Source organism: Burkholderia sp. Ac-20345, assembly GCF_017104825.1.
GTDB lineage: Bacteria > Pseudomonadota > Gammaproteobacteria > Burkholderiales > Burkholderiaceae > Burkholderia > Burkholderia lata_B.
On sequence record NZ_JAAGPO010000050.1, the window covers coordinates 1 to 57,216 of the forward strand.

At 66.8% G+C, this 57,216-nt stretch carries 51 protein-coding genes and 1 riboswitch (1 of these 52 only partly in view); of the genes, 24 read left to right on the forward strand and 27 right to left on the reverse strand.

The window, feature by feature from the left end; all coding sequences use genetic code 11:
* Window positions 1-2,091, forward strand: a 2,091-nt coding sequence (locus tag G3O06_RS19330) for an AAA family ATPase (RefSeq protein ID WP_205817147.1), incomplete at its 5' end; no start/stop codon positions are given.
* Window positions 2,088-2,492, forward strand: a complete 405-nt coding sequence (arfB, locus tag G3O06_RS19335; protein ID WP_039352282.1) for an alternative ribosome rescue aminoacyl-tRNA hydrolase ArfB — start codon at window positions 2,088-2,090, stop codon at window positions 2,490-2,492. The genes G3O06_RS19330 and arfB, both read left to right, overlap by 4 nt.
* A gap of 58 nt (window positions 2,493-2,550) precedes the next feature.
* Here the strand turns inward: arfB and G3O06_RS19340 are convergent, their stop codons facing one another.
* The 5 genes from G3O06_RS19340 to thiC all read right to left on the reverse strand — a co-directional run bounded on the left by G3O06_RS19340 (window position 2,551) and on the right by thiC (window position 8,194).
* Window positions 2,551-3,831: an EAL domain-containing protein gene (locus G3O06_RS19340; protein ID WP_174915186.1), complete on the reverse strand. Its 1,281-nt coding sequence runs from the start codon at window positions 3,829-3,831 to the stop codon at window positions 2,551-2,553.
* Between the two features lie 444 nt (window positions 3,832-4,275).
* The gene (locus tag G3O06_RS19345; RefSeq protein WP_205817148.1) at window positions 4,276-5,202 is read right to left on the reverse strand and encodes a DMT family transporter; all 927 of its coding nucleotides are present in this window, start codon (window positions 5,200-5,202) and stop codon (window positions 4,276-4,278) included.
* Between the two features lie 157 nt (window positions 5,203-5,359).
* Window positions 5,360-5,608 (reverse strand): hypothetical protein, encoded by a 249-nt coding sequence (locus tag G3O06_RS19350; RefSeq protein WP_174915188.1) that lies wholly within the window; start codon window positions 5,606-5,608, stop codon window positions 5,360-5,362.
* Between the two features lie 191 nt (window positions 5,609-5,799).
* Window positions 5,800-6,012, reverse strand: a complete 213-nt coding sequence (locus G3O06_RS19355; RefSeq protein WP_174915189.1) for a glycine zipper 2TM domain-containing protein — start codon at window positions 6,010-6,012, stop codon at window positions 5,800-5,802.
* Window positions 6,013-6,262: 250 nt separating this feature from the next.
* Window positions 6,263-8,194 carry a phosphomethylpyrimidine synthase ThiC gene (gene thiC / locus G3O06_RS19360; protein ID WP_205817149.1) on the reverse strand — a complete coding sequence of 644 codons (1,932 nt, stop codon included), beginning with the start codon at window positions 8,192-8,194 and terminating at the stop codon, window positions 6,263-6,265.
* Between the two features lie 124 nt (window positions 8,195-8,318).
* Window positions 8,319-8,435: riboswitch (TPP riboswitch) on the reverse strand.
* Window positions 8,436-8,704: 269 nt separating this feature from the next.
* Between thiC and G3O06_RS19365 the strand changes: the two genes are divergently transcribed.
* The 3 genes from G3O06_RS19365 (at window position 8,705) to G3O06_RS19375 (ending at window position 10,496) form a co-directional block, all read left to right on the forward strand.
* Window positions 8,705-8,953 (forward strand): pentapeptide MXKDX repeat protein, encoded by a 249-nt coding sequence (locus G3O06_RS19365; protein WP_205817150.1) that lies wholly within the window; start codon window positions 8,705-8,707, stop codon window positions 8,951-8,953.
* A gap of 92 nt (window positions 8,954-9,045) precedes the next feature.
* On the forward strand, window positions 9,046-9,678 hold the full coding sequence (locus G3O06_RS19370; RefSeq protein ID WP_174983115.1) for a cytochrome b/b6 domain-containing protein: 633 nt from the start codon (window positions 9,046-9,048) through the stop codon (window positions 9,676-9,678).
* Between the two features lie 29 nt (window positions 9,679-9,707).
* Window positions 9,708-10,496: a molybdopterin-dependent oxidoreductase gene (locus G3O06_RS19375; protein ID WP_205817151.1), complete on the forward strand. Its 789-nt coding sequence runs from the start codon at window positions 9,708-9,710 to the stop codon at window positions 10,494-10,496.
* 78 nt (window positions 10,497-10,574) lie between these two features.
* Here G3O06_RS19375 and G3O06_RS19380 read toward each other — a convergent pair whose 3' ends face one another.
* Window positions 10,575-10,856, reverse strand: a complete 282-nt coding sequence (locus G3O06_RS19380) for an XRE family transcriptional regulator (protein WP_205817152.1) — start codon at window positions 10,854-10,856, stop codon at window positions 10,575-10,577.
* Window positions 10,853-11,206, reverse strand: a complete 354-nt coding sequence (locus G3O06_RS19385) for a type II toxin-antitoxin system RelE/ParE family toxin (RefSeq protein WP_205817153.1) — start codon at window positions 11,204-11,206, stop codon at window positions 10,853-10,855. Before G3O06_RS19385 ends, G3O06_RS19380 begins: the two co-directional genes overlap by 4 nt.
* A gap of 504 nt (window positions 11,207-11,710) precedes the next feature.
* On the opposite strand from G3O06_RS19385, the gene G3O06_RS19390 reads away from it, so the two are divergent.
* Window positions 11,711-12,955: an EamA family transporter gene (locus tag G3O06_RS19390; protein ID WP_205817154.1), complete on the forward strand. Its 1,245-nt coding sequence runs from the start codon at window positions 11,711-11,713 to the stop codon at window positions 12,953-12,955.
* A gap of 21 nt (window positions 12,956-12,976) precedes the next feature.
* On the opposite strand, the gene G3O06_RS19395 is transcribed toward G3O06_RS19390, so the two are convergent.
* The 9 genes from G3O06_RS19395 to G3O06_RS19435 form a co-directional block, all read right to left on the reverse strand.
* Window positions 12,977-14,176: an MFS transporter gene (locus G3O06_RS19395; protein WP_205817155.1), complete on the reverse strand. Its 1,200-nt coding sequence runs from the start codon at window positions 14,174-14,176 to the stop codon at window positions 12,977-12,979.
* A 184-nt stretch (window positions 14,177-14,360) separates the two neighbouring features.
* Window positions 14,361-15,185, reverse strand: a complete 825-nt coding sequence (locus G3O06_RS19400) for a phosphodiesterase (protein ID WP_205817156.1) — start codon at window positions 15,183-15,185, stop codon at window positions 14,361-14,363.
* 84 nt (window positions 15,186-15,269) lie between these two features.
* On the reverse strand, window positions 15,270-16,301 hold the full coding sequence (locus G3O06_RS19405) for an ABC transporter ATP-binding protein (protein ID WP_205817157.1): 1,032 nt from the start codon (window positions 16,299-16,301) through the stop codon (window positions 15,270-15,272).
* Between the two features lie 13 nt (window positions 16,302-16,314).
* Window positions 16,315-17,211, reverse strand: coding sequence for an ABC transporter permease subunit (locus G3O06_RS19410; RefSeq protein WP_174969521.1), 897 nt, complete (start codon window positions 17,209-17,211; stop codon window positions 16,315-16,317).
* Window positions 17,212-17,221: 10 nt separating this feature from the next.
* On the reverse strand, window positions 17,222-18,046 hold the full coding sequence (locus tag G3O06_RS19415; RefSeq protein WP_174915200.1) for an ABC transporter permease: 825 nt from the start codon (window positions 18,044-18,046) through the stop codon (window positions 17,222-17,224).
* 17 nt (window positions 18,047-18,063) lie between these two features.
* Window positions 18,064-19,092 carry an ABC transporter substrate-binding protein gene (locus tag G3O06_RS19420; RefSeq protein WP_174983126.1) on the reverse strand — a complete coding sequence of 343 codons (1,029 nt, stop codon included), beginning with the start codon at window positions 19,090-19,092 and terminating at the stop codon, window positions 18,064-18,066.
* Window positions 19,093-19,159: 67 nt separating this feature from the next.
* Window positions 19,160-20,185: a substrate-binding domain-containing protein gene (locus G3O06_RS19425; RefSeq protein ID WP_205817158.1), complete on the reverse strand. Its 1,026-nt coding sequence runs from the start codon at window positions 20,183-20,185 to the stop codon at window positions 19,160-19,162.
* A 917-nt stretch (window positions 20,186-21,102) separates the two neighbouring features.
* Window positions 21,103-22,746 carry a serine hydrolase domain-containing protein gene (locus G3O06_RS19430; protein ID WP_205817159.1) on the reverse strand — a complete coding sequence of 548 codons (1,644 nt, stop codon included), beginning with the start codon at window positions 22,744-22,746 and terminating at the stop codon, window positions 21,103-21,105.
* A gap of 19 nt (window positions 22,747-22,765) precedes the next feature.
* A complete protein-coding gene (locus G3O06_RS19435) occupies window positions 22,766-25,144 on the reverse strand; it encodes a TonB-dependent receptor (protein ID WP_205817160.1) in 2,379 nt (792 codons plus the stop codon).
* 262 nt (window positions 25,145-25,406) lie between these two features.
* Between G3O06_RS19435 and G3O06_RS19440 the strand changes: the two genes are divergently transcribed.
* Both G3O06_RS19440 and G3O06_RS19445 read left to right on the forward strand, forming a co-directional pair.
* Entirely contained in the window at window positions 25,407-26,399 is a 993-nt protein-coding gene (locus G3O06_RS19440; RefSeq protein ID WP_205817161.1) for an ATP-binding protein, read from the forward strand.
* 124 nt (window positions 26,400-26,523) lie between these two features.
* Complete coding sequence (locus G3O06_RS19445; protein ID WP_205817162.1) at window positions 26,524-27,990, forward strand: M81 family metallopeptidase; 1,467 nt, start codon at window positions 26,524-26,526, stop codon at window positions 27,988-27,990.
* 33 nt (window positions 27,991-28,023) lie between these two features.
* Here G3O06_RS19445 and G3O06_RS19450 read toward each other — a convergent pair whose 3' ends face one another.
* From G3O06_RS19450 to G3O06_RS19480, 7 genes are all read right to left on the reverse strand, one after another.
* A complete protein-coding gene (locus G3O06_RS19450; protein WP_205817163.1) occupies window positions 28,024-29,685 on the reverse strand; it encodes a serine hydrolase domain-containing protein in 1,662 nt (553 codons plus the stop codon).
* A gap of 9 nt (window positions 29,686-29,694) precedes the next feature.
* Window positions 29,695-30,666 (reverse strand): dipeptide epimerase, encoded by a 972-nt coding sequence (locus G3O06_RS19455; protein ID WP_241020137.1) that lies wholly within the window; start codon window positions 30,664-30,666, stop codon window positions 29,695-29,697.
* A gap of 70 nt (window positions 30,667-30,736) precedes the next feature.
* Window positions 30,737-32,098 (reverse strand): MFS transporter, encoded by a 1,362-nt coding sequence (locus G3O06_RS19460; protein ID WP_205817165.1) that lies wholly within the window; start codon window positions 32,096-32,098, stop codon window positions 30,737-30,739.
* Between the two features lie 24 nt (window positions 32,099-32,122).
* Complete coding sequence (locus G3O06_RS19465) at window positions 32,123-32,551, reverse strand: biopolymer transporter ExbD (protein ID WP_205817166.1); 429 nt, start codon at window positions 32,549-32,551, stop codon at window positions 32,123-32,125.
* 28 nt (window positions 32,552-32,579) lie between these two features.
* Window positions 32,580-33,011 carry a biopolymer transporter ExbD gene (locus G3O06_RS19470; RefSeq protein WP_174998210.1) on the reverse strand — a complete coding sequence of 144 codons (432 nt, stop codon included), beginning with the start codon at window positions 33,009-33,011 and terminating at the stop codon, window positions 32,580-32,582.
* A 3-nt stretch (window positions 33,012-33,014) separates the two neighbouring features.
* The gene (locus G3O06_RS19475; RefSeq protein WP_205817179.1) at window positions 33,015-33,803 is read right to left on the reverse strand and encodes a MotA/TolQ/ExbB proton channel family protein; all 789 of its coding nucleotides are present in this window, start codon (window positions 33,801-33,803) and stop codon (window positions 33,015-33,017) included.
* 56 nt (window positions 33,804-33,859) lie between these two features.
* Window positions 33,860-34,498, reverse strand: coding sequence for an energy transducer TonB (locus tag G3O06_RS19480; RefSeq protein WP_174915213.1), 639 nt, complete (start codon window positions 34,496-34,498; stop codon window positions 33,860-33,862).
* A 326-nt stretch (window positions 34,499-34,824) separates the two neighbouring features.
* Here G3O06_RS19480 and G3O06_RS19485 point away from each other — a divergent pair, with 326 nt between their 5' ends.
* The 5 genes from G3O06_RS19485 (at window position 34,825) to lpdA (ending at window position 41,062) form a co-directional block, all read left to right on the forward strand.
* On the forward strand, window positions 34,825-35,583 hold the full coding sequence (locus G3O06_RS19485; RefSeq protein WP_174915302.1) for a response regulator transcription factor: 759 nt from the start codon (window positions 34,825-34,827) through the stop codon (window positions 35,581-35,583).
* 467 nt (window positions 35,584-36,050) lie between these two features.
* Window positions 36,051-37,283: a 3-methyl-2-oxobutanoate dehydrogenase (2-methylpropanoyl-transferring) subunit alpha gene (locus G3O06_RS19490; protein ID WP_043182179.1), complete on the forward strand. Its 1,233-nt coding sequence runs from the start codon at window positions 36,051-36,053 to the stop codon at window positions 37,281-37,283.
* Window positions 37,284-37,285: 2 nt separating this feature from the next.
* Window positions 37,286-38,326, forward strand: a complete 1,041-nt coding sequence (locus tag G3O06_RS19495) for an alpha-ketoacid dehydrogenase subunit beta (protein ID WP_174998205.1) — start codon at window positions 37,286-37,288, stop codon at window positions 38,324-38,326.
* 1 nt (window position 38,327) lies between these two features.
* Window positions 38,328-39,665 carry a dihydrolipoamide acetyltransferase family protein gene (locus G3O06_RS19500; RefSeq protein ID WP_205817167.1) on the forward strand — a complete coding sequence of 446 codons (1,338 nt, stop codon included), beginning with the start codon at window positions 38,328-38,330 and terminating at the stop codon, window positions 39,663-39,665.
* Between the two features lie 5 nt (window positions 39,666-39,670).
* Complete coding sequence (gene lpdA, locus G3O06_RS19505; RefSeq protein WP_205817168.1) at window positions 39,671-41,062, forward strand: dihydrolipoyl dehydrogenase; 1,392 nt, start codon at window positions 39,671-39,673, stop codon at window positions 41,060-41,062.
* Window positions 41,063-41,161: 99 nt separating this feature from the next.
* Here the strand turns inward: lpdA and G3O06_RS19510 are convergent, their stop codons facing one another.
* Window positions 41,162-42,262, reverse strand: coding sequence for an alpha/beta fold hydrolase (locus G3O06_RS19510; protein WP_241020138.1), 1,101 nt, complete (start codon window positions 42,260-42,262; stop codon window positions 41,162-41,164).
* Between the two features lie 120 nt (window positions 42,263-42,382).
* On the opposite strand from G3O06_RS19510, the gene G3O06_RS19515 reads away from it, so the two are divergent.
* The gene (locus G3O06_RS19515) at window positions 42,383-43,426 is read left to right on the forward strand and encodes an AraC family transcriptional regulator (RefSeq protein WP_205817169.1); all 1,044 of its coding nucleotides are present in this window, start codon (window positions 42,383-42,385) and stop codon (window positions 43,424-43,426) included.
* Between the two features lie 146 nt (window positions 43,427-43,572).
* Window positions 43,573-44,202 carry an NAD(P)H-binding protein gene (locus tag G3O06_RS19520; RefSeq protein WP_205817170.1) on the forward strand — a complete coding sequence of 210 codons (630 nt, stop codon included), beginning with the start codon at window positions 43,573-43,575 and terminating at the stop codon, window positions 44,200-44,202.
* A 24-nt stretch (window positions 44,203-44,226) separates the two neighbouring features.
* Here G3O06_RS19520 and G3O06_RS19525 read toward each other — a convergent pair whose 3' ends face one another.
* Window positions 44,227-45,144, reverse strand: a complete 918-nt coding sequence (locus tag G3O06_RS19525) for a LysR family transcriptional regulator (protein ID WP_205817171.1) — start codon at window positions 45,142-45,144, stop codon at window positions 44,227-44,229.
* A 127-nt stretch (window positions 45,145-45,271) separates the two neighbouring features.
* Here G3O06_RS19525 and speB point away from each other — a divergent pair, with 127 nt between their 5' ends.
* The 5 genes from speB (at window position 45,272) to G3O06_RS19550 (ending at window position 50,469) form a co-directional block, all read left to right on the forward strand.
* Window positions 45,272-46,240 carry an agmatinase gene (speB, locus tag G3O06_RS19530; RefSeq protein ID WP_174915220.1) on the forward strand — a complete coding sequence of 323 codons (969 nt, stop codon included), beginning with the start codon at window positions 45,272-45,274 and terminating at the stop codon, window positions 46,238-46,240.
* The gene (locus G3O06_RS19535) at window positions 46,233-46,697 is read left to right on the forward strand and encodes a GNAT family N-acetyltransferase (protein ID WP_205817172.1); all 465 of its coding nucleotides are present in this window, start codon (window positions 46,233-46,235) and stop codon (window positions 46,695-46,697) included. Before speB ends, G3O06_RS19535 begins: the two co-directional genes overlap by 8 nt.
* Before the next feature lie 129 nt (window positions 46,698-46,826).
* On the forward strand, window positions 46,827-47,504 hold the full coding sequence (locus tag G3O06_RS19540; RefSeq protein WP_205817181.1) for an SOS response-associated peptidase family protein: 678 nt from the start codon (window positions 46,827-46,829) through the stop codon (window positions 47,502-47,504).
* 303 nt (window positions 47,505-47,807) lie between these two features.
* A complete protein-coding gene (locus G3O06_RS19545; protein WP_205817173.1) occupies window positions 47,808-49,238 on the forward strand; it encodes a cytosine permease in 1,431 nt (476 codons plus the stop codon).
* Between the two features lie 160 nt (window positions 49,239-49,398).
* Window positions 49,399-50,469, forward strand: coding sequence for a porin (locus tag G3O06_RS19550; RefSeq protein WP_205817174.1), 1,071 nt, complete (start codon window positions 49,399-49,401; stop codon window positions 50,467-50,469).
* A gap of 58 nt (window positions 50,470-50,527) precedes the next feature.
* On the opposite strand, the gene G3O06_RS19555 is transcribed toward G3O06_RS19550, so the two are convergent.
* Window positions 50,528-51,484 (reverse strand): LysR family transcriptional regulator, encoded by a 957-nt coding sequence (locus G3O06_RS19555; RefSeq protein WP_011351555.1) that lies wholly within the window; start codon window positions 51,482-51,484, stop codon window positions 50,528-50,530.
* Window positions 51,485-51,674: 190 nt separating this feature from the next.
* Here G3O06_RS19555 and G3O06_RS19560 point away from each other — a divergent pair, with 190 nt between their 5' ends.
* From G3O06_RS19560 to G3O06_RS19575, 4 genes are all read left to right on the forward strand, one after another.
* Window positions 51,675-52,985 carry an MFS transporter gene (locus tag G3O06_RS19560; RefSeq protein WP_174915224.1) on the forward strand — a complete coding sequence of 437 codons (1,311 nt, stop codon included), beginning with the start codon at window positions 51,675-51,677 and terminating at the stop codon, window positions 52,983-52,985.
* Between the two features lie 31 nt (window positions 52,986-53,016).
* On the forward strand, window positions 53,017-54,288 hold the full coding sequence (locus G3O06_RS19565; RefSeq protein ID WP_205817175.1) for a Zn-dependent hydrolase: 1,272 nt from the start codon (window positions 53,017-53,019) through the stop codon (window positions 54,286-54,288).
* Between the two features lie 41 nt (window positions 54,289-54,329).
* A complete protein-coding gene (locus tag G3O06_RS19570) occupies window positions 54,330-55,352 on the forward strand; it encodes a histone deacetylase family protein (RefSeq protein ID WP_205817176.1) in 1,023 nt (340 codons plus the stop codon).
* Window positions 55,353-56,222: 870 nt separating this feature from the next.
* On the forward strand, window positions 56,223-56,519 hold the full coding sequence (locus G3O06_RS19575; protein WP_205817177.1) for a hypothetical protein: 297 nt from the start codon (window positions 56,223-56,225) through the stop codon (window positions 56,517-56,519).
* 41 nt (window positions 56,520-56,560) lie between these two features.
* On the opposite strand, the gene G3O06_RS19580 is transcribed toward G3O06_RS19575, so the two are convergent.
* Window positions 56,561-57,216 carry the 3' portion of a spore coat U domain-containing protein gene (locus G3O06_RS19580; protein WP_174998195.1) on the reverse strand. It continues 307 nt past the right edge of the window, so only the last 656 of its 963 coding nucleotides appear in the window; its start codon lies off the right edge, out of view; its stop codon occupies window positions 56,561-56,563.

Below are 57,216 nucleotides of genomic sequence, written 5' to 3' on the forward strand. Positions count from 1 at the left end.
TCGCTCGGCGCGCTCGCGCAGCGCTACGAAGCACCGCTCGACGAAGTCCGCGCGGCGCTTGCCGCGAGCGGCGTGGTTGCGTTCGGCACGCTCTCGCGCGGCGACGAGCGGCCGCTGATCGTCGACCGTCACGATCACCTGTACCTGTCGCGCTATTTCGACTACGAAAGGCGGCTTGCCGATGCGCTCGTCGCGCAGGCCGGTGTGGCCGCGCCGGACGAAGGTCTTGCACCCGACCGGTTGCGCGACAGCCTCGCGCGTTACTTCGGGCCGGCAACCGGCGAAGTCGACTGGCAGCGCGTCGCGGCGATCGTCGCGCTGACGGGCCGCGTGACGATCGTCAGCGGCGGCCCGGGCACGGGCAAGACGACGACCGTCGTCGGCGTACTGGCCTGTCTGCTCGATATGCACCCGGGGCTGCGCGTCGCGCTGGCCGCGCCGACCGGCAAGGCAGCGCAGCGGATGCAGGAAGCGCTGCACGCGCGGGCCGGCGACCTGCCGCCCGAACTCGCGGCGCGCCTGCCCGATACGTCGTACACGTTGCACCGGCTGCTGGGCGGCGGCGGGGCGGCCGGCTTTCGGCATCATCGCGACAATCCGCTGCCGTACGACCTGATCGTCGTCGACGAGGCGTCGATGATCGACGTCGCGCTCGCCGCGCATCTGCTCGATGCGCTGGCGCCGGGCGCACGGCTCGTGCTGCTCGGCGACAAGGACCAACTCGCCGCGGTCGAGGCGGGTGCCGTATTCGCGGAGCTGAGCGCGCGCCCGGCGTTCACTGCCGCGGAGCGCACGCGCATCGCGCAGGCGCTCGGCATCGACGAGGCGGCATTCGTCGCGGCGTTGCCGGTGCAGGACGCCGCCGCGACCGCAGCCGTTCCCGCTGCGCATCCGGTTTCCGCTGCGGCCCGGGCCTCGGCACCGCCGTCGGCGCTTGCCGCGGCCGCTTCACGCAAACCGGCGTCGCGACGGAAAGTCGATGAGCGTCAGGCATCGCTCTTCGACGACGAACCGCAGGATGACGAAGTTTCACCGATCAACCTCGCGCAGCCGCCGGCCGCAGGTCCGGTGCTGACCGAAACCGGCGAGGCTGGCGAGGCAGGCGAGGCCCCCGCGTGGATCGAAGCCGACGAACTCGCGTGGCTCGACGCCGTCGAACTGCCGCCGTTGGACGCAGGCGACGTGGCGCTTGCATCGGCCACATCGATACTGCCGGGCGAAACCACCGCCGTGTCCGCCATGCCCGCACCGGCACCGCTCGCCGACTGCGTGGTCTGGCTCGAACGCAATTACCGCTTCGGTCTCGATTCGCCGATCGGGCGGCTCTCGCTCGCGATCCGCAGCGGCGATGTGCAGGCCGCGCTCGATGCGCTGCCCGCCGACGATTCGGCCGCCGCGTCGTTCCATGACGATGCGGGCGAGTCGCTCGCGTCGTCGACGGTCGAGCGGCTTGCGCGGCGGTTCGGTGCTTACCTCGACGCATTGCGCGACGCGCTGGCCGCGCCGGTGCCCGATCCGCTGCCGCTGTTCGATGCGCTCAACCGGTTCCGGATCCTGTGCGCGACCCGCAGCGGCTTGCGCGGCGCGGAGCACGTCAATGCGCTCGTGGCCGCGCACGTGCGCCATGCGGCGCGCGTGCCGCTCGCGGTTGGCGCACACTGGTTCACGGGGCGGCCGATCATGGTGACGCGCAACGATTATGCGCTCGGGCTGTTCAACGGCGATATCGGCATTGCGCTACCCGACGCGCACGGCGTGCTGCGCGTGTGGTTCAGGCGGGCGGACGGCACCGCGCGCGCGGTGTCGCCGGCCGCGCTGCCGCCGCACGAAACCGCGTTCGCGCTGACGGTCCACAAATCGCAGGGCTCGGAATTCGACGAAGCCGCGCTCGTGCTGCCCGCATCGTTCGGCCGCGTGCTCACGCGCGAACTCGTCTACACGGCCGTCACGCGTGCCCGCACGCGCGTGCAGGTGATCGGGCCGAGGCGCGTGCTGGCGCAGGCGGTCGCGACGCGCACGCAGCGCGATTCGGGGCTCGCGGCACGCGTCGACGAGGCGCTCGCACGGCGCCGCATGGAGGCGTCGCGATGATGATCCGCTATACGCTCGACCCGGCCGAAGTCGAATGGACGGCCGTGCGCGCGCAGGGCGCGGGCGGGCAGAACGTGAACAAGGTGTCGAGCGCAATCCACCTGCGCTTCGACATCCGCGCGTCGTCGTTGCCGCCCGTCATCAAGGAGCGGCTTCTCGCGCTGTCCGACCAGCGCATCACGCGCGACGGCATCGTCGTGATCAAGTCGCAGGAATATCGCACCCAGGAGAAGAACCGCGAAGCCGCGCTGGCGCGCCTCGATGCGTTGATCAGCGGCGTCGCGTTCACGCCGCGCGCGCGGGTCGCCACGCGGCCGACGCGTGCGTCGAAGGAGCGGCGGCTCGAGCACAAGTCGCGCCGCAGCGTGGTGAAGTCGGGAAGAGGGAAGGTGATCGACTGACGAATGGGCGCGCGGACGAACGACGGGCGCGAGCGTCATTCGCCCGCCGCCGCGCCGGTTATCGCATCACGGTCCCTGCGCTGTCGAGCACGAAGTCGACGCAGAACACGACGAGCCGGCTCTGCGCGCGGATCGCGACGGCGGCCGTATAGCAGTCGCGTCCTTCCGTCAGCGAGAAGTGCGGGCCCATCAGTGCAACGCGTCCGGGCGCGGCGATCGCGCGCTGGAAATACGGGCGCCGCGACCAGTTGCTGTGGGTTTCGGGGAAGAGCGGTGAGAGGCGGGTGACACCCGGCTGACCATCGTCGGGGCGCGCGCCGATCGACGGCAGGAACTGCTCGCCGATCTCGTCGGTGACGAACACGCGGCGCGCGGCCGGCACCGCGAATACGCGCTGTGCGGCGTCCTGCAGGTTGCCGCTCGCGGAAAACGCGGCCGCGCCGGTCAGCACGAGCCGTTCGATCGCGTCGAAGCCCGGCTGCTCGGCCACGACCGGCGTGTGCCGGTGGGCAATGAAGCGCTGCCACGCGGCGTCGAGCATCGCGGGCGCTGCCGCGCTGGCATGTGCGATCGATGCATCGGGCTGGCCGAACTGGAAGCCCTGCACGAAATCGATGTCGGCTTCCATCAGCGCCTGCAGCGCGTCGTCGCTCTCGACGCCCTCGGCGAGCACCATCGCGCCGGCCTGATGCAGCATCGATACGAGGTGATGCATGATGCGGCGATCGTCGGCCGAACCGGTCGAGCGTTCGACGAGCGAGCGATCGAGCTTGACGATGTCGGGGCGCGCGCGCCACACGCGGTCGAAGTTCGAGAATCCCGTGCCGAAATCGTCGATCGCGATCAGGAAGTCGCGATGCTGGATCATGTCGATCGTGCGGGCGAGCGCGGCTTCGTCGCGCGACGGCTGTTCGACCACTTCCAGCACGATGCGATTCGGCGGCAGCGCGAAATGCCGGCACAGCGCCTCGACGAATTCGCGCTGCACGAGGCCCGAATCGAGCACGCGCGGCGTGACGTTCAGGAACAGCCAGCCGTCGCCGATGCCCTGCGCGACGAAGTTGGCCGTGTGCAGGCAGCGCGCGAGCCGGTCGAGCAGCAGCGCGTCGGCGTCGGCGCGCGTCTTGTCGAACAGGGCGACGGGCGAGATCAGTGCGCCGTTCGAATCGACGACGCGCAGCAGCGCCTCGTAACCGACGACGCGCTTGTGCGTGATCGACAGCACGGGCTGGAACACGCTGCGCAATGTCGTGGTGCGATAGGTGGCGACCCAGCCGCCGGGCGTCGGCGTGAGACGTTCGAGCAGGGAGTCGAGCGAGAGGTCGCGGGCGGGCTTCATGTCAACGGTGCCCGAGGGCGAGCTGCGGGGCAGCAGCGCGCCACCACGCTGAAGCAGTCGCACGCGCAGGCGGACGCGAAAGAACGTGGGACATCGAGACCGCCTTCTGCGGGTAAGTGTTCGAAGTGTAACGGGAATGGGGCCGCTCGCGTATCAGGGAAACTCCACACGCACACGGGTATGCGGCTGCGGCCGGCGCGTCGCGCATGGCCGCCGCGCAGCGGAGCGCACCGCCGAACATGACAATCCGGCGGCATGGCATGCGTGGGGCATGCGCGTTGAGGCGGGAAATCCCGGCGGCCGGCACCGCCGCGCGCGAAGATCGCCGTCAGAGGAACGCCGGCCGCGCTGCGGCAGCGCCCGCGGCGGGGCGGTGAACAGTCGGCGCCCGGTCGTCACGCATCACGGCCCGACCGATGGCGACGCGTGCACCCGAATGAATCGTCAGGTCGCTTCGCCGCTGCGCGGCCGGATCCCGGGAATCCGCTTGATCACGCCGGTCGCGAGCGCGGTGCCGACGAGCACGATCGCGCAGCCTTCGATCATCACGGCCGACACGTGTTCGCCGAGGAACAGCGCACCCCACAGCAGGCCGAACACGGGGATCACGAACGTCACGGTAATCGCGCGGGCGGGGCCGACGTGCGCGATCAGGTAGAAGTAGATGAAATAGGCGATGCCCGTGCAGGCGACGCCGAGTGCGAGCACCGAGCCCCACGCGTGCGTGCTGACCGGCGCGGTCGGCCAGGTGGCGATCGCGAACGGCAGCAGCAGGATGGTCGAGCCGATCATGCTGCCGGTCGCGTTGACGAGCGGATCGACGCCGGTCAACTTGCGCTTCGTGTAATTGGCCGCGATGCCGTACAGCAGCGTCGCGCCGAGCGCCGCGGCGGCGGCGAGCGCGGTCGCGGTGGCGCCCGTTTCGCCGTGCGCATTCGCGATCTGGTTCCACACGAGCGTGAGCACGCCGGCGAAACCGATCACGAGGCCGAGCGCGCGCGGCAACGACAGCTTGTCCTTCAGCCACAGGTAGGCCACGAGCGCGCCCCAGAGCGGCGTCGTCGCGTTGATCACCGACGTCACGCCGGCCGACAGCGTCAGTTCGGCGAACGCGAACAGGCAGAACGGGATGCCCGAGTTCAGCGCACCGACGACGAACAACGGCCACGCATGACGGCGCAGCCGCGCGCCGAGATCGGCGGGTTTGAAGCGCGTGAGCGCGAAGCCGGCGAGAAACAGCGCGCCGATGCCTACCCGCAACGCCATCAGCGGCGCGACGCCCAGATCGACGACGCCGATCCGGATAAACAGGAACGACGCTCCCCACAGGGCAGCGAGCACGGTCAGCAGAAGGGCGTTCTTGGGGGACATCGATCGTGAATGGCGGGGACGGGATGCAGAGAATCTTACACCCCGTTACCACGCCGTCGTTTCACGTTTCGATGAAATGGCAAGAAACGGGAATGTCGCCGGTGGCCGGTGGCCGGTGGCCGGTGCGGGGCGGCCGCCGGCCGGCGGCCGTGCCCGATCAGTGATGGTGCCAGCCGCCGCGTCCGCCGAAGCCGAAATTGAGCGAAACCGCCGGTCCCCAATAGCCGCCCCACGCGGGCGCATAGGCAGGTGCCGGATAGTAATAGGCGGGGCCGGGATCGACGTAGACGGGGGCAGGCTGCACCGGGGCGGCCGTGTAATAGCCGCCAGGATAATAGCCGTACGGGTAGTAGCAGCCGGCGAGCGTCACGCAGGCGAGCGCCGCGGCGACGAGGGTCCTGTTCATGATGTCTCTCCGGCGGAGCCGGCAATCGGCAGATGCTTAAGCTTAGGCCGCGCGCCGATGACACGGTGTGCAAAACGGTAACGGATCATTTCCGCACCGGCTGCCGGCCACGTTGCGGCGCCGCATGCGAAAACGGCGCTTCCGCACCGCGGAAACGCCGTCTGGCTGACCGTCGCGGCGCGCTGCGCCGCTTACTTGCCGACCTGGTTACCGATGATGCCGCCGGCCGCTGCGCCGCCCAGCGTCGACAGCGCACTGCCGCCGATCGCCGCGCCGGCGACGCCGCCGACACCCGCACCGATTGCCGTGTCGCGCTGGCGCCTCGTCATCGAGTCACAGGCCGACAGGCTGGCCACGGTCGCGACGAGCAGCGCGCATATCCCAATACGCCGTATCGAATTCATGATCGTTGTCCTTGCGGTTGTGAACGGAGGACACGCGACCGGCCGGCGGCCGCGCATGAACCCAATCTATGCGCCGTCCCCCGGCGCTGCTGTAAGGACTTGTTAAGGCTCGCGCGGTTTCGTAATGAATTGTTTCCGGTGGTTTACCCGTGCACCGGCAGGCACGCGACATGCGCAAAAAAGCCCGCTCGAAAGCGGGCTTCGTGCATCGCGAGGCGATCCGGTGCGGATCACCGGATCGCGTGTTCGCTTATTGACGGTGATAGATCTCGGCGCCGGTCTTGACGAACTCGACCGCCTTCACTTCCATCCCTTTCTTCAGCGCTTCGGTTTCCGACAGACCCTGCTGCGCCGCAAACTCACGCACGTCCTGCGTGATCTTCATCGAGCAGAAGTGCGGGCCGCACATCGAGCAGAAGTGCGCGACCTTTGCGGAATCCTTCGGCAGCGTTTCGTCGTGGAATTCGCGCGCCTTGTCCGGATCGAGACCGATGTTGAACTGGTCTTCCCAGCGGAACTCGAAGCGCGCCTTCGACAGCGCGTTGTCGCGCACCTGCGCGCCCGGGTGACCCTTTGCGAGGTCGGCGGCGTGCGCGGCGAGCTTGTACGTGATGATGCCTTCCTTCACGTCGTCCTTGTTCGGCAGCCCGAGGTGCTCCTTCGGCGTCACGTAGCACAGCATCGCGGTACCGAACCAGCCGATCATCGCGGCGCCGATGCCCGACGTGATGTGGTCGTAGCCCGGTGCGATGTCGGTGGTCAGCGGCCCGAGCGTGTAGAACGGCGCTTCCTTGCACCAGTCGAGCTGGAGATCCATGTTCTCCTTGATCAGCTGCATCGGCACGTGGCCGGGGCCTTCGATCATCACCTGCACGTCGTGCTTCCATGCGATCTGCGTGAGCTCGCCGAGCGTCTTCAGTTCGCCGAGCTGCGCTTCGTCGTTCGCGTCGTAGATCGAGCCGGGGCGCAGGCCGTCGCCGAGCGAGAAGCTCACGTCGTACGCCTTCATGATCTCGCAGATCTCTTCGAAGTGTTCGTACAGGAAGCTTTCCTTGTGATGCGCGAGGCACCACTTCGCCATGATCGAGCCGCCGCGCGACACGATGCCGGTCATCCGGTTCGCGGTGAGCGGCACGTACTGCAGGCGCACGCCCGCGTGGATCGTGAAGTAGTCGACGCCTTGCTCGGCCTGTTCGATCAGCGTGTCGCGGAAGATTTCCCAGGTCAGGTCTTCAGCCTTGCCGTTGACCTTTTCGAGCGCCTGGTAGATCGGCACCGTGCCGATCGGCACCGGGCTGTTGCGGATGATCCACTCGCGCGTTTCGTGGATGTGCTTGCCGGTCGACAGGTCCATCACCGTGTCGCCGCCCCAGCGGATCGCCCACGTCATCTTGTCGACTTCCTCGCCGATCGACGACGTGACGGCCGAGTTGCCGATGTTCGCGTTGATCTTCACGAGGAAGTTGCGGCCGATGATCATCGGCTCGGATTCCGGGTGGTTGATGTTCGCGGGGATGATCGCGCGGCCGCACGCCACTTCCGAGCGCACGAATTCCGGCGTGATCTCGGCCGGCGCGTTCGCGCCGAAGGCCGCTGCGCCGAACGCCTGGCCCGGGTGCTGGCGGCCCATCATCGCGGCGAGCTTCGCGCCGTTCGGGCCGCTTGCCTTCAGGCTCTCGAGGTACTCGGCACGGCGCTGGTTCTCGCGGATCGCGATGTATTCCATTTCCGGCGTGATGATGCCCTGACGCGCGTAGTGCATCTGCGTGACGTTCTTGCCGGCCTGTGCGCGGCGCGGGTTGCGGTGCAGGCCCGGGAACCGCAGGTCGGCGGTGGCCGGGTCGGCCGCGCGCTCGAGGCCGTACTGGCTCGACAGGCCGCCGAGCACTTCGGTGTCGCCGCGCGCCTCGATCCAGCCCTGACGCAGCGCGGCCAGGCCTGCGCGGATGTCGATCTTCGCTTCCGGATCGGTGTAGGGGCCCGACGTGTCGTACACGTAGATCGGCGGGTTCTTTTCGCCGCCGAAGCCGGTCGGCGTGTCGGCCTGCGTGATTTCACGCATCGGCACGCGGATGTCGGGCTGTGAGCCGGTTACATAAACCTTGCGGGAATTCGGCAGCGGGGCGACGGCTGCGGCATCGACATGAGCGTCGGCGGACAGAAACTTCGGATTGGCGTTCATGCAATCTCCTGTGTGAGCGCCGGACAGGCGCTTCGGCGCTTGCCCGGAGCCCTTGACGTATGTGGGGCTCGAGCTAAGCAGGAGACGAGGCTTGGTGAGGCGGCGGATTTCGTCAGAAGGATGGCGGCGAAATCCGTACGCTTCCCTGCGCTGGCATTATCCAGATCAGGTTCAAAGGGTATTTCTCACCCGCAATGCCGGTTGTTTGACCGAGCGCATTGCAGGACCCCCGCGTTAGCAGCGCACACAATACACTGGCTTGGCGGCGGTTTCAACCGGGAGAGGATCGGCTGCCCCGGTGCGGCCGCAGCATGGCGGGCGGTGCGATGGCCCGTCGAAATGGCAGCGCGTGTCGCCGCCGCATGGCCCCACGGCTTGGCCGGCAGCGGCGGAGCGGTGCAGCATGACGCGCTTTCGCGCAACTTCAAAAAAAAATTTCGCAGCGGCTGTCATTTCCAGCGACGTCGTCCGTCTATTCGGCTCCTTAAACCCATGTTTTGGAGAGATGTCATGAAAAAAGTACTGATTGCCGCCTGCGTCGCCGCTTTTGCCACGATCGCCACGGGCGCGTATGCGCAGAACGACGCGATGTCGCAGCCGGGTTCGTCGATGTCGAAGGACGCGATGGGCCACGACGCGATGAAGAAGGACGGCATGAAGAAGCATGCGATGAAGAAAGACGCGATGAAGAAGGACGCGATGGGGCACGACGCGATGGGCAAACCGTCGTCGGGCGACAAGATGGCGCCGTCGAACTGACGGAAGGCAGGCGCGGCGCGGCCGGCACGTGCGTCGCACGACGGCCGCCCGCCCGCATCGGGTCCCATCGACTCATTCCGGGAGTCTTCATCATGCAAACCGTTCCCGCTACCGGGCGCGCGGCCGCCACGCCGCCCGCGCGCCCGATCCATCCGTTGTGGGTACGTGCGAGCCACTGGCTCAACGCGCTCGCGGCGATCCTGATGGTGCTGTCCGGCTGGCGCATCTACGACGCGTCGCCGATCTATCCGCCGTTCGTGTTTCCGCACGGCATCACGCTGGGCGGCTGGCTCGGCGGCGCGCTGCAATGGCATTTCGCGGCCATGTGGCTGCTGGTCGGCAACGGGCTGTTCTACCTCGCGATGTCGATCGCGACGGGGCGCCTCGCGCGCAAGATGCTGCCCGTCACGCCGGCGTCGATCTGGCGCGACATCCGTGCCGCACTGGGCGGGCGGCTGTCGCACGACGACCTGAGCGTCTACAACGCGGTGCAGCGTGCCGCGTACCTGACCGCGATCGTCGATCTCGTCGTACTCGTGCTGTCGGGGCTCACGATCTGGAAATCCGTGCAATTCCCGCTGCTGCGCGAATTGTTCGGCGGCTACGACAACGCGCGTGTCGTGCACTTCTGGGCGATGTCGCTGCTCGTCGCATTCGTCGTCGTTCACGTCGCGATGGCGCTGCTGGTGCCGCGCTCGCTGCTCGCGATGCTGCGCGGGCGCTGACCCGTCAACTTCGGGTGAAGGAAATCATCATGTCGGAATCCCAATACAAGCGCGACGGTTCGCGCTGGACGCTCGACCGGAAGTCGCTCGAACTCGACGTGCGCCGCGAGCTCGAGATGCCGTCGCGGCGGCTGTTCAACCGGCGCGTGCTGACGCTCGGCGGCCTGACGATGCTGACCGGCTGCACGCTGAAGGACGACGCGTCGGTCAACACGTTCCTCGAGACAGTGTCGCGCATGAACGACCGCGTGCAGGCGTGGCTGTTCAGCGGCGAGCGGCTCGCGCCGACCTACACCGAAGCCGACATCACGCGACCGTTCCCGTTCAACGCGTACTACGGGATCGACGACGTGCCGCACGTCGATGCGTCGACGTATCGGCTCGTGCTGTCCGGCCGCGTGACGGGCAAGCGCGTGTGGACGCTCGATGAACTGTATGCGCTGCCGCATGCGGAACAGATCACGCGGCATATCTGCGTGGAAGGGTGGAGCGCGATCGGCCGCTGGGGCGGCACGCCGTTCGGCGCGTTTCTCGCACGCGCCGGTGCCGATACGCGGGCGAAATACGTCGGCTTCAAGTGCGCGGACGATTACTACGAGAGCATCGACATGCCGACCGCGCTGCATCCGCAGACGCTGCTCGCGTTCGACTACGACGGCCATCGGTTGCCGCCGGAATTCGGCTTCCCGATGAAGCTGCGGATGCCGACCAAGCTCGGCTACAAGAACCCGAAGCACATCATGGAGATCTTCGTGACCGATACGTTTCCGGGCGGCTACTGGGTCGACCAGGGGTACAACTGGTTCGGCGGATCGTGAGCGGTAGCGGTGCGTGGCATGCGGTGGCGGCGCATGCGCATGCGTATGCCGCGATGCGCCGGCTATCGCGGTGCCGCATCACGCGGATTCGCGCACCTGGAGATCGACGCGCAGGCCGACGGCCGTCGCCATGTTCACGAGCGCGTCGAGCCCGAACAGGTTGATCTTGCCGCGCATCAGGTCGGAGACGCGCGGCTGCGTGACACCCAGCTGTTTCGCGGCCTGGGCCTGACTGAGTTCGAGCTGGGCGATGCGCTGCTTGAGCGCGATCATCAGTTCGGATCGCAGCTTCATGTTCTCGGCTTCGGCCGGCTGGCCCTCGATTGCGTCCCAGACGCTTGAATAACGTTCGTTGGTCATCGGTTCCTCTCCATCGTCAGCGCGCGATAGCGTCGGGCGGCCAGTTCGATATCGGCCCTGGTCGTGCGCGCCGATTGCTTCCGGAAGCAGTGCAGCACGTAGACGGCGTCGGCGAATGTCGCGACGTAAATGATCCGGAACGCACCGCTCGCATCGCGCAGGCGAATCTCCCGCACGCCGACGCCGACGGTGCGCATCGGCTTCCAGTCGTCGGGCGCCAGGCCGCGTTGCACCTGGTCGATCTGGTGGCCGGCTTCGCGTCGCGCGGGCAGCGGAAAATCGCGAAGATCGTCCAGCGCGCTGCCGACGAAAACAACGGGCTTCGGCGGAAGAATGGTTGGATTATACAAAATTTTGTATGGAAAATGCGGGTGTCGAAGGAAGGTCGCGCAGGGCAGGAGAGGCGTGAGCCGACCTTCACGATAAGGGGGAAGTGCTGGCCGGCTCGCAGGACTGGCCGTTCGGCCGATGCCTGGTTCGATCGCGACGGAGTGCCGTGGATGGTGGGCAGGGCCGGCGCCGTCAACGCAGGCGCGTGGCGTATCCGGCCCCCGATTTCACCCGCCCGTCGGCCGGAAAATGTCGCGCGGAAACATCATTCGTGATCCTTTCAGACAGGTCTGACGATGCTTTCGAATCCTTGATGCCATAATGCCGAGCGTGCGCAGCCGAAACGGTTGCGCGCGTTTTTTTTGCCCCTCTGCCGCCGCTTGCCGGTTCTCTTTCGTCGCCGTTCGCACTGCCATGTCGTTCCGCACGTTCGCTCTGCCTTCCCGGTCCCGCCAGGGCCGTTTGCCGGCATCGCCGGCGTCTTTCAGCGGAGCACGCGGCGTGACGTGCGGGCAGGCTGCGCAATGACGCCGCTCGACCGTCTCCTCGATTTCTTCGCCCGCTTCTCGTTCCGGATCCGCCTGCCGCAAAGCCGCGGCGGCCGCGTGGCGCTGGCGCTCGTCTTCATCTATTTCGTCTGGGGTTCGACCTACAGCGGCCTGCATTTCGCGCTGCAGTCGTTCCCGCCGCTGCTGCTGTCGGGGCTGCGCAACCTGCTCGGCGGGATCGGCCTGTTCATCTTCGCGCTGCGGCGCAAGCCCGAATGGCCGACGCTGCTCGAAATCCGCAATGCGGGGATCGTCGGCACGATGCTCGTCGCGCTGTCGTCCGGCACGATCGCGCTCGGGATCAGCTCGGTCAGCAGCGGCTCGGCCGCGGTGATGGTGGCCACGGTGCCGCTGTTCGCGACCGTGATCGCGGCGGTCGCCGGGCGGCCGGTCACGAAAGGCGAGTGGGGCGCCGTCGCGCTCGGGATGGTCGGCATCGTCGTGCTGAACTCGGGCGGCGCGGCCGCACAGAATTCGGCGCTCGGCACGATCTGCGTGCTGGCCGGCGCACTGTTCTGGGCCGGCGGCGCGCATCTCGCGACGCGGCTCAAGCTGCCGTCCGACCTGTTCCTGTCCACGTCGCTGCAGATCGGCCTCGGCGGCATGATCTCGACGCTCGTCGCCTGGCTGATCGGCGAACGCATCGAGCACGTGATGGTGGGGCCGGTGTTCGCGTTCCTGTACCTGATGGTGTTCTGCACGATGGCCGCGTACGTCGCGTACGGCTACCTGATCCGCCACACGAGCCCGATCATCGCGAGCAGCTGCATGTACGTGAACCCGATCGTCGCGGTCGCGCTCGGTGCGCTGCTGCTCGGCGAGCCGGTGACGATGGCGACCGTGGTCGCGACCGTCGCGATCCTCGGCAGCGTCGGGCTGTCGTTCGTGTTCGATCCGGCACGCCGGCCCGCGGCGCGTGCGGCAGCCGCCAGTTCGGCGGCCGCGGCAGCCGCGTCGACGACGGAGGCTGTATCGGCCCCCGAGCAGATCGAGATGCCGGATGCGGCGCCGATCCTCGCGCCTTCCGCCGTTCCGCTGGCGGTGCCGACGCCGGCTGCCGTGATGGATCCTGCCGCGGTCGTTGATCCGGCGCCGGCGTTCGCCATGCCGCCCGTCGCTGAACCGGCACCCGCGTTCGCTACGCCGCCCATCGTTGAACCGGCACCCGCGTTTGCCCCGCCACCCGTCGCCGGACCGGTCACGCCCCGCGCCGACGCGTGATGCCGCCGTGGCCGGTCGCGCTCAGTCGCGCCGGCCGCCGCGATGGTGGAACCAGGCCCCGAGCGCGGTGAACACCAGCCCGGTTGCGCACATCCCGATCCAGCCGAACGCGTGCCATGCGGCGACGCCGGCCGACGAGCCGAGTGCGCCGCCGATGAAATAGCACACCATGTACACCGTGTTGACGCGGCTGCGCGCCTCGGGCTTCAGCGCATAGATGCGCGACTGGTTCGAGATCTGCGCGGCCTGCACGCCGACGTCCAGCACGATCACGCCGATCACGAGGCCGACGAGGCTCGAGCCCGACAGCGCAAAGATCACGAACGACAGCGCGAGCAGCGCAATCGCGAGCGAGATGATCGCGCGCGGGCCGCGCTTGTCCGCGAAGCGGCCCGCATACGGTGCCGCAAGCGCGCCCGCCGCACCGACGATCCCGAACAGGCCGGCCGCCTGCGGGCCGAGATGGAACGGCGCGCCGGCGAGCAGCAGCGTGAGCACGGGCCAGAACGCGCTGAATGCCGCGAACAGCGCGGCGCCCGTCAGCGATGCCTCGCGCAGCCCGCGCAATTCGACTGCCAGATGCCACATCGAGCCGAGCAGCTTGCCGTATGACAGCGTCGACGTCGGCGAACTGCGCGGCAGCCGCAGCACGATCACGGCGGCGAGCGCGACGAGCGCCGCGACCGACGCGGCGAACACCGCGCGCCAGCCGAAATACTCGGCGACGAAACCGGCGGCCGTTCGCGCGAGCAGGATGCCGAGCAGCAGGCCGCTCATCACGGTGCCGACCGCATGCCCGCGTTCGGCCGGCGGCGCGATCTCGGCGGCGAACGGCACGGCCTGTTGCGCGATGGTCGCGAGTACGCCGATCGCGAGGCTCGCGACGGCGAGCACGGCCAGCGACGGCGCGGTGGCCGCGACGATCAGCGCGACCGACAGGCCGGCGATCTGCATCAGGATCAGCCCGCGGCGGTCGAAGCGGTCGCCGAGCGGCGCGAGCAGGAACATGCCGGCCGCATAGCCGAGCTGCGTCGCGGTCGGTACCGCGCCGATCCACGAAGCGCCGTCGGGAAACGCCGAGCGGAAGCTGTCGAGCAGCGGCTGGTTGTAATAGATGTTCGCGACGGACACGCCCGCGATCGTCGCGAGCAGCAACAGCAGGCTGCGCGAATAGTGGGGCGAGGCGGCGTCGGTCGGACGGTCGGTGGAGGCGGTGGACATGGCTGCGCGGACGGAAGTGGGGCGGCGCGGCGCGCGGCGCACGCATCGGGTGCGCAGGCGGGCGGGGTGCCGGTCGAGGCTGCCGATCATACCGGAGCGACGTGAATCCTGCCGGACGGGGGCAAATCGGCCAAACCGGCATAACCGGCCGGCCGCTGCCCGTCATCGTGCGTGCTTCAACCCGTCAGTCGACCAGTTCGCCCGTCGGTTCATAGAACGGATAAGGCCCGGCACCTTCATCGACATACACGTGATGCGACGTCATCCCCTCATCGGGCACATAGCGATGGACCGCGAACGCCGGCGGTTCGAGCCGGAATGCGGAGGGGGCATCGGTCCGCAGGTCGAATGCGACCTGATGCGCGGGCGACGGCACCGCGGCGGCAAGCGTGCCGCCGAAGCGCGTGAACATCGTGCGATGCACGTGACCGCACAGCACGCGCTCGACGTTCGGATGGCCGCGCAGCAGCGCGTCGAGTTTCGCGGAAGCGACGGGCGTGAGGCGCAGCTTGTCCATGTGGCCGATGCCCGCCGCGAACGGCGGGTGATGCAGCGCGACGATCACGGGCCGGTCGCGCGCGGCGTCGAGCTGCGCGGCGAGCCACGCGAGCCGTGCATCGCACAGATCGCCGTAGCTGGCGCCGGGTACCTGCGAATCGAGCGCCAGCACGCGCACCGCGCCGACGTCGAGCGCGTACTGCACGAATTCACCCTCCTGCAGCTCCGCGCGGTCGGCGAACGCGCGGCGCAATCCGGCGCGGTCGTCGTGATTGCCGATCATCAGGTAGTACGGAATCTCGAGCGCTGCGAGCAGCCCGCGCAGGTTGCCGTACTCTTCATCGTGGCCGAAGTCGGTCAGGTCGCCGGTGACGAGCACCGCGTCGGGGCGTGGCACGAGTGCGTTCAGTTTTTCGATGCAGCGCGTGAGCGCGGCCGCGGTGTCGACGCGCCGGTACGCGAGCTGTCCCGGACGCTTGATGTGGAGATCGCTGATTTGAGCAAGCAGCATCGTCGTTCCTCGGAATTGTCTGATTGTTGTCGCGGCGTCGTGCGCCGCGGTGGGGTGCTGCATGAATGATGCCGGAATGACGGATTACGCGCCGAGCGCGATCAGCCCTTCCGGTGCGATCGTGAGGCCGACCGCCGTGCCGCGTGCGAGCGCGATGCGGCCCGGCACGTCGATCACGAGTGCGTCGGGGGCCGCGTGCTCGATCGTGAGCCGCGTACGCTCGCCGAGGAACGCGCACGCACTGACCGCGCCGCGCAGCGGCGCATGCGCGGGATCGGCGAGTTGCGCATCCTCGGGGCGGAAGAACCACTCGTCGGCCGCGTGCGGCGTCGCGATCGCGCCGCCGGTGGTCACCAGCGTGCCGTCGCGCCATTGCCCGGCGAGCCGGTTCAGCGTGCCGATGAACTGCGCGACCGTGCGGTTCGCCGGGTGGTAGTAGATGTCGCGCGGCGTGCCGATCTGCTCGATGCGGCCCGCGCCCATCACGACGATCCGGTCGCCGAGCTCCATCGCTTCGGCCTGGTCGTGCGTCACGTAGACCGTCGTCACGCCGAGTTCGCGCAGCAGCGTATTCATCTCGCGACGCAGCGTGTCGCGCAGCTTCGCGTCGAGCGCGGTCAGCGGCTCGTCGAGCAACAGCACGCGAGGCCGCACCGCCAGCGCGCGGGCCAGCGCGACGCGCTGGCGCTGGCCGCCCGACAACTGGTCGATCGGCTTGTCCGCATGCGCGTCGAGCCGCATCATCGCGAGCAGCTCGTCCACGCGCTCGCGCAGCGCGCGCGGCTCGGTCTTGCGGATCTTCAGCCCGTAGCCGACGTTGCCGCGCACCGTCAGGTTCGGAAACAGCGCGTAGTTCTGGAACACCATGCCGACCTGCCGGCGCTCGATCGGCAGCGGGGTCACGTCGTCATTGCCGAACGCGATCGTGCCGCCGGCGTCCGGCGTATCGAGGCCCGCGATCAGGCGCAGCGTCGTGGTCTTGCCGCAGCCCGACGGCCCGAGCAGCACGAGCGTTTCGCCCGCGCCGATCGACAGGTCGAGCGGTTCGAGCACGCGGGTGCCGCGGAACGTTTTCGCACAGCGGGTCAGGGTGATGGGGGTGGAATCGAGTTTCATGTCTGCGAGAAATTCAGCGCGGGCGCTTCTTGAGCGCGCGCGTGCCGGACGGATCGACGCCGAGCCACTGCATCGCGACGAGCAGCGGCAGCGTCATCAGCAGGAACAGGATCGTGTACGCGCTGCCGACTTCGAGGCGCAGCGACGCATACGTATCGGCGAGCCCGACGGGCAGCGTCTTGGTGTCGGGCGTATGCAGCATCCACGTGAGGTTGAATTCGCCGATCGACAGCGTGAGCACCGCGAGCGCACCCGCGACGATGCCGGGGCGCAGGTTCGGCAGCACGATCGTGACGAAGCGCGTGACGAACGACGCGCCGAGGCTGGCCGCGCCTTCCTCGAGCGTGCGCAGGTCGGCGCCGGCCGCGACGGCCGCGACCGCGCGCACCATGAACGGCAGCGTGAACACGACGTGGCCGACGACGATGAACCACAGGCTCATCCGGAACGCGGTGAAGCCGCCGTAGACGACCAGCAGCGCGAGCGCCGACGCGAGGCCGGGCAGCGCGACGGGCAGCACCAGCGCCTCTTCGATTGCACGCGCGACACGGCTCTTGCTGCGCGCGAGCGCATAGCCGGCCGGCACGCCGACGACGAGCACGATCGCGAGCGTCGCGAACGCGACGTAAAGCGACAGTGCGATCGAGCCGTGATACTGCTGCCACACCTGTTCGAGCCAGCGCAGCGTGAGGCCGCTCGACAGACCGCGGAAATAGTTGACGGTGAGGCCCGCGAGCACCGACATCACGACGGGCACGATCAGGAACGCGCACAGCAGCAGCGTGACGCCCCATTGCAGCGCGGCGATCGCGCGCGCGCCGGTGACACGCGGCGCGCGGCGGGCGACGCCGTTCGCCTGCGCGGGAGCGGGGGCCGGCGACGGCGCGGAAGAGCCGGAAAGCGATTGCATGCGGGAATCCTCAGGCCGCGGCGGCGGCGGTGTGGCCGGTGAAGCGGCGCGCGAGCGCGAGCACGGCCCAGGTGACGATGCCGAGCACGATCGACAGGCCGGCCGCCGTCGCGATGTTCGCGTTCAGCGTGAACTCGGTATAGATCGTCATCGGCAGCACGTTCAGGTCGGTGGCGAGCGTGAACGCGGTGCCGAACGCGCCCATCGCGGTCGCGAAGCAGATCGCGCCGGCCGCGATCAGGCCCGGTGCGAGCGCGGGCAGCACGATGTCGACGAAGATGCGCCACGGCGATGCGCCGAGCGAACGCGCGGCTTCCTCGAGCGATGCATCGAGCTTCGACGCGGCCGCGATCACGGTGACGATCACGCGCGGAATCGAGAAGTACAGGTAGCCGATGAACAGCCCGGCGACCGAGTACGCGAATACCCACTTGTCGCCGGTGAGCTTCGCGGACAGCATGCCGATCAGACCCTGGCGGCCGGCAAGCATGATCACCATGAAGCCGACGACGACGCCCGGGAAAGCGAGCGGGAACGTGAGCAGCGCGAGCAGCACGCGCTTGCCCGCGAATTCGCGGCGCGCGAGCAGGAGGCCCGAGATCGTCGACAGCGCGAGCGTCGCGAGCGTGACGCCCGCGGACAGCGCGACGGTCTCGCCGAGGCTCTTCATGTAGCGCGCATTGCCGAGTAGCGCCGCGTAGTGCGAGAAGAACGCGCCGTCGGCGGACACCTGCACGAGCGCCGCCATCGGCAGCAGCCAGAAGGCGGCGAATACCGCGAGCGCCGGCGCGACGAGCGCGACGCGCCAGCGCAGCGGAAAAGTCAGGTCGAGCATCGGTTGCGTCCGGGCGCTTACTGCATCACCTGCAGGTATTGCTGGCCGAATGCCTGCTGGCCGGCCGCCATCTTGCCGAAGTCGACCGATTTCGCGCGTGCGTATTCGCTCGCCGGCAGGAACTTCGATGCGATGTCGGCGCCGAGCGTCTGTGCGCGCACCGGGCGCAGGTACGCGTTGGCCCACAGCTTCTGGCCTTCGTCGGACAGCACGAAGTCGAGCACCTTCTTGCCGTTCGCGTCGTGCGGCGCGCCCTTCACGAGACTCATCACGTACGGCACCGCGATCGTGCCTTCCTTCGGAATCACGAACTCGACGTTCGCGTTGTCCTTGTACTTCGCGCGATACGCGTCGAAGTCGTAGTCGAGCAGGATCGGAATCTCACCCGACAGCACGCGCGCATACGCGGTTTGCTTCGGCACGATCGGTGCGTTCGACTTCAGCTTCCTGAACCAGTCGAGTGCCGGCTTGAAGTTGTCGAGGCTGCCGCCGAGCGCCTGGTTCACCGCGACCGCGCCCGCATAGCCGACGAACGCACTCGACGGATCGAGATAGCCGACCATGCCCTTGTATTCCGGCTTCAGCAGATCGGCCCACGAGCGCGGCACCGGCTTGCCGTCGAGCGCGTCCTTGTTCACGAAGAAGCCGAGCGTGCCCGAGTGGATCGCGAACCAGTAGCCTTGCGGGTCCTTCAGGTTCGCGGGGATGTCGTTCCAGTGTGCGGGCTTGTACGGCGCGATCACGCCCTTGTCCTTCGCCTGGAACGCCGACGACACGCCGAGGTAGACGACGTCCGCGACCGGGCTCTTCTGCTCGGCGATCAGCTGCGCGATCGACTGGCCCGAGTTCTTGTTGTCGAACGGCACGCGGATGCCGGTCTTCTGCTTGATCGCCGCGATCTGCGCGGCCCAGTCGGCCCATTCGGGCGGGCAGTTGTAGCAGATCGCCGTTTCGTCGGCGTGGGCGGCGGGCGCGCCGGCGATGAGCGCGGCGCAGGCGAGCGGCGCGGCAAGCGCGCGCAGCAGCGAGGTCAGGCGAAAGGACACGGTAGGTCTCCGGGCGAGGGTGAGGCGCTGGTGTGGTGGTGTGCGTGTGTGGCGGCGCGGCGCGTGTTCAGGCCTTGCGCAATTGCAGGTCGGTGGCCGGCGGGGCGACCGTCGCGCCGTCGCGCACCACGTGCGGCAGGATCAGCGACGTGCGTTCGATCGCTGCGCCGCCGATGCATTCGACGAGACGCTGCCATGCGTGGCGGCCGATGTCGCGGTTCGGCGTCGCGACGCTCGCGAGCGGCGGCGCGAGCAGTTCGCCGATCGCGATCCCGTCGAAGCCGAGCACCGACAGGTCGTCCGGGATCGAGAAGCCCGCGCGGCGCAGGCCGCGCATCACGACCATCGCGAGCAGGTCGTTGCTGCAGAAAAGGGCGGTCGGCCGCGTCGCGTGCGCGGTGAGATGCGCGAGCACCGCATCGGGCAGCTCGGGTGCGTTGAAGTCGACTTCGACCGGCGGCAGCGTGGCGACGCCGCTTTCCGCGAGTGCCTGCGCATAACCGAGATGACGCTGCCGTGCGCGATCCGACGCGGCGAGCGAGCCGGCCAGCATCAGCACGCGGCGGTGACCGCGCGCGGTCAGCAGCCGCACGCCGTCGTAGGCGGCGCGGCGGTTGTCGACCGACACCGACGGGCGGCGCTGCGTGTCGTTGTGCATCAGCACGTAGTGCGGGCCGTCGCGATCGAGCATGTCGAGCAGCGGGTGCGTGTCCGCGTCGGCGACGGTAAGGATCAGCCCTTCGACGCGCTGCTCGCGCAGCGTCTCGATCGCGTGACGCTCGCGCGCCGCGTCGTATTCGGTCGTCATCAGGATCAGCTTGAAGCCGGCCGCGGTCGCGAGCTCGTCGATGCCTAGCAGGCAGTCGGCGAACACGGGGTTCGACAACGTCGGCACGACGACGCCGACGAGGCGCGTGCGCTCGCCGCGCAATTGCCGGCCGAGCGGGCTCGGGCGAAACTGCAGCGTGTCGATCGCGGTGCGGATGGTTTGCAGCGTGGCGGGGCTGACGGTATGCGGGGCATTGATCGCGCGCGAGACGGTGGCGATCGAGAAGCCCGCGAGGGCAGCGACGTCCTTGATGGTCGAGGTCATGAAGTCATGCGATGTAAACGTTTTCGGCCGGAAAATTATCGAAAACGTTTGTGACTTCGCGATGACGCAAGCGACGCTTGTTTCGCAAAAAGCACGATACAAACGTCTGACGGATAGATCCGTCGGACGACGCGGACTCGATTGTATCGGGGATGTTGCGGCGCGGGAGGAAATCGTTGGCGGCGGTGTGCCGGCGTCGATGACGAATGATGATGCCGGGCAGCGGTGGGGGGGGGGGGCGCGATGCGGTGCCGCAGAATAAGGGAACGCATGCGCAAGCAATGGTAGAATCGCGTCCGCCCTCTTGCCGGGGTGATGAAATTGGTAAACATAGCGGACTTAAACGATTGAGTGCCCGCCCGGAAACGGTCGGTGCAGAACCCTTCAAATTCGGCGAAACCCCTGATGCGCGCATCGAGGCAACGCCGAGCCAAGCCTCGCGGTATCCGCGAGGAAGGTGTAGAGACTAGACGGGGGGCGCCTAAGGCGCACGGGCAGCAAGTACGCCCGCGCGCGACGGCGAAGGCATAGTCCAGCGCACGAACGGCATCGCGCACGCGACGCCGGCTTTGAAAGAAGCAGTGTGACGAAAATCCGCCGCCTTAATTGGCTTGCCGGTTCAAGTCCGGTCCCCGGCACCACGATCGCTTTCAGCGCGATTCGATGAAGGCACGAAAGCCCGCGAGAAGCCCAGCACTCGCGGGTTTTTTTTGCGGCGTGGCATCGGATGCGTTTGCCGCCGACCGAACGACGAAGCCACCGTCATCAGCGACTCGTCGAATGGACCGGCAGGGCGGTCTCCGGCGGTCTCCGGCGGCGTCACGGCGAGTCATCACAGGCGCGTGGTGGAACTCGCACTTCCTGACGAAGCTGCAAGCCCAACCACGAAAACGTCGCACCAGGAAGTGACGCGATGTCTATGAATCACACCTTTCGCGCATGAAGGTCAGGTTGCGCGTGCGCGACGTGTCGATGCGAAAGCGCGTCACCTCGTTACCCGAGCGTTCCACCGTCAAGACGCCGCGCATGACGGCCAGCTGACCGGCAGGGTCGAACGTGAAAATGTCGTCGGCTACAGGCTCCAGCCGGTAGCCGACACTGCCGGCGACGCCGTGCATGGTCAGGGTGAGTTCACCGTTCGTCACGGCGATCGTCGCACGTGCCGCGGCATCGTGACCGTGATACGTGCCCGCCAGACCTGCCGACGCATCGGAGCGCGATGGTGCGTGATCAGGCAGGCGCTCGAGCGTCTCCGCGTGACCGCAGTCCACCAGCTCGATCGCCGTTACGCGTGCCGCTGCCGTCGACGCGCAAGGTTTGATCAGCAGCGTTCCTCCTGTTCCTTCGTCGACCCGCAATCCGGCCTCCGTCTCGATGAGCGGCAGGGGCATCTGTTGGACGTTATGAAAGCTCGCGTTGATTTGCCCGTCGTGATCGCCGATCACGCAATACGTCCCGGACGCACGCGAGTGGTACTTGCCGAGCAAGGTTTCGTGCCCGGCAGTTTGCAAGGGCGCGGCAGGCTTCGCGCCAAGGATGGCATCGCCCAGCACGATATCGACTATCTGCGTAGCCAGTTCAACCACATTGGCTGCCGCGCCGTTGGTGAGAATGATGACGTCCAGTGCGTGCTTGGCCACGGTCAACATCTGACAGGTGCCGCCGAACACACCGCCGGCATGGTGCAGCAACTCCACGTCGCGATGCGGAGTGAGCATCAGCCCGAGGGTGTAGACGCCTTCCGCACCGCTCGAATAGCGCGGTTTGGTCAGCATCTGGCGCCAGCTTGCTTCGCTGCCGACACGCTTGGGGCCGCGCAGATGCGCGAGCCAGCGCAGCATGTCGTCGACCGTCGACACGATCCCGCCTTCACCGAGCACTTCCCACGTCGGAAAGAGGCCGCGCGTGTATCCGCCATTTCCATCCGGCACATGCTGGGTCGCCATGCGCGGACGGATGCGCATGTCGTCGGCGACCGACTCCGTGTCGACCATGCCGATCACATCGAAGATGCGTTTCTTCAGGAACGTCTCGAAGGGGATTCCGCTGACCCGCTCGATCGCGAGCGACAGCAGGTGATAGCCGCCGTTGCAGTAGATCATCCGCTCGCCCGGCGGGAAATTGACGTCGCGTTGCCGGATTTCGGCCGCCAGCGCGCCGCCACGCGGCAGCGTCGCGACGCCTTGCGCGAGCAGCGCGAGGTCGAGATAGCAGCGGTAGCCTCCTGTATGCGTCATCAGCTGGCGCAAGCTGGGGTCGCCTGCCAGCAGCGGCAGTTCAGGCAGGTACGTGCGAATCCCGGCGTCGATGTCGAGCTTGCCGTCTTCGGCAAGCAGGAGCGCGGCGAGGCAGGTGAAGTGTTTGCTGGTCGAGCCGATGCGCAAGCGTGTGGCCGGCGTATTGGCTACGCCGTGTTCCAGGCTTGCCATGCCGAAGCCTCGCCGGTAGAGGACTTCGCCTCGATGTGCGACGGCCACGACGAGGCCGGGTTCATCGCACTTGTTGAAACGTTCGAACAGGGAATCCAGTTGCTTGACGATGTCGTGCGATTCTTGTGTCATTTTCAGGTATCCCTATGATTTAGAACGGAACGGTAAGCGCCGCGCCGATCGTGCGGGGCTGGATCACGCTGACGAGAGCCGGACCGCCCATCGGTATCAGCGAAGTACCGGCGGCGATCAGGGCGCGGCGGTCGAGCAGGTTGCGAACATAGAACGCCAGGCTGAACTTCTTGAAGTCCACGCCTGCTTGCAAGTCCGTGATCGCGTAGCCTGGCAACGGGTAATCCGGCCGGCCCGAGCTGGCGTCGAACCCGCTATGACGTCGACCGACAAATCGCTGGGTAATACCGGCATACGACGGATAGCCGTGTGCGGTGAACAGATAGGTGCCCGAGAGCGTCGCGGAGACCTTGGCCGAGTTCGGCAATGGCGCGCCCGCCGTCGTACCCGCGCTCGCATTGCCGGACGTCAGGCTGGCGTCGATGAGCGACAGGTTCGCACTGAAGTGCCAGTGCGGGTCGGGACGGAACGTGCCGGAGAACTCCAGGCCCTTGATTCGCGCGTTGCCGGCGTTGATGACCTGGTTGACGCCATCGACGGTGCCGAGCTGCTGGATATTCTTCCACTCGATGTCGTAGACAGACGTCTCCAGCGACAGCCGCTTGTCGAGCAGGTCGGCCTTGTAGCCCGCCTCATAGCTCCACAGCGTGTCGGGCGCGAAGGTGGCGCTACCCGCCGCGCGCATGCCGGTGAGTGGATCGATCAGCAGTGCATTCGGGCCACCGGGCCGGTATCCGCTGGCGATGCGGACATACGCATTGCTGTTGGGGGTCAGCGCATAGCGCGCGGTAAACATGTAGGTCTTGCTGGTGTCCGACGACGGTGCCGAGACGGTCTGCGTCGGGCCGGCGAGCGTACCGGAGGTCGTCTGATCGTAGGTCTGGGTGTTGTGGGCGATCCGGACGCCGCCGGTCAGCGAAAGGCGCGGCGTGAGGTGATAGGTCAGGTCGCCGTATGCCGCGTACTCGTTGTACGTGCTGGGCGCCTGGATCTCCGACAGGTTCGGGCCGGGCGAGCCATCGGGCAAGGTCGTCAGAAAGCCCTCGCTCAAATTGCTGCGCTCGTGCGTATAGAAGAGTCCGGCCAGCCACTCGAGTCGCTGGTTGCCCGGCGACGTCAGGCGAAACTCCTGGGTCACCTTGTTCGTGGTGGCGACATTCCTGGCGACCACCGAACCCAGGTCCAGCCCCTGGGCCGCAAATAGCGGCCCATATACGCCGGTCAGGTCTTGCGGCGCGCTCGAGTTGATCCTTTGATACGACGTGATCGAGTTCAGGCGCGCCCAGCCGAGTTCGTATTCAACCCCGGCCGAATAGAGCTGGATGTTTTGGTGAAACGGCTGCAGCGCGAACTGTCGCGTTGTCAGGTCACCCCAGACCGGCTGCCCGTTGGTGCCATATTCAACGTAGTTCGGACCGTTGCGATTGATGTTTTGCGAGAGGGCGGTCAACCGGACCGTCAAATCCCGGGTCGGCGTCAGCAGCAACGACGCGCGGGCACCGTAGGTGTCGCCGCGATCGATGTGGGAGTCTGCCTTGGGGCCCACCGCGTCGACATAGCCGCCGTCGTGCTGGCCGAACACGGAGACGCGCAGCGCGGCAACGTCGGTCTTCAGCGGGATATTCAACGTTGCGTTGGCCGTCCCGCTCACACCGCCATGCGCGGTTCCCGACACGCCGGTGCCGACCTGCCCGGAAAACTGCCCCGAGTCCGGTTCGTTGGTCACGTATTTCAGCAGGCCGCCCATCGCACCCGCGCCATACAACGTGCCCTGCGGACCTCGCAGGATTTCCACGTGATTGAGGTCGAGCAGGCTCATGTCGAGCGCGAACGTTGCACTCTGGGAAAACAAGGTGCTGCCGCCGAACGCGACGTCGTCGACATACATGCCGACCGTCGGCCCTGTCTGAATACCCGTCGTCACGCCGCGGATACTGACTTGGCCCGACCCGCTGCCGCCACTGGCGTTCAAGTCGACACCCGGCTCCGCAGAGAGATAGTCGGACATCGTTTTCGCGCCGCTCTTCTGCAGTTCGTCGGCCGACAGTACATTGACCTGCATGGGTACTTCGCGAGCCGGTTCACGTCGGCGTGTCGCGGTCACCACGACGGTATTGAGCGTCGCGCCATCCTTGCCTTGCGCTTTCGACGTTTCCGCTGCAGGAGCATTCGGCACCGCGGCGTTGGGCGCCGCGGCAGGCGTCGCAGCGGATGCCGCATCGGGCGCGGCGATCTGCCGAGTCTGCACGGGCGTTTGCGCCTGTTCCTGCGCGTGCACGCCCAACGATGCCAACCCGAATACCGGTCCGACGAAGAGGGGGGCGTAACGCCCGCCGCGCCGCAGCGGTAACGTTGCCGAAACCGCCGGGTGCTTCGTCCGGTTTTTTGTCTTCACCATTGTCTCCTCCTGATTTTGCAATCGACTGAACGCGATGCCGTGTAGCGCAACTCAGGGTGAACGGTAAGTGCCGGTTATTTCTGGTTCATGTGGCGTTTGTATCGTTGGTGATACAAACGATCGGTGAGCGTGAAGGGCAGCCAGGCGGGCAGACGAGGTGGACGCGGGACGCAGACTTGTTTCGGGTTTGCAATAAAGGGCACACATGGGCCCTACATTCACGGGCGATAATCGAAGCCATCGCTCGCTGTCGGCCACGACCATGCACAGACCCCGCTTCGATTCAGCTTTCTATCGCCTGTTCTTCGTGATGATCTCGATCATCCTCGTGATGCAGATCAGTGCCGGCCTGCTGCTCTTCAAGCTCTACAGCACCGCTCCCTTCAAGCCGCCTCCGGGGATGAGTGCTTCGCTGCAGTGGGGCGCCGCCGTGATGATCCAGGTGCTGCCGGCGCTGATCTCGTCCTGGATCGGCGCGCGCATGCTGGCCGCCCCGTTCCGCACGCTGACCGTCGGTGCGGCTGAACTGTCGAGGAATATCGATGCGCCGCCCATCAAGGAAATCGGCCCTGTCGAGGCACGTCAGGCCGCCAGCGTGTTCAACACGATGCAGGCGTCGCTGCGGCGGCAAATGAGCGAGCGCAACCGCTTTCTCGCCGCCGTGTCGCACGATCTGCGCACGCCGCTGACGCGCATGAAGCTGCGCCTTCGATCTGCTCAGGATGTCGAATTGAGTGACCGTCTCAGAGACGATATCGACGAGATGACACAGCTTCTGGAGGCGACCCTGTCGTTTCTGCGCAATGAAGAGGTGGTCGAGGAATTCAGTCCGGTCGATATCAATGCACTGGTGGATGCCATCGCGGAAGATGCTGCCGAACACGGTCAGAAGGTGACGATCAGCGGTGAGGTGCCGCCGATCTCGGCACAACCGCTTGGCCTCAAACGCTGCCTGACGAATCTGGTTGCCAACGCGATTCGATACGGTGAAGACGCACACATCCGCCTGATCGACGCACCGTCGTGCGTGCGTATCCAGATCGTCGATCACGGCCCGGGCATACCGGAGTCGCAACTGGAGCGGGCGCTGGAGCCGTTCTACCGGGTGGAGAGTTCGCGCAACAGGAACACGGGCGGGACGGGGCTTGGCCTTGCCATCGCGAACGACGTCGTGAAGCGTCACGGCGGGGAACTGGTGTTGCGCAACGGTCCGGAAGGCGGTCTGGTGGCACAGGTCACGTTACCGTGTCGATAGGAGGGGCTCGGAGCAACCGTTGGCACTGCTCTGTTTCACGCTTGATACAGATTGCTCACAAAGCGGAAATAGCGCGTGCTTATAGTCGTTCCACCCCCTTCAATCCCTTTCGGCAGACCTCGTCATGAAGATATATACGGCTCAGCTTTCGACCGAAACCAATACGTTCGCTCCGTGCCCGACCGGATGGGGCGGCTTCGAGGAGTTCACCATCTTTCATGGCGACGCGAGTGTGCGCGAGCCCGATGGCATGGGGCATGTGCTCGCGGAAGTGCGGCGCCTCGCGGAGGGTGACAGTCACGACATCGTTGAAGGTCTGTGTGCCGAAGCCCAGCCGTCCGGCCGCACGATTCGTGCGGTCTACGAGTCCCTGAGAGACGAGATCCTCGATGGCGTGAAAGCCGCATTGCCGCTGGATGCCGTGATTCTGCTGCTGCACGGTGCGATGGTCGCAGAGGGTTACGACGATTGTGAAGGCGATCTGCTCGCCGGCGTTCGCGCCATTGTCGGCCCGGACGTTCCCATCTCGGTCACGCTCGACCCGCACTGTCATTTCACGCAACTGATGAAGGCGTCTGCAGATGTCCTGATCGCTTACAAGGAGTATCCGCATGTCGACGCCATCGATCGGGCGCGCGAGGCCTATCGGCTGGCGCTCGAAATGGCGGCCGGACGCATCCGTCCGACGACCGGCGTGTTCGACTGCCGGATGGTCGGTGCGTGGCATACCACCAGCGAACCGATGGCGGGGTTCGTTCGGCGCATGCAGTCGTTCGAAGGGCGCGACGGCGTGCTGTCGGTGTCGCTCGGCCACGGGTTCCCATGGGGCGACGTGCCGGAAGCCGGCGCGAAACTCTGGGTCGTGACGGACAACGATCTCGCCAAGGCCGACGCGCTGGCGGCGCAACTGGCGCGCGAGTTCTGGGAACTGCGCGACGCGACACGCCCCGCATGGCTCGATATCGATTCCGGACTGGATCGTGCGCTGGCGATCGAAGGCGGCCCGGTCGTGCTGGCGGATGTCGCGGACAATCCCGGCGGTGGCGCGCCGTGCGACAGCACGTTCATTTTGCGTCGCGTGGTCGAGCGACGGATTGCCAATGTTGCGATCGGGTGCTTCTGGGATCTCGGTGCCATCCAGATCTGCAAGGACGCGGGTGTCGGGGCCACGCTGGATCTGCGCATCGGTGGTAAGTGCAGTGTGTACTCCGGGGACCCGGTGGACCTGCGCGTCACGGTACGCAGCGTGGTGGAGCAGCATACGCAAAGCATCATGGGTCTCGAGCAACCGCTTGGCCGGGCGGTGTGGGTAGAAGCGGACAACGGGCTCGACATCGCGCTGATCTCGGTTCGCACCCAGGTGCTGGGCGTGGACGCCTTCACGGGCCTCGGCATCGACTTCGCCGGCAAGAAGCTGGTGGTCGTGAAATCGACGCAGCATTTTCAAACCGATTTCGCCCCGCGTTCGAAGGCCATCTTTCATATCGCCGCACCAGGCGCGCTCACGATGGATTTTGCGGGACTGGACTATCGGCATCGTGATCTCAACTACTGGCCGCGCGTGTCGAATCCGTTTGCGTCAGCGATGTGAATACATGCCGGCGCTGTTCGGCGCCGGCACGTATCAGGCGTCGGCGTGCACCCGTGTGAAGGCCAGATGTCGGGTACGCGCGGTATCGACGCGAAAGCCGGTGATGTTGTCGCGCGTTGCGTCGCGCGACAACGTGACGATGCCGGTCATGATGTCCATTGGATCGACCGGCACCAGTTCGAAAGCATCGTGGGCCAGCGGCGTGAGGCGGTAGTCGCAATGGCCTACCGTGCCGCGCATGCGAAGCATGAATGTGTCGTTGTCGAGCCGAATGATCGCGCGGGCATCGGCGTCGTGGCTTGCGAATGTGCCGGACATCGCGGCGGCGAGATGCGGCGTCATCGCGGGCGCTTCGCCGAGGCGTTCGAACGCTTCGACGTGGCCGCAGTGCACGATGCGCAGGCTGGAGAGATCGTTCGGTGTGCAAGACGATCCCCACCGTAACGCCAACGACCCGTCGCCGCTCGCGTCGACCTGGACGTCGTTCAGGTCATCGGCGCTGTCGTAGAGCGTCATCGAGGGCCTGGGGCAGAGCGGGCCCGTCAGCACCAGGGCGCCTTCATGATCTTCTAGTGCATACACGGCGCCGGTGCTGGACGACCGGTAGCTGCCGAGGCGTGCCATATGGTCGGCGGCGCGCGCCGCGACAGCCGGGCCATCGCGACCAAGCTCGTCCGCCAGCACGATGTCGACGACACGCTTCGACAGTTCGAGCGGTGCGTCGAGCGCGCCGTTGCTGAGCAATACGACGTCAAGTCCGTGCGCCACCGACACCAGCATCTGGCAAGTTCCGCCGACGACGCCACCGGCGTGGTGTATCAGCTCGACACCTCGATAGAGGCTCTGCGTGAGACCGAGCGAGTATTGGCTGCGTTGACCGCTGGAGAATACGGGCAACGCCAGCATCTGAAGCCAGGTATTGTCGTTGCCGACTATCTTGTTACCGCATCGCAGGTGCGCGGTCCATCTCAGCATGTCGTCGACGGTCGAGACGATCGAGCCTTCGCCCAGCAGTTCCCACGACGGAAAGATTCCGCGCCGGTATCCACCCTTGCTGTCAGGAACATGCATCGTCGCGATGCCGCGCTCGATCGTCATGTCGTTGGTTATGCACGCGGTGTCGTGCATGAGCAGGGGGGCGAAGATATGGGTCGCGAGGAATGCGTCGAAGCGCATCCCGCTCGCACGTTCAACGGCGAGCGAAAGCAGGTGATAGCCGCCGTTCGAATACATCATGCGTTCTCCCGGCGGAAAATTTTCGCCGCGCTGACGTTGCTGCGCGGCCAGGAGCGCGCCATGCGGCGACATGGCGAGACCCTGCGTCAGCAGTGCGAGGTCCAGTGCGCATCGCTGCCCGCCGCGATGCGACATCAACTGCCGCAGCGTCGGTCGGCCTGCGGCCGGCGGCAGCGCCGGCAGGTACGTGCCGATCGGGGCGTCGGCGTCGAGCGCGCCGCGCTCGGACAGGAGCAGCACGGCGAGGCAAGTGACATGCTTGCTGACCGAACCGATGCGCATGCGTGTGGCCGGTGTGTTGGCGATGCCGTGTTCGAGGCTGGCCATGCCGAAACCGCGCCGATACAGCAACTGGCCGCGATGGACGATGCCGGCGATCAATCCGGGTGCATCGGCGCGGTGATAGGGCGCGAACAGCGCGTCGAGCTGCGTCGTCGTGGCGGATGAATCCGAAGTCATCGTGATAGCTCAGCGAGAGGGGGCAGGGGCGCCCGCGTGGTCCCAGACTTGGGGCGGGCAGTGCAGCAGGCCGTCGATGTAGGCGACACCCGGCTCGCGATCGCGTGCGAGGAAGATCGGTCCGTCGAGATCGACGTGATCGCACTGTTGTCCGAGCAGAAACGCGGGGGCGATCGCCAGCGAGGTGCCTGCCATGCAACCGACCATCACGGACAAGCCGGCTGCGCGTACGCGCACGGCGAGGTCGAATGCGCGCGTCAGGCCGCCGCATTTGTCGAGCTTGAGGTTGACGATGTCGTAGCGCCGCGCGACGGCGGACAGGTCGCCGAGATCCTGAAACGATTCGTCGGCCGCAAGGGGGATTGGACAATCGATATGTTCGAGACAGGCGTCCGCGCCGATCGCAAACGGCTGTTCGAGCATGTAGACGTCAAGCTGTTGCAGCACCGGGATCATCGCGTCGAAGTGCGCGCGCGACCAGCCCTGATTCGCGTCGACGGCGAGCGGTATTTCCGGGTGGACCTCACGGATTGCGGAGAGGCGCGCGGCGTCGGCGGCGCCGCCGTCCAGCTTGACCTTCAGTGCCCGTGCGTGGGGCAGTCGCTGCGCGGCCCCGGCCATTGCATTGGGCGTATCCACGCCGATCGTCATCGTGGTCCGCAACGGGCGCGGCGCGCAGAGGCCCGCGATGCGCCAGACAGGCATGGCTAGCTGTTGTGATTCGAGCGCCCACAACGCCGCGTCGACCGCATTGCGAGCGCCGCCGGGCGGCAAGATGTCGAGCAACTGCGCGCGCGTGACCCCCGCTTCTATCGACGCCCGGACGCTTTCGATTTGCGCGGCGATGGATTCGGGTGTTTCACCCAGGTAAAAGACCCCGGATGCTTCGCCGTGGCCGGCGTGGTGTCCGTCGTCGACGGTAACACTCACGACGCGAGCGGCATCGATGACGTGGCCGGTGATATGGAACAGAGTGGCCAACGGCCAGCGTTCGATACGCAGCGAGAGTGAGAGCGTGCGGGGTGACATGGGAGAGGGAGGAAGAAGGGAATTACGCATAGCGTTCGATTGCCTCGCGGACACCACGGCCAGCCGCACGCATCAACATGCAGGCCGCAAAGAAGCCGAACGCCGCCACGCAGACGATCGACCACAGCAAGCCCTGGCTGAACGCGTGCAGACGATCTGACATGAAACCAATGAACACGGGGCTGCCGGACTGCACGACGATCGACGTCAGGGCGCCGATCGCCGCCACGCGCGAGCGCAGGTGGGCAGGGCAGATGTTCTGCATGATGGTGGGAAACAGAACCATGCCTGCGACCATGCAGGCGAGCTGTGCGCCGAAGAGCGTGTAGACCGGCGTAAGCGAGCCCACTGCCAGATAGAGGAACGATAGGCCACCGGCGACCAGCGCGCCACATTCACAGACACGCAGCGGCGCGAGCACGCCGAAGCGCGCTCTCATGCGGCCGGCAACGAGTCCGCTGAGCACGCAACCCGCGATACCACCGGCCATCGCCGCCACGCCCATGCCGCCGCCGGCTTCAGCCGGCGTAGCGCCGAAGGTTCGCACCGCCACGACCGGCATCCATGTCGCGACACCGCCGAACGACAGGTTGACCAGTCCGATGGCACCGAAGAACTTGGCCATCATGACGGCTTCGCGCCGGAAGTAGACCGGTGCGGACGGCAGCGGCGCGGAAGTCCGGTGACGCGTTGCGGATGCTTCCGTGTCGCCGTGCTTTCCGGGTCGGATGAGCAGCACCAGCACGGCCAGCACGGGGGCAGGCAGCGCAACGGCAAAGAACGCGAGCCGCCACGGCGCCAGATCGGCGAGGCCGGCCGGCAACGCGCCGTGCACCTCGGCGATGCCGTGCATCAGTGCGCCGCCGAGCGCCATCCCCGCACCTGCGCCCAGCAGGTTGGCGAGCGCGAAGATCGCATTGGCGAGCACGCGCTGGCGGGCAGGGAAGAGGTCGGGAATCAGGCCGTAGATCACCGGCACCAGTCCGGCTTCGCCGATCCCCAGCCCGACGGTGGCGATGAACAACTGCCAGAAGTGGGTGGTCACGCCGCAGATCGCAGTGGCAGCGCTCCAGACGAGGACACACGCGACCAGCACCACACGGCGATCCACGCGGTCGGCGACCCAGCCGATCGGCAACGAGGCCACGCCCGCGAACAGCGCGATGCCTGCGCCTTGCATCAGGCCGATCTGCGTGTCGGTCAGCCCGAAATCGTGGCGGATGGGCTCCGTCAGCAGGATCAGCATCTGACGGTCGACGAAGGCGAAGAACGCCACGATCACGAGAATCGCCAGGCCGAACCACGCGAGTGGTCCGGCGGGTGAATCCGATGGCGGGCTTGGGGCCGCCACGGGGGCGAGCAAATCGGGGTTGGAGTCGAACATGAGGGCTCCGTGATGAGAAGGCGGTTACTGCATGAACTGCTCGTTGCCCACGAGCCCGATGCGGTTCGCGCCGAGCCGCTGCGCGGACGCCATGACCATGGCGACGGCGCGGTAAGGCGCCGCCTTGTCGGGCCGCAAATGCAGTTCCGTCGGTGCGGGGTTGGCGGCGACGTCGTGCAAGCGCGTTTCCAGTTGCTCGCGCGAACCCAGCGTCTCGCCATTCCACGCGATGGTGCCGTCGGCCGCGATATCGATCTGCACCACCGGCGGTGTCTGCGGTTGCGACGGCGGCGTGTCGGTCGGCATGTCCAGCTTGACCGCGTTCGTCTGGATGGGAATGGTGAGGATCAGCATGATGAGCAGGACCAGCATCACGTCGATGAGCGGTGTGGTGTTGATCTCGATCATCACGTCGGCTTCGTCGGCGTTGCCGGTGGGCATCGTCATAGCCATCTCGGGTCTCCTTGTCGGTATGGAGGGATCATTGGCGCGGCGGCGGTTCGGTGATGAAGTCGACCTTGACGATGCCCGCCCGCTGGCAGGCAAACACGACGCGGCCGATGGCGGCGTAGCGCGCGTCGAGATCGCCGCGGATGTGGACTTCGGGTTGCGGCGATTGCGCCGCGACCGCCTTGAGCTTCTCGACGAGCGTTGCCGCGTCGGGTACGCGCCGTTCGTCCCAGAACACGTCGCCTTCTTTCGTCACGGCGAGAATCACGTTCTGCGGGGTCGTTTGCAGCGGCTGCACGGCTTCCTTGGGCAGCGTGACCGGCACGGTGTGCGATACCACCGGAATCGTGATGAGGAAGATGATCAGCAGCACCAGCATCACGTCGACCAGTGGCGTCGTGTTGATGGACGACATGGTCTCGTCGTGCTCGGCGCCGTCGCGGGGGCCTACGGTCATGGCCATGGCTTACCCCACGCGGGTGAGGGCAGCGGCCTTGGTCGCGGCGGCGGCCCCGGCCGTGGTCGTACCGGTCAGGATGACGATGTGCAATTCCGTCGAAAACCCGCGCACGCGCTCCATCACCGCCTTGTTGCGGCGCACGAGCCAGTTGTAGCCGAGCACGGCGGGCACTGCGACAGCCAGGCCGATCGCGGTCATGATCAGCGCTTCGCCGACCGGCCCCGCGACCTTGTCGATGGAAGCCTGGCCCGCGATGCCGATGGCCGTCAGCGCGTGATAGATGCCCCAAACCGTGCCGAACAGGCCAATGAACGGCGCGGTCGACCCGACGGTGCCGAGAAATGCGAGGCCGTCCTGCAGGCGGCTCGAGACGGACGTGGTCGCCCGCTCGATGGCCGCCGCGACCCAATCGTTGAGGTCGACCTGTTCGACCAGCGCGCCTTCGTGATGATCGAATGCCGCGAGACCTGCTTCGGCGATGAAGCGGAACGGACTGCCGGCGTCCAGTTTCTTCGTGCCTTCGCCGAGACTGCCCGCTTTCCAGAAACCCGTCTCTGCCGCCTTCGCGCGGCGCAGCACACGCGCTTGCTCGAGCAGTTTCGCAACGATGATGTACCAGCTGCCCATGGACATGACGACCAGAATGAGCAGCGTGCCTCGTGCGATGAAATCGCCGCCCTTCCAGAGCGCATCGAGGCCGTAGGGATTCGTTACCGTGTCGGTGGCGGCGTGGGCGGCGCTGGCCGCGAAGAACAGAGCCGTCACCAGGGCGGCCTTGCGGGTACGGTTGATCATGAATGTCTCCTGAAATGCGTTGGCAGGTAGAAAAGGAACGGCTGTCGAGCGCAGCCTCAATCGAGCTTGAAAGAGAAGGGCACTTGCACGCGGACTTCCTCGCCCTGGGCGACGCAGTGGAACTGCCGCACGGCGTTTTCCGCGGCCCTGTCGAGAACGGGCGCGGCTGACTGGGTCACGCTCAGGTCCTTGACGTTGCCGTCGGTGCCGACCACGAACGTCACGACGACGTCGCCGGTCAGGTTGTCCTTGAGCGCTTCACGCGGATAGCGAATGGCGGCGCGGACCTGCGTCGAGTTGGGACACACCACGCCGACGCTCGTCGACACCGGCGCTGCAGCGGCGGGCGGTGCCGGCGGCGCGACGGGGGCCGACGGCGCGGGCGTGGTCGACTGCGTGGTGATCGCGTTCTGCGACGGGGGCGCCGCAACGCGCACTTCCGGGGGCGGCACGAACGGCGGCGGTGGCGCGACGTGCTTCGGCGGCGGCGGTGCGATCTGCTTCGGCGGTGGTGGTGGAGGGGGCGGCGGCTTGATCTCTTCGATGATTCGCGTCTCGATCGGCTGACGAATCACGTCCACGACTTTCGTCGCGAGACCGGTAAGCAATGCGTAGACGATCGCCGCGTGCAATCCGACCACGAAGGCGATGCCGCCAATGCGCCGGACAGGTGGCTTGGGTTGTGCGTAGTTCATGTCCCGCGTGTCTCCTGCCTCGATATGACCTGGGAGCCACGTTAAGACCCGGGCATTTCTGTTTCATATCGGCTTTGTATCCGCGCTGACACAAAGGCATTCCGGTTGGGCAAGGTTGCGGCAGGAGGCGCGAAGCGAGGCGGGGCGGCGAAGGCGGACGATGTTCAGCGACGTCTCTTCGGGAAAACACCGGGCGGGTTATCCATGATGCGAATGCTCATCAGGCGTCCCGATTTCTTCGGATGACCTTGTGGGGCAAGGTGCGGCGGCAATTATTTCAAGGCTGCAATAATTCGTGCAAAAAGCCCTTATATTGGCGGGCAATAATGAGTGTGGGGCACATCACACCGCCGCAACATCGGAGACAAGACGCCGTGAACAAAGCGATTCGTATTCTCGTCGTCGACGACGACTCGCAGATTCGCAGCCTGTTGTGCGACTGCCTTGCAGACTTCGGCATGACGACCGCGCAAGCCGGCACTGGCGCCGAAATGCATCTCGCGCTTGGCGAGGGCGGCTTCGATCTCGTGGTGCTCGACCTGATGCTGCCGGACGACGACGGCCTCAATCTCTGCCGCGAGATTCGCGCGACGTCGGAGATCCCATTGATCATCCTGACCGCGCGCGGCGAGATGACCGACCGGATCGTCGGGCTGGAACTGGGCGCCGACGACTATATCGTCAAGCCGTTCGAGCCGCGTGAACTGGTCGCGCGCATCCAGACGATCCTGCGTCGCGTGCGTGCGCAGACGCAAGGCCGCACGAGGGCGCAGGAGGAAAGCCGCTTCGCCGGATGGCGGCTTCACCAGATTGGCCGCCACCTGATTGCCGCCGACAACACGGTCATTCCGCTGTCGAACGCGGAATTTCGCTTGCTCAATGCGTTCCTCGCCGCGCCGGGGCGTGTGTTGAGCCGCGAATACCTGATGGATACCGCTCGCGGCAAGTCGATCGACACGTTCGATCGCAGCATCGACGTGCAGATATCACGCCTGCGTCACAAGCTGCGCGAGGACATCAAGGAGCCGCGCCTGATTCGCACGATTCGCGGGGAAGGCTACATGCTCGATGTCGGTCATCGTTAGGTATGCGTGCTGTTCATTGCCCTGATCGTGCACGGTTGTTGCGCATTGCCGAACGCGAACCACAGGTCGTCGTGATCTCTCGCAGGTCCGTGCATGCGTCGATCGGGCGGGCGCGGCATCCGGCCCGGCATCAGCTGTTTCCCGCTTCAGCGGCACGCCGCCGATATCGTCCGACGCATTCGGTATGCGGCCGCGGCGACACCTGCAAATTCCCGCCTGGACCCGGTTCGAAGCGGCACGGCCACGCATGTCCGCCCGCCGCGGCGGCCCCGCCCGCTGGTCGTCCGGTTCCAGACATGGCAAATCTGCTCACCGTGGTCGAGCGGGTTGGTCATCGACGTTCGCCGCCATAGGGCATAAATTTCCAAGGTTGACGTGCCTATCCGCACGCCAGCCCGCGCGCAGGCCGGCAACCGGCCGCGCGTTCCTAATCAGCGTGAGACACAATCGAGCGTGGAGACGACACGATGAGCCTGTCAGAGCCATTGCGTCTGCATGTGCCGGAGCCCACCGGGCGCCCGGGCTGCAAGACGGACTTTTCCTATCTGCATCTATCGCCGGCCGGCGCCGTTCGCCGCCCGCCGATCGACGTTGCCGCGGCGGACACCGCCGATCTCGCCCGCAGCCTAGTGCGCGTGCTCGACGACAGCGGCAAGGCCGTCGGCCCGTGGGCACCGGATCTCGACGATGCGCGGCTGATCGCCGGCCTGCGTGCGATGCTCAAGACCCGCATTTTCGACGCGCGCATGATGATCGCGCAGCGCCAGAAAAAAATCTCCTTCTACATGTTGAGCCTCGGCGAAGAGGCGATCGGCACCGCGCACGCGATGGCGCTGCGCGACGGCGACATGTGCTTCCCGACCTACCGCCAGCAGAGCATCCTGATCGCGCGCGACGTGCCGCTCGAACGGATGATCTGCCAGCTGATGTCGAACGAAGGCGACCCGCTGAAAGGCCGCCAGCTTCCCGTGATGTACTCGGACCGCGACGCGGGCTTCTTCTCCATCTCCGGCAACCTCGCGACCCAGTTCATCCAGGCTGTCGGCTGGGCGATGGCGTCGGCGATCAAGGGCGACACGAAGATCTCGTCCGCGTGGATCGGCGACGGCGCGACGGCGGAATCCGACTTCCACACCGCGCTCACGTTCGCGCACGTGTACCGCGCGCCGGTCGTGCTGAACGTCGTCAACAACCAGTGGGCGATCTCGACGTTCCAGGCGATCGCGGGCGGCGAAGGCACGACCTTCGCCGGGCGCGGCGTCGGCTGCGGGATCGCGTCGCTGCGCGTCGACGGCAACGACTTCCTCGCGATCTACGCGGCGTCGAGCTGGGCCGCCGAACGCGCGCGCCGCAACCTCGGCCCGACGCTGATCGAGTGGGTGACCTACCGTGCGGGCGCGCATTCGACGTCGGACGATCCGACCAAGTACCGGCCGAGCGACGACTGGTCCCATTTCCCGCTCGGCGATCCGATCGAGCGCTTCAAGCGCCACCTGATCGTCAAGGGCATCTGGTCGGACAGCGCGCACGAAGCGTTGACGGCCGAGCTCGAGGCCGAGGTGATCGCCGCGCAGAAGGAAGCGGAGAAATACGGCACGCTGGCCGACGACCGGATTCCGTCGCCGGCTTCGATGTTCGACGACGTGTACAAGGAGCTGCCGGCGCACCTGCGCCGTCAGCGCCAGGAACTGGGAGCGTGATCATGGCGCAACAAGAGACAGGCACGGCAGCGCAGCCGATGACGATGATCCAGGCGCTGCGCTCGGCGATGGACGTGATGCTCGGGCGCGACAGCGACGTGGTCGTGTTCGGGCAGGACGTCGGCTATTTCGGCGGCGTGTTCCGCTGTACAGAAGGACTGCAGAACAAATACGGCAAGTCGCGCGTGTTCGATGCGCCGATCTCCGAGAGCGGGATCGTCGGCGCGGCGGTGGGGATGGGCGCATACGGGCTGCGCCCGGTGTGCGAGATCCAGTTCGCCGATTATTTCTACCCGGCATCCGACCAGATCGTGTCGGAAGGCGCGCGGCTGCGCTATCGCTCGGCGGGCCAGTTCATCGCGCCGATGACGATCCGCATGCCCTGCGGCGGCGGCATCTACGGCGGCCAGACCCACAGCCAGAGCCCGGAGGCGATGTTCACGCAGGTGTGCGGGCTGCGCACGGTGATGCCGTCGAATCCGTACGACGCGAAAGGGCTCTTGATCGCGTCGATCGAGAACGACGATCCGGTGATCTTCCTCGAGCCGAAACGGCTGTACAACGGGCCGTTCGACGGCCATCACGACCGGCCGGTCACGTCGTGGCTCAAGCATCCGGCAAGCGCGGTGCCCGAGGGCTACTACACGGTGCCGCTCGATACGGCCGCCGTGGTGCGGCCCGGCAACGACGTGACGGTGCTGACCTACGGCACGACGGTGCACGTGTCGCTTGCCGCGGCCGAGGAGACGGGCATCGATGCGGAGGTGATCGACCTGCGCACGCTGTGGCCGCTCGACCTCGACACGATCGTCGCGTCGGTGCGCAAGACCGGGCGCTGCGTCGTGGTGCACGAGGCGACGCGCACCTGCGGCTACGGTGCGGAACTGGTGTCGCTGGTCCAGGAACATTGCTTCTACCACCTCGAGGCGCCGGTCGAGCGCACGACGGGCTGGGATACGCCGTATCCGCATGCGCAGGAATGGGCGTACTTTCCGGGCCCGGCCCGGGTCGGTGAAGCGTTGCGACGCGTGATGGAGGCGTGAGATGGGGATTCATGTCATCAAGATGCCGGATATCGGCGAAGGGATTGCCGAGGTCGAGCTGGTGGCCTGGCACGTGGAAGTCGGGCAGACGATCAAGGAAGACCAGCCGCTCGCGGATGTGATGACCGACAAGGCGGCGGTCGAGATTCCGTCGCCCGTGACGGGCAAGGTGATCGAGCTCGGCGGCCGGATCGGCGAGATGATGGCGGTCGGCAGCGAGCTGATTCGCCTCGAGGTCGAAGGCGACGGCAACCTGAAGGCCGGCGCACCGGTGCGAGAATCAAAGGTAGAAACCGCACCGGTCGCGGCAGCGCCGTCGAAGGCGGCGGCCGAGGCGTCGGCGGAATCGCAGGCAAAGCCTGCAGCAAGGCACGCCCCCGCGGAGCCGCGTCGTGCGAAGCACGCCGAGCACACGGAGCACGCAGAGCCGCCGCGCGCGGCGCTCGCGCCGGGCGAACGGCCGCTCGCGTCGCCGGCGGTACGCCAGCGCGCGTGGGACATGGGCATCGAGCTGCGCTATGTGCGCGGCACGGGTGAAGCAGGGCGGATCCTGCACGCGGATCTCGATGCGTTTGCACGCACCGGCAGCGGTGCGGCGCGCGGATCACGCGGTTCGCAAGCGCATGGCTACGACGAACGCAACGACGAAACCGACGTGCCGGTGATCGGCTTGCGGCGCGCGATCGCGCGCAAGATGCAGGAAGCGAAGCGCCGCATTCCGCACTTCAGCTACGTCGAGGAGATCGACGTTACCGAGCTCGAATCGCTGCGTACGGATCTGAACCGCCGCTACGGCGACACGCGCGGCAAGCTCACGCCGCTGCCGCTGCTGATCCGTGCGATGGTGATCGCGTTGCGCGACTTTCCGCAGATCAACGCGCGTTTCGACGACGAAGCGGGTGTCGTCACGCGCTACGGCGCGGTGCACATGGGCGTCGCGACGCAGACGGACGGCGGCCTCACGGTGCCCGTGCTGCGCCACGCCGAAGCGCGCGACGTGTGGTCGATTTCCGCTGAAATCGCGCGGCTCGCCGATGCGGTGCGCGCGAACCGCGCGCAGCGCGACGAGCTGAGCGGCTCGACGATCACGATCTCGAGCCTTGGCGCGCTCGGCGGCATCGTGTCGACGCCGGTCATCAATCATCCCGAGGTCGGCATCGTCGGCGTGAACCGGATCGTCGAGCGGCCGATGATCCGCGACGGCGCGGTTGTCGCGCGCAAGATGATGAACCTGTCGTCGTCGTTCGACCATCGCGTCGTCGACGGTGCGGACGCGGCCGAATTCATCCAGGCCGTGCGTGCGGTGCTCGAGCGCCCGGCACTGCTGTTCGTGGAGTGAGCGCGATGAAGAACGAACACACCACGCTGCTCGTGATCGGCGGCGGCCCGGGCGGCTACGTCGCCGCGATTCGCGCCGGCCAGCTCGGCATTCCGACCGTGCTCGTCGAGCGCGACCGGCTGGGCGGCACGTGCCTGAACATCGGCTGCATTCCGTCGAAGGCGCTGATCCACGTGGCCGACGCATTCGAACAGGCCCGCGGCCACGCGGGCGAGGGCGCGCTCGGGATTCGCGTGCGCACGCCCGAGATCGACATCGCGAAAAGCGTTGCATGGAAGGACGGTATCGTCGACCGGCTGACGCGCGGCGTCGGCGCGCTGCTCAAGAAGAACGGCGTGCGCGTGCTGCACGGCGACGCGCAGGTGGTCGACGGCAAAACCGTCGATGTCGTTGCCGGTGGCCACGCGACGCGCATCAGCTGCGAGCACCTGTTGCTCGCGACCGGCTCCGAACCGGTCGCGCTGCCGTCGATGCCGTTCGGCGGGCATGTCGTGTCGTCCACCGAAGCGCTGTCGCCCGCGACGCTGCCGAAGCGGCTGGTCGTCGTCGGGGCCGGGTATATCGGGCTCGAACTCGGAATCGTCTATCGCAAGCTCGGCGTCGACGTGAGCGTCGTCGAAGCGGCGGAGCGCGTGTTGCCCGCATACGATGCCGAACTCGCGCGGCCGGTTGCCGATTCGCTCGCGCGGCTGGGCGTGCGGCTGCTGCTCGGCCACAAGGTGCTCGGGCTCGCGGAGCACGGTGCGGTGCGCGTGCAGGCCGCCGACGGCGCGGAGCAGACGCTGCAGGCCGACCGCGTGCTGGTTGCGGTCGGCCGCCGGCCGCGCGTCGACGGCTTCGGGCTCGAGTCGCTGCCGCTCGATCGCAATGGCCACGCGCTGTGGATCGACGACGAGTGCCGGACGTCGATGCGCAACGTCTGGGCGATTGGCGACGTTGCCGGCGAGCCGATGCTCGCGCATCGCGCGATGGCGCAGGGCGAGATGGTGGCCGAGCTGATCGCCGGCAAGCGCCGCAAGTTCATGCCTGCGTCGATCCCGGCTGTGTGCTTCACCGATCCGGAGATCGTCACGGCCGGCTGGTCGCCGGACGACGCGCGTGCGGCCGATGTCGATTGCGTGAGCGCGTCGTTCCCGTTCGCGGCAAACGGGCGCGCGATGACGCTGCAGGCGACCGACGGCTTCGTGCGCGTCGTCGCGCGGCGCGACAACCACCTGATCGTCGGCTGGCAGGCGGTCGGGCGCGGCGTGTCGGAGCTGGCTGCCGCGTTCTCGCAGTCGCTGGAGATGGGCGCGCGGCTGGAGGACATCGGCGGCACGATCCATGCGCACCCGACGCTCGGCGAGGCGCTGCAGGAAGCCGCGCTGCGTGCACTCGGGCACGCGTTGCACGTCTGACGCGTACTACGCACGGCAAGAAGCCGCCGATGCGCGACGTGCGCATCGGCGGCTTTCCGTTTGCCGAGCCGGTTTTTGCACCGGCGCGTGCGCTGTTCGTCAGGACGGCGCGCGGAGGTCGGCGCGTTGCGCCGTCACCTCTCGATAGAACGCATCGATCGAATCGACCATCTGCGACAGCCCCGGCTGTTCGAGCGGATAGTGACCCGCGTTGTCCAGCATGACGACCTTCACCGGTACCTTCCGCACGCGCTGCAGGAACGGTTCGCTCAGGTGCAGCGGCGTCCAGCGGTCCGCGGCCGGTTGCGTGAGCAGGATCGGGCACACGGCGAAATCCTCCGGCTCGACCGCCGGCCGGTACGACATGTAGGAATCGAGAAACGCGATCGTCATCGCGTTGCCGGCGGAGGTGCGATCGGACAGCCACACCGTCAGCGCATCCCGGTCGTTGACGAGTGCGGACATCTTGCTGGCGAGCGTCATCGGCACCCGCATCGATTTCAGCGGGGTCATCGCGGAGAGATGCATCATCGGGCCGCCGACGCGGCTCATGAACACGTTGCGCGCGGTTTCGTCGCGCACCTGCTGCAGGCGCTGGTCGAGGAAGGTCATGCCGACGATGCCCTTGACCTTGCCGTTCAGCGCGGCCACGTGATACGTGAGCATGCCGCCCGCGCTCAGCCCGTAGAGCACGATCGGCCGGTCGTCCTTCGCACGCTCCGCGTCGATCAGGTCGCTGCCCGCGCGCACCCAGTCGTCGTAGCGGACCAGCGCGCCCCTGGCGACCTCGGTCATCCCGTATTCGGGCATGTCGACCGCGATCGTTTCGTAGCCGCGGCGCGCCAGCTGCTCGCCGAGGATCATCGACATCTGCCGGCCGTTGGTGCCCACGCCATGGAACAGGATCACCTTCACCCGCGCTTGCGGGTTGCGGTACGTGTCGAGATGCATGCGATGGCCGTGCCAGGACCACCATTCTTCCGTCGGTTGCCGGCCGTCCTTCCACTGGAAGTCGGTCGGAAGGAATTTCTGCATGTCGCGCCAGGCGGGCTGGTCTGCGTAGGTCTTGGGCATGGTGGCGGACTCCGGGGGATTGGGCGAAACGGCATCGTCGGCCAGTGCCGGCGCGAGCGCTGCGGCCGACAGGCCGGCGGCCAGCAGTAGCGTGCAGGCCGGACGAAAGAGCGAAGAGAGCTTCATGGTGATCGACGCCGTGCGGGTTGCGATGTCGTTCATCATCGGCGCGCGGGCTCGCGCGATCCATGCTGGGGCAGGCCAACCGCTTTAGAATCTAGGCCAACCCACGTCGCGAGGCGTCTGATGAATGTCTGGAACTTTGCCCGCAGCCCGGCTTCCGTCCTGCTGATGATCGACTTCGGTCGCGATCGTAAGATCGCGCCGCAGGCGTTGCTCAAGGGTTCGCAGCTCACGCTGAAGCAGCTCGCCGACCCGGATTTCACGGTGCTGGCCGCGCAGGAGCTGGCGGTGGCGTCGAACCTGCTCGACCTGACCGCCGGCGAGGCCGGCGTCGGCCTCAAGGTTGGCCTGTCGTACCAGCTTTCGGCGTACGGCCTGCTCGGGTACGGGCTGCTGAGCAGCGCGACCGGCATGGACGCGGTCGCGCTCGCCGGCCGCTACCTGGCGCTGACCTATACGTTCGTCGGGATGACGTTCCGCCGGGCCGGGCCGCACGACGTGATTCAGTTCGATGCGTCGCCGGAGCTCGCCGCGAACGTGCAGCGCTTCTTCGTCGAACGCGCGATGGGGGCGACGTGCCGCGTGCTGCGCGACGTGATCGGCAGCGCGTTCGAACTCGCGACGTTCGATCTCGTGTATGCCCCCGACCTCGGCCCCGGCCCCGGCCCCGGCGCCGACGCGAAGCAGCTGGTGCTCGGCGCGAAGATCCGGCACGGCCAGCCCGCCAGCACGCTCACGTTCGAGCATGCGCATCTCGAGCGGCCGTTGCCGCAGGCGAATGCCGCGACCGCGGCGATGTGCGAGCGCATGTGCGCCGAACTGATCACGCGCAGGCGCACGCGCGTCGACCTCGTATCGTTCCTGAACGAATACCTGGCCACGCGCCCGTTCGACCGGCCGCCGCAGCTGAAGGACATCGCGACGCTGCTCAACACCAGCGAGCGCACGTTGAAGCGCCGGTTGCAGGAAGAGGGCGCATGCTTTCGGGACATTTCGAGCGCAGTGCGCAAGACCCGCGCGCAGGCGCTGATCGCGGAAGGACGGCTGTCGATCAAGGAAATCGCGCAGGAACTGGGATTCAGCGACATGTCGTCGTTCTCGCAGGCGTACAAGCGCTGGACGGGCGTCGCGCCGAGCGTGTCGCGGCAGGCGGCGTCGGGTTCGTAGCGCGCCCCTGGTGAAGCAAGTACGCCCTGTAATTTTTTGAGATGTTGGGTGGTTGTCTGCGCCGAGTCGGCCGACGATCATGTGAGAAGCCGGAAACCGGGCCGTTCCCGGCCCGCCAACGCAGGCTCCACACGGAAGAACCGGACATGAAATTGCTGCTCGTCGGCGCGACCGGACTCGTCGGGCGTCACGTCCTCGAAGTCGCGCTTGCCGATGCGCGGGTCGATCAGGTGATCGTCCTCGCGCGCCGCCCGTTGTCGCCGCACCCGAAGATGCGCGCGATCGAGGTCGATTTCGATCATCTGCCCGACGTGGCCGACTGGTGGCATGCTGATGCCGTGATCTGTACGCTCGGCACCACGATGCGGGTCGCAGGCTCTCAGGCGGCATTCCGGCGCGTCGACCACGACTATCCGCTCGCGGTCGCGCGGCTCGCGCATCGCTCCGGCACACCGGCTTACGTGCTGAATTCCGCACTCGGCGCGGATCCGGCGTCGCGCATCTTCTACAGCCGCGTGAAGGGCGAGGTCGAGCAGGCGCTTGCCGGCGTCGGGTTTGCGTCGCTCACTTATGTGCGGCCCGGCCTGATCGGCGGCAGCCGCGACGAATTCAGGTTCGGCGAGCGGCTGCTGGTGTTCGCGTTGAACGTGGCCGGCCCCGTGTTGCCGGCGAAGTGGCGCGTGAATCCCGCGTCGCGGATCGCGCGCGCGATGCTCGACGCGGCGATCGACGCGCGGCCGGGTGTGCAGGTCATCGCGTCGGATCGGCTCGCCTGACGCGGAACGGGCGGCACGCGCCGGTCACTGGCCCGCGAAGCCGTCGAGCCCGCCGAACTGTTCGGCGAGCGCCGCCCTGAACGCGTCCAGCGCTTCGCTGCCGTCGCAGTTCCGCGGTGTCGCGAGCTGGAATTCGACCGTGTGGCTCAGCTTGCTCGCGAGCAGCCGGCGCATCTTGCCCGCGGCAACCCACGGCGCCGCGACATGGTCGGGCAGGAAGCCGACATGCGCGCCGGAGAGAATGAAGATAACGTCGGCGTCGACGTTTTCGGAGAACGCGGTCGGCTGCGCGTTGCGCAGCGCCGCACCCGACGTGTTCGTCTTGTAGAGCCGCGCGACGTTGCTCGCGTTCGCGATGTCGTTGACCGACACGGTCTTTTTCGCAAACAGCGGATGCCGGGCGCCGCAGTGCAGCGACTGGTGTTCGACGAATAGCGGTGCGTAGTGCAGGCCGGCCTGGTGGCCGGAAAAGTAGCCGATCGCGAGCTGCAGTTCGCCTTTCAGCAGCCTGCGCTCCAGCTCGTCGGGCGGTACCGCGATCATCTCGATTAGCACGTCCGGCGCCCGTTCGCGGAAACGGCCGACGCCTGCCGCGATCGATTCGACGATGTCCGGTGCGAGCCGCTCGGACAGCCCGATGCGCAGTTCGCCGAGCAACGTGCCCGACACGTGCTGCGTATCGCGTGTGAACACGTCCATCGCGTGCAGGAGCCGCCGCGTCGACTGCAGCACGCGGTCGCCCTTCGGCGTCAGCCGGAAACCGCTCTTGCCGCGATCGCACAGCCGGAACCCGAGACGCGTCTCGAGCTTGGCCATGTGCGTGCTGATCGTCGAAGGCGCCATTCCGAGCGTGCCCTGCGCGGCGCTGAAGCCGCCGCTTTCGACGATCGTCAGAAAGAGCCGCAGCAACTGCACATCCATGTCTCTCAATCGGGTCAGCATGGCGATACGTCGCGTTTCGTGAAGTCGGCTTATATTAGTTCATATTTTTCGTCGGATGCCGTGACGGCAGAATCGGGCACGAGGTCGCCAGCCGCGCGGCCGTTCCCCGACATACAGGAATCCGACGATGAGCCAGAACGATTTCGCCTTCACGCGCGACAGCCTCTACGGCACGCAGGCCGAACCGACCTTCGCGGGCGCGACGAGCTTCATGCGCCGGCGTTTCAGCCGCGATCTCGACGGCGTCGACCTCGCGATCACCGGCGTGCCGTTCGATTCCGCCGCATCGCACCGGCCCGGCACGCGCTTCGGCCCGCGCGGGTTGCGGATCGCATCGACGGGCATCGCGTGGGAGCGCCCGTGGCCGTGGTCGTTCGATCCGTTCGACGTGCTGGCCGCGGTCGACTACGGCGATTGCGCATTCGATCTCGGGCAGCCCGAATCGGTGCCGGGCGCGATCGAGCGGCATGCCGACGCGATCCTCGCGCGCGGCTGCGCGATGCTGACGCTCGGCGGCGATCACTTCATCACGTATCCACTGCTGAAGGCGCATGCGAAGGTGCACGGGCCGCTGTCGCTGGTGCATTTCGATGCGCATACCGACACGTGGCCCGACCGCGACGTGAAGCGCATCGATCACGGCACGATGTTCTATCACGCGGCGCGGGAAGGGTGGGTCGTCCCCGAACGATCGGCGCAGATCGGTATCCGGACGACCAACGACGAGCCGATGGGCTTCGATATCCAGGATGCGCGCCGCGTGCATGCGTCGACGCCCGCCGAGGTGGCCGCGCGCATTCGCGAACGGGTCGGCGAACATCCCGTGTACCTGACGTTCGACATCGACTGCCTCGATCCGGCGTTCGCGCCGGGCACGGGCACGCCGGTTTCGGGCGGGCTGTCGAGCCATCAGGCGTTCGAGATCCTGCGGCACCTGGAAGGCATCAACCTGGTCGGCATGGATGTGGTCGAAGTGTCGCCGCCGTATGATCATGCGGAAATCACGTCGCTGGCCGGCGCGACGATCGCACTGGAGCTGATCTGCCTGTATGCATCGCGCCGGCGGCGGACCATGGAAAAATCGAACGATGACTGAACTCACCTGGCGCAGGGCCGTTCCCGGCGATGCGGCCGCGTGCATCGCACTGCGCGGCAAGACGCGCGAGAATGCATTCACCGAGGCGCAGTTGCGCGGCCTCGGCATCACCGTCGAAAGCTGGGGCGACGGGATCCGCGACGGCCTGTTCTCGGGCCACATCTGCTGCGCGAACGGGCGCATGGTCGGCTACTGCTTCGGCGATACCGATTCGGGCGAGATCGTCGTGCTTGCGATCCTGCCCGAGTACGAAGGGGCGGGGATCGGCAAGCGGCTGCTGCGGCAGGTGATCGACGAGTTCGCGGCGAACGGTTTCGCGTCGCTGTTCCTTGGATGCTCGACCGATCCGACATCGCGCTCGCACGGCTTCTACCGACATCTGGGCTGGACGCCGACGGGGAGGTTCGACGAAGCGGGCGACGAAATCCTGACGCTGCGGATCGGACAGCACGTGTGACGGCACGCGTCGGGCGGAGCCCGGCGCATCGTCGATGCGTAAAACTGTTTCGTCATACCAAGCGATAGCGCGACCGTGCCACCCGCGCTGACCTACGATGAAAACATTGCCTTCATCGTCCACCCCGCCGTGTGCACCCATTACCGCGCCCCCGACGAAGACCCGGGCATCAGCGAGCTGAAGATCGGCATCGGTGATCTGTATCGCCGCGACCCGTGGGCACCCGACGTGTATCCCGACTACGCGGCGCCGGTCGCGTGCGCCGATGGCGATGGCCTCGAGGTCGTCGCGGCCGTGTTCGGCTTCTGGCCGAAATTCATGCAGCCCGAGCGGCTCGACGAGAACGGCCGTAAGAAAAAGAAACTCGATACGGTGAACGCGCGGGCGGAAACGGTCGGCTCGTCGCGGCTCTACGGCAACGCGTGGCGCAACGGCCAGCGCTGCCTGATTCCGGTGCGCTGGATCTTCGAGCCCTGTTACGAAACCGGTCGCAACGTGTGGCACAGGATCGGCGTCGACGGCTGGCAGCCGTGCTGCGTCGCCGGCATCTGGCGGCGCTACGAAGGCGGCGACGGCCGCGAATGCGTGGGCATGGCGATGCTCACGGTCAACGCCGACGCGCACCCGCTGTTCGCGCGGATGCATCGGCCCGGCGAAGAGAAGCGGGGCGTCGTGATCCTGCGTCGCGACGATTACGACGAATGGCTGCACGTGCGCGACATCGAGGCGGCGCGGCGCATGCTGAACCTGCTCCCCGCCGCCGACATGACGGCCGAGCCCGATCAGGCATCGCCCGCGCGCACCTGACCTTTCATTATTCCGACATCCAACTTTCGACTGAACGGGTCGAACGTATCCCCATTATTCGGACAATTTCGACAATCGGCCGATACCGGGTAATCACCGATACCTCACAAGTTGTATATACAAGATCATCCGCTGGCAATGTCGGCACACGTCGTGCCGCTTGCGCGCCAGTGCGCAGACCGTGCGTGCGTGGCGCATGCCGGCGATCCACGGCGCCCCGCACCCGCCGAGCCGAAAGGGCGGCTCGCAGCTTCCTGTCTCGTTCAAACCATTTGTGATCCTGAGTATTTTGGAGATTTCCCCGTGTCAACGAATCCCAGTGGAAAAGCCGGCGGCCTGATCGAAGTACGTTCGATCGACTTCATTCCCGACGCCGAGCGCCACGGCGGCTTGATGAGCCAGTTCACGCTGTGGCTGTCGGCCAACATGCAGATCACGGCCATCGTCACGGGCGCACTCGCCGTCGTGCTGGGCGGCGACGTGTTCTGGTCGCTGGTCGCGCTGCTGCTCGGCCAGTTCATCGGCGGCGGCGTGATGGCGCTGCACGGCGCGCAGGGACCGCAGCTCGGGCTGCCGCAGATGATCTCGAGCCGCGTGCAGTTCGGCGTGTACGGCGCGATGATCCCGATCGTGCTCGTGTGCCTGATGTACATCGGCTTTTCCGCAAGCGGCTCGGTGCTGGCCGGGCAGGCCGTCGCGCAACTGCTGCATATCGACGACGCGGCCGGCATCCTGCTGTTCGCGGCCGTGATCGTCGTGCTGACCGTGTTCGGCTATCGCGCGATTCACGCGGTCGGCCGGATCGCGAGCGTGGTCGGCATCGCCGCGTTCGTCTACATGTTCACGCAGCTGTTCGCGAACCACGACATCGGTGCGCTGCTCGCGAACAAGCATTTCTCGCTCGCAAGCTTCCTGCTGTCGATGTCGCTGTCCGCGTCGTGGCAGATCGCGTTCGGCCCGTACGTCGCCGACTATTCGCGCTACCTGCCGCGTTCCACGTCGTCGGTCGCGACGTTCTTTGCGGTCGGCCTGGGCTCGGTGATCGGCGCGCAGGCGGCGATGGTGTTCGGCGTGTTCGCGGCAGCACTTGCCGGCGCCCAGTTCGCGCACCACGAAGTGTCGTATATCGTCGGCCTCGGTTCGACGGGTGCCGTGGCCGCGCTGCTGTACTTCAGCATCGCGTTCGGCAAGGTGACGGTGACGGCGCTCAACGCGTACGGCAGCTTCATGTCGATGGCGACGATCGTCAGCGGCTTTCGCGGCAAGCACGCCGTGTCGTCGAAGAGCCGCCTCGTCTACATCTTCGGGATGATCTGCGTATCGACGCTCATCGCGCTCGCGGGCCGCCATTCGTTCCTGAAGGAGTTCACCGCGTTCATCCTGTTCCTGCTTGCGTTCTTCACGCCGTGGAGCGCGATCAACCTGGTCGACTACTACTGCTTCACGCGCTCGCGCTACGACGTGCCGGCGCTGTCCAATCCGGACGGCCGCTACGGCCGCTGGAACGTGATGGCGATCACGATCTACGTGGTCGGTATCCTCGTGCAGTTGCCGTTCATGTCGACGCACATCTACACGGGGCCGCTCGTCGACGCGCTCGGCGGCACCGACATCTCGTGGATTCTCGGCCTCGTCGTGCCGGCCGTGCTGTATTACATCGGTGCGCGCGCGTCGCGCCGCAGCATTCCTGAACGCCTGATCCTGCCGCTCGAACGCGGCGAAGTTCACCACTGACGACACGTCACGCGCATCGGGCCGGCGGGCTGCCGGCCTGACTGTCGCGCGAGCCGGGCGCTGCCTGCGCCGGGCTTCTCCCCACGTTTCCTTTCCCGCGATACCGGTGCGGCGTGACTGCCGCATGCGGTGTCGTTTCATTCTCTGACTATTGAATAGTATGACTAAGCAAATGACAGCCCGCGGAAGCAATTCCCGGGCGCGGATGGTGCACGCCGGTCTTCGCATGACGGTCGCGGCGGCGTGCGTCGCCGGACCGGGCGCCGCGTTCGCGCAGGACGGCGTCACGCTGTACGGCGTGATCGACGAGTTCGCGCAGTACGTGAATACGGGCAACGGCTACACGGCGGCGATCAATTCGGGCGGCCAGTGGGGCAGCCGGTTCGGGCTGAAGGGCGGCGAGGATATCGGCGGCGGGCAGAAGATCGAGTTCGCGCTGGAGAACGGCTTCAACCCGAACGACGGCTCGCTGGCGAGTTCCGGCAGCATGTTCAACCGGCAGGTGTGGGTCGGCATCGCGGGGCAGTGGGGCAAGGTGCGCGCGGGCCGCCAGAATTCGCCGCTGTTCAACGACCAGGGCGGGCAGGATGCGTTCGGCGGCGTCACGCAGGCGTCCGGCATGGACAACCTGACCGTGTTCGCTTACCGCACCAGCAATACGCTGTCGTACCAGAGCCCGGAGATCGCGGGCTTCCAGGGCGGGCTGTACTTCGGGTTCGGCGATGCGGGCGGCGTGCGCTCGGCAGGCTCCAGCCAGCAGTTCGACCTGACGTACGAACACGGGCCGTTCGGCGCGTTCGTCGCGGGCCAGTGGCTGAAGAACGCAACGGCGACCACGACCGATCGCACGATCATGGCCGGCGCGTCGTACGAGATCGGCAAGGCAACCGTGTACGGCGGCTTCTCCGCGGTGAAGTGGTCCGATTTCGGCATCGATTCGCGCGTGTACGGGCTGTCGGTCAAATACCAGTTCAATCCCGCGAACTACGTGGCGCTCGGCTACGCGTATCTGCACGACCAGTCGTCGCAAGGCAACAATGCGGACCAGTTCGGGTTGATGTACGAGTACGACCTGTCGAAGCGCACGAGCTTCTACGGCGCGCTGTCGTACCTGCGCAACCGCAACCAGGCCGGCTATACGCTCGCCGGTGCGGCGAACCCCGGCCTGCCGCTCGCGTATCCGGGTGCGAATGCACGCGGCGTGCAGCTCGGCATCGTGCATCGGTTCTGACGAGGCCGACGCGCCGGGCCGTGCACGCCCGGCGCATTTCACGGGCGCGTTCGCGCCGCTACTTCCCCAGCCGCTCCGCGAGCGAATAGCGCTGCATGCAGCGCTCCATCGCGTCGAGAAACGCGTGCTCGGCCGCGTTCATCTTGCGGTCGCGATGCCACAGCAGGAACACGTCGACATCGACGAGCCCGTCGTCGGGCGGCAGCCGCCACAGCCGCTGCTGCGCGATGTCGTCGCGCACGATGTGCTCGGGCAGGCAGCCGATCCCGTAGCCGGCGAAGATCAGCCGCCGCACTTCCTCGAGGCTCGGCGACGACGCGACGATGCGCCCCGTGAAGCCCTTCTGGTCGCGAAACACGGTGAGCGGCGACAGGCTGTCGCCGATCTGGTCGCTCGTGAACGACACGAAATTCTCCGCGAGCAGATCGTCCATCCGCAGCTGCGTCTGCCCGAACAGCCGGTGATGGCGGCCGCAGTAGATCGCATAGCGCTGGCGCAGGAAGCAGCGCATCTCCAGCTTGTCGTGCGGCGTGCGGCACAGGCCGAGCCCGGCCGTGGCCGTCTTCTGCAGCAGTGAAGACAGAATGTCCGACGAGCGCATCACTTCGATCTGCAGGTCGATGCGCGGATACGCGCGATGAAATTCCGCGAGGAATTCATCGTAGACGGGTGACTCGATGCGGCTCACCGTCAGGAGCCGGATCGAACCGGTCAGGTCGGCCGTGCTGTCGTCGATTTCGGTTTCGAGGCGCGAGATGCCGCCGTAGATATCGCTCGCGATCCGGTAGACGGCTTCGCCGGCCGGCGTCGGCGCGAAGTGCGTGCCGCGCCGCTCGATCAGCTTGCGCTCGAGCGTGTCCTCGAGCCGCCGCAATGCCTGGCTCACGGCCGGCTGCGTGACGTGCAGGCGCGCGGCCGCGCGGCTCACGCTGCGCTCCTGGATGATCACCAGATACGTGCGCAACAGGTTCCAGTCGAGGCGGTCGTTCAGGAACGGGGCGAGGTCGGGGCGCATCGGGTCTCCGGGCGAGGCGTCAAGGCTGACATTAGTTGAATTTATACGGTGAATAATAACTTGAAATTTGACTAATGATTTGCGGTCGCCGATAAAGGAGGGGTGCCGCAGCGTGCGGCACAAGGCCGCGACAGACGGCCGTCACACGATATTGTGCGTCGCTCCGCAGCGGCGCGCGTCAGGAGCCCGCATGACCCAGTCCCTTCCTTCCGCCCGCCAGCCGGGACGCGCCGCGACGGCCGCGTTCATCGGCACGATGATCGAGTGGTACGACTTCTACATCTACGCGACCGCTGCCGCGCTCGTGTTCGGCGAACTTTATTTCCCGTCGCATGACCGCTTCGTCAGCACGATGGCGTCGTTCGCGACGTTCGCGGTCGGCTTCTTCGCGCGGCCGCTCGGCGGCGTGATCTTCGGCCACCTCGGCGATCGGATCGGCCGCAAGAAGGCGCTGATGACGACGCTGATGATGATGGGCGTCGCGACCGTCTGCGTCGGGCTGCTGCCCGATTATTCGAAGGTCGGCATGCTCGCGCCGGTGCTGCTCGTCGCACTGCGCGTGGTGCAGGGGATCGCGGTCGGCGGCGAATGGGGCGGCGCGGTGCTGATGGCGGGCGAGCATGCACCGCAGGGGCGCCGCACGTTCTTCGCGTCGTTCGCGCAGCTCGGCAGTCCGGCCGGGCTGATCCTGTCACTGATCGCGTTTCGCGCGGTCACGTCGATGGACAAGGCGGACTTCCTCGCGTGGGGCTGGCGCCTGCCGTTTCTCGCGAGTTCGGTGCTGCTCGTGGTCGGCATCCTGATCCGCCTCGGCGTGAACGAGTCGCCGGAATTCGCACGCGTGAAGGAGACGAACCGTACGGTGAAGCTGCCGGTCGCGGAAGTGTTCCGCTCCGCGTCGGGGCTCGTGGCGCTCTGCATCGGCGCGAACACGATCGGCATCGCGGGCGTCTATTTCACGAACACGTTCATGATCGCGTACACGACGCAGTACGTCGGTGTCTCGCGATCGCTCATTCTCGACAGCCTGTTCGTGGTCGCGATCATCCAGTTCGTCGCGCAACCGATCGCCGCGTGGACCGCCGAGCGCATCGGCGGCGCGCGCTTCCTGAAGCTCGCGGCGCTGCTCGCGATGCTGTCGCCGTACCCGATGTTCATGCTCGTGCAGGGCGGCACGTCCGCTTCGCTGATCGCCGGTATCGCGCTCGCGGTGGTCTGCATGGCCGGCTTCTATTCGGTGATTGCCGGTTTCGTCAGCGACGTGTTTCCCGCGCACGTGCGCTATTCGGCGATCTCGCTCGCCTACCAGATCTGCGGCGCGATCGCGGGCGGGCTGACGCCGCTCGTCGGCACGTGGCTCGCGCATCGCTTCGCGGGCCAGTGGTGGCCGCTCGCGGTGTTCTACACGTGTCTCGCCGGCATCTCGCTGCTCTGCATCGTCGCGCTCGACGCGCGCCGCGCGGCACGGCCGGCCGCCGCCGAAGCGCTCGGCTCGCAGTGAACCTCAACGAACGAATTCATCCGGAGTGCACATGAAAGACCTGCTGGAAATCGACGGCGCCCGTTTGTGGCAGAGCCTGGCGGACATGGCGCGCGTCGGCGCGACGCCGCGCGGCGGCGTGCGGCGCCTCGCGCTCACCGAAGATGACCGTCGCGGGCGCGACCTGTTCGCGCAGTGGTGCCGCGACGCGGGGATGACGGTGAGCGTCGACGCAGTCGGCAACCTGTTCGCGCGGCGCGACGGCACCGATGCGCAGGCCGCGCCGGTGCTGATCGGCAGCCATCTCGACACGCAGCCCGAAGGCGGCCGCTTCGACGGCGTCTATGGCGTGCTCGCCGCGCTCGAACTCGTGCGCACGCTGAACGACGCAGGCATCGCGACCGGCAAGCCGCTCGAGATCGTGTCGTGGACCAACGAGGAGGGCGCGCGCTTCGCTCCGGCGATGCTCGGCTCGGCCGTGTTCACGGGCGCATTGCCGCTCGACGATGCGCTCGCGAAGCAGGACGCCGATGGCGTCACGCTCGGCGCGGCCCTCGACGCATGCGGCTATCGCGGCACGCGTGCGACGGGCGGCGCGGTCGATGCGTACTTCGAAGCGCATATCGAGCAGGGTCCCGTGCTCGAGGCGAACGGCACGACGATCGGCATCGTCACGGGCGGGCAGGCGATCCGCTGGCTCGACGTGACGGTGACGGGCGTGGCCGCGCACGCCGGCACAACACCGATGCCATATCGCAAGGACGCGTATTTCGCGAGCGCGCAGATGGCGCTCGAACTCGAACGGATCGTCGCCGGTTATGCGCCACGCGGGCTTGCGACGATCGGGCAGCTCGGCATCCGCAACGCATCGCGCAACACCATTGCCGGCGATGTGACGTTCACGGTCGACCTTCGCCATCACGACGATGCGCAAGTCGATGCTATGGAGCGTGAATTGCGCGATGTGTGCGCACGCGTCGCCGCCGCGCGTGGCGTGCAGGTCGCGGTTGAAACCTGCTGGCGCAGCCCGGCGACGCCGTTCGATCGCGACTGCGTCGAGCAGGTCGCGCAGGCGGCCGCCGCGTTCGGCTATACGAACGAGCGGATCGTCAGCGGCGCCGGGCACGACGCGATCCTGCTCGCGCGTAGCGTTCCGACCGCGATGGTGTTCATCCCGTGCGTCGATGGCCTGTCGCACAACGAAGCCGAGGATGCGCTGCCCGACGACGTGACGCGTGGCACGAACGTGCTGCTTCATGCGGTGCTCGCGCGCGCCGGTGTTGCAGCGGGCATTGCCGTGGCGGCCAGCATGCAGGATGCGTGACGCGACGAACCGATAAATCGAAAAGCCGACGAGGGCGAACGATGAAAACCTATTTCCATCCCGAGCAGTTACTGCACCATCCGCGCAGCTACCTGTCGCGCGGCCAGATGCGTGAACCGCAGGAAGTGCCCGAGCGCGCGGCGCGGCTCGTCGCGGCCGTCCGGTCGCTCGACTTCGACGTGCGCGAGCCGGCCGACCGAGGCACTGCACCGATCGCGGCCGTGCACGACATGAACTACCTGCGCTTCCTGGAAGAAGCGCACCGCGACTGGAAGCAGATGCCCGACGACTGGGGCGACGAAGTGATGTCGAACGTGTTCGTGCGCGACCCGAACCCGCTGCGCGGCGTGCTCGCGAAAGCCGCGCGCTACCTTGCCGACGGCAGTTGCCCGGTCGGTGCGAACACGTGGCGTGCCGCTTACTGGTCCGCGCAGGGCGCGCTGGCGGCCGCGGCCGACGTCAACGACGGCGCGCGCGAGGCGTACGCGCTGTGCCGGCCGCCCGGCCACCACGCGCGCCGCGACGCGGCCGGCGGCTTCTGCTACCTGAACAATGCGGCGATCGCCGCGCAGTCGCTGCTCGGCCGCCATCGCCGGGTGGCGATCCTCGACACCGACATGCATCACGGGCAGGGCGTGCAGGAGATCTTCTACGGCCGCGACGACGTGCTGTACGTGTCGATCCACGGCGACCCGACCAACTTCTACCCGGTCGTCGCGGGCTATGAGGAGGAGACGGGCAAGGGGGCCGGCGACGGTTTCAACCTCAACCTGCCGATGCCGCACGGCGCGCCGGAGTCGGCGTTCTTCGAGCGGCTCGACGATGCGCTGCGCGCGCTCGCGCGGTTCCAGCCCGATGCGCTCGTGCTCGCGCTCGGCTTCGATATCTACAAGGACGATCCGCAATCGCAGGTGGCCGTCACGACCGAGGGTTTCGGGCGGCTCGGCGGCGCGATCGGCGCACTTGGGTTGCCGGCGGTGATCGTGCAGGAAGGCGGCTATCACCTCGACAGCCTCGACGCGAATGCGCGTGCGTTTTTCGGCGGGTTCGCCGCCGCGCGCTGACCGGCGCTGCAGGGTGCGACCGCGTGCGTGCGGTTGCAGGTTTTCCGGACGCACGCCGATAATTCGATGAGATGAACGCCGCTGCGTACTGTCAGGCAGCAGTCGGTGACCGAAATTGCACCACGAACACCAATGCTGCCGAGAGCAGGCACGCAATGAATAGCAGAAGGATTCGAACAATATCCACTCCCGCCAAGGACCACGGCCCCCCGGTCACCACTGACGAGAACTCTCTGAACAGGGCGCCGTAGTGTCCCAACGGGACGAAGGCGCACCACGCCAAGGTGGCCCAACACCCCGCGCGCAAGTAAAAGAAAAGCGACGCAACAAGAAACAGAACGATAGCCAGATGCTTGACCATGGAGAAGAGCTGAGCGCCTTCGAGAGTGCCCCACTCAAACCAGACTGTGGTCAGGACGACGTAGGCAACCAGAGGCAGCGCCACAACGTACACGAGCTTCGGTCTGTCGGATACGTTGCGATTTCCCGCTTTGTTTGAAAGATGCATAACTTTGGTTTTCGAGAGCAGTTTTGCTCTCAAACTCCTTGCTGTGCGTCATGACTCCGATCGTCATATTGCCGAAGGCCCCCGGGCAAGTGACATTACGGAAGATGAATTTGGGAATCACGGCCATTAAAATTCCGTGAGGATTGGCAACTCAGACCATGAGCATAACTGCATCGATCTTGAATGTCCGCAATCGGGGATTTTCGCCACTGACCGGTGATGGCCGACTGCAGACAGCGCGGCCTGTCACCAATTCCAGGGGCGGGTTGCCCGAACGGCCGTTGTCGGCAAAGACAGCTTGCTGAATCAGGGCGTTCATATACGTGCCTATGCTGAATGAATGCACGAAGGAGAGCCGCACGATGACAGCAGACCAAATCAGACGCGGTGCGATCGCGCTCGCGCTCGCCGCGCCGGGCGTCGGGTCGCTCGCGAACGCGACGGAGCCCTCGATTCCGTTGCGCGTCAGTCTCACCATTCCGGAAACCTGCACGATCGGCACCGGCGAGTCGCAGGGCGCCGCCGATGCCGGCATGCCGCGCGTCAGTTGCATGCACGGCACGCCGTTCGTGCTCAGCCACGCGCCGCTGCCCGATGTGCGATCGGCGCCGCACAGCGTCGGCGCGGGCGCGCCGCCCGCATGGACCGTCACGTTCTGAACGGCGCGCGCGGCGCGTGCGCCCGCTCATGCCGCTGAACGCTAGAAACTGATCGTCGCAGTGATCATGTCGCTGTAGTTGCCGGGCGCGGGCGTGGTCTGGGCCGGCACCGCGCCGTACACGGTCACGACCTGCGACGTGCCGGTGCCGACACCCGTGACCGTCGCGCTGCCGCCCGTGCCGTCGCCCCATGCGACCGAGTGCGTGGCGTCCGTGTAAAGCCCGTAGCCGATCGTGCCGCCACCGCTGCTGCGCTGCATCTGGCGAGCCGTCACGTTGCCGCTGTTGCCGCCGCTCAGCGCGATTTTCCACGCGTCGCCGTTGGTGCACTGCGCGGTGATCGTACCCGTTGCCGCGAGTGTGCCCGTCAGCAGGCTCGCGGTGCCGAAGCTGACGTTGGTCGCGTTGATGTTGCAATTGTTGATGACGTTGGCGGTCGCGCTGAACGGGAAGGTCCCGTTCGATGTCGTCAGCGACGCGCAGGTTGGCGCACCGAGCAGGTAGAACCCGGCGTTGATCGATGTCGTGTTGCCGCCGAACGTCTGCGAGTAGGTCGTCGTGCTGTCGCCGGTCGTCGGCACGGTCGGCTGGTTCCCGGTGATCTGTCCGTACACGGTGACCGTCGCGGACGCGCTCGTGCCGAGCGCGGGTTTGACGAGCGTGACGGACGCCGGGGTCGTACCGGAATACACGGAGC

Coding starts and splice junctions, on each gene's coding strand:
- speB (WP_174915220.1), top strand. CDS start 45,272: ATGAGCCAGAACGATTTCGCCTTCACGCGCGACAGCCTCTACGGCACG.
- G3O06_RS19560 (WP_174915224.1), top strand. CDS start 51,675: ATGACCCAGTCCCTTCCTTCCGCCCGCCAGCCGGGACGCGCCGCGACG.
- G3O06_RS19430 (WP_205817159.1), bottom strand. CDS start 22,746: ATGACACAAGAATCGCACGACATCGTCAAGCAACTGGATTCCCTGTTC.
- G3O06_RS19460 (WP_205817165.1), bottom strand. CDS start 32,098: ATGTTCGACTCCAACCCCGATTTGCTCGCCCCCGTGGCGGCCCCAAGC.
- G3O06_RS19555 (WP_011351555.1), bottom strand. CDS start 51,484: ATGCGCCCCGACCTCGCCCCGTTCCTGAACGACCGCCTCGACTGGAAC.
- G3O06_RS19475 (WP_205817179.1), bottom strand. CDS start 33,803: ATGATCAACCGTACCCGCAAGGCCGCCCTGGTGACGGCTCTGTTCTTC.
- G3O06_RS19395 (WP_205817155.1), bottom strand. CDS start 14,176: ATGTCCACCGCCTCCACCGACCGTCCGACCGACGCCGCCTCGCCCCAC.
- lpdA (WP_205817168.1), top strand. CDS start 39,671: ATGAAGAACGAACACACCACGCTGCTCGTGATCGGCGGCGGCCCGGGC.
- G3O06_RS19465 (WP_205817166.1), bottom strand. CDS start 32,551: ATGGCTATGACGATGCCCACCGGCAACGCCGACGAAGCCGACGTGATG.
- G3O06_RS19470 (WP_174998210.1), bottom strand. CDS start 33,011: ATGGCCATGACCGTAGGCCCCCGCGACGGCGCCGAGCACGACGAGACC.
- G3O06_RS19440 (WP_205817161.1), top strand. CDS start 25,407: ATGCACAGACCCCGCTTCGATTCAGCTTTCTATCGCCTGTTCTTCGTG.
- G3O06_RS19535 (WP_205817172.1), top strand. CDS start 46,233: ATGACTGAACTCACCTGGCGCAGGGCCGTTCCCGGCGATGCGGCCGCG.
- G3O06_RS19480 (WP_174915213.1), bottom strand. CDS start 34,498: ATGAACTACGCACAACCCAAGCCACCTGTCCGGCGCATTGGCGGCATC.
- G3O06_RS19375 (WP_205817151.1), top strand. CDS start 9,708: ATGTCGGAATCCCAATACAAGCGCGACGGTTCGCGCTGGACGCTCGAC.
- G3O06_RS19390 (WP_205817154.1), top strand. CDS start 11,711: ATGACGCCGCTCGACCGTCTCCTCGATTTCTTCGCCCGCTTCTCGTTC.
- G3O06_RS19570 (WP_205817176.1), top strand. CDS start 54,330: ATGAAAACCTATTTCCATCCCGAGCAGTTACTGCACCATCCGCGCAGC.
- G3O06_RS19445 (WP_205817162.1), top strand. CDS start 26,524: ATGAAGATATATACGGCTCAGCTTTCGACCGAAACCAATACGTTCGCT.
- G3O06_RS19490 (WP_043182179.1), top strand. CDS start 36,051: ATGAGCCTGTCAGAGCCATTGCGTCTGCATGTGCCGGAGCCCACCGGG.
- G3O06_RS19565 (WP_205817175.1), top strand. CDS start 53,017: ATGAAAGACCTGCTGGAAATCGACGGCGCCCGTTTGTGGCAGAGCCTG.
- G3O06_RS19495 (WP_174998205.1), top strand. CDS start 37,286: ATGGCGCAACAAGAGACAGGCACGGCAGCGCAGCCGATGACGATGATC.
- G3O06_RS19370 (WP_174983115.1), top strand. CDS start 9,046: ATGCAAACCGTTCCCGCTACCGGGCGCGCGGCCGCCACGCCGCCCGCG.
- G3O06_RS19525 (WP_205817171.1), bottom strand. CDS start 45,144: ATGCTGACCCGATTGAGAGACATGGATGTGCAGTTGCTGCGGCTCTTT.
- G3O06_RS19380 (WP_205817152.1), bottom strand. CDS start 10,856: ATGACCAACGAACGTTATTCAAGCGTCTGGGACGCAATCGAGGGCCAG.
- G3O06_RS19345 (WP_205817148.1), bottom strand. CDS start 5,202: ATGTCCCCCAAGAACGCCCTTCTGCTGACCGTGCTCGCTGCCCTGTGG.
- G3O06_RS19405 (WP_205817157.1), bottom strand. CDS start 16,301: ATGAAACTCGATTCCACCCCCATCACCCTGACCCGCTGTGCGAAAACG.
- G3O06_RS19575 (WP_205817177.1), top strand. CDS start 56,223: ATGACAGCAGACCAAATCAGACGCGGTGCGATCGCGCTCGCGCTCGCC.
- G3O06_RS19510 (WP_241020138.1), bottom strand. CDS start 42,262: ATGAAGCTCTCTTCGCTCTTTCGTCCGGCCTGCACGCTACTGCTGGCC.
- G3O06_RS19365 (WP_205817150.1), top strand. CDS start 8,705: ATGAAAAAAGTACTGATTGCCGCCTGCGTCGCCGCTTTTGCCACGATC.
- thiC (WP_205817149.1), bottom strand. CDS start 8,194: ATGAACGCCAATCCGAAGTTTCTGTCCGCCGACGCTCATGTCGATGCC.
- arfB (WP_039352282.1), top strand. CDS start 2,088: ATGATGATCCGCTATACGCTCGACCCGGCCGAAGTCGAATGGACGGCC.
- G3O06_RS19415 (WP_174915200.1), bottom strand. CDS start 18,046: ATGCTCGACCTGACTTTTCCGCTGCGCTGGCGCGTCGCGCTCGTCGCG.
- G3O06_RS19400 (WP_205817156.1), bottom strand. CDS start 15,185: ATGCTGCTTGCTCAAATCAGCGATCTCCACATCAAGCGTCCGGGACAG.
- G3O06_RS19350 (WP_174915188.1), bottom strand. CDS start 5,608: ATGAACAGGACCCTCGTCGCCGCGGCGCTCGCCTGCGTGACGCTCGCC.
- G3O06_RS19515 (WP_205817169.1), top strand. CDS start 42,383: ATGAATGTCTGGAACTTTGCCCGCAGCCCGGCTTCCGTCCTGCTGATG.
- G3O06_RS19355 (WP_174915189.1), bottom strand. CDS start 6,012: ATGAATTCGATACGGCGTATTGGGATATGCGCGCTGCTCGTCGCGACC.
- G3O06_RS19340 (WP_174915186.1), bottom strand. CDS start 3,831: ATGAAGCCCGCCCGCGACCTCTCGCTCGACTCCCTGCTCGAACGTCTC.
- G3O06_RS19425 (WP_205817158.1), bottom strand. CDS start 20,185: ATGACCTCGACCATCAAGGACGTCGCTGCCCTCGCGGGCTTCTCGATC.
- G3O06_RS19435 (WP_205817160.1), bottom strand. CDS start 25,144: ATGGTGAAGACAAAAAACCGGACGAAGCACCCGGCGGTTTCGGCAACG.
- G3O06_RS19485 (WP_174915302.1), top strand. CDS start 34,825: ATGAGTGTGGGGCACATCACACCGCCGCAACATCGGAGACAAGACGCC.
- G3O06_RS19500 (WP_205817167.1), top strand. CDS start 38,328: ATGGGGATTCATGTCATCAAGATGCCGGATATCGGCGAAGGGATTGCC.
- G3O06_RS19520 (WP_205817170.1), top strand. CDS start 43,573: ATGAAATTGCTGCTCGTCGGCGCGACCGGACTCGTCGGGCGTCACGTC.
- G3O06_RS19450 (WP_205817163.1), bottom strand. CDS start 29,685: ATGACTTCGGATTCATCCGCCACGACGACGCAGCTCGACGCGCTGTTC.
- G3O06_RS19550 (WP_205817174.1), top strand. CDS start 49,399: ATGACTAAGCAAATGACAGCCCGCGGAAGCAATTCCCGGGCGCGGATG.
- G3O06_RS19410 (WP_174969521.1), bottom strand. CDS start 17,211: ATGCAATCGCTTTCCGGCTCTTCCGCGCCGTCGCCGGCCCCCGCTCCC.